Origin of the sequence: Bacteroides finegoldii DSM 17565 (genome assembly GCF_000156195.1) — a bacterium.
Taxonomy (GTDB): Bacteria; Bacteroidota; Bacteroidia; order Bacteroidales; family Bacteroidaceae; genus Bacteroides; species Bacteroides finegoldii.
On sequence record NZ_GG688325.1, the window covers coordinates 1 to 48,509 of the forward strand.

54 protein-coding genes, 1 tRNA gene and 1 pseudogene are annotated in these 48,509 nt (G+C 48.7%); 22 read left to right on the plus strand and 34 right to left on the minus strand.

The genetic code is table 11. From position 1 onward, the window contains the following. Nucleotides 1-48 precede the first annotated feature (48 nt). Nucleotides 49-525 carry a Dps family protein gene (locus BACFIN_RS08700; protein ID WP_007754058.1) on the minus strand — a complete coding sequence of 159 codons (477 nt, stop codon included), beginning with the start codon at nucleotides 523-525 and terminating at the stop codon, nucleotides 49-51. Nucleotides 526-663: 138 nt separating this feature from the next. Here BACFIN_RS08700 and BACFIN_RS08695 point away from each other — a divergent pair, with 138 nt between their 5' ends. Next, nucleotides 664-1,590, plus strand: a complete 927-nt coding sequence (locus BACFIN_RS08695) for a hydrogen peroxide-inducible genes activator (RefSeq protein WP_007754061.1) — start codon at nucleotides 664-666, stop codon at nucleotides 1,588-1,590. 24 nt (nucleotides 1,591-1,614) lie between these two features. Here the strand turns inward: BACFIN_RS08695 and BACFIN_RS08690 are convergent, their stop codons facing one another. Continuing rightward, on the minus strand, nucleotides 1,615-2,538 hold the full coding sequence (locus BACFIN_RS08690; protein ID WP_007754063.1) for a DMT family transporter: 924 nt from the start codon (nucleotides 2,536-2,538) through the stop codon (nucleotides 1,615-1,617). Between the two features lie 122 nt (nucleotides 2,539-2,660). On the opposite strand from BACFIN_RS08690, the gene BACFIN_RS08685 reads away from it, so the two are divergent. Continuing rightward, on the plus strand, nucleotides 2,661-3,341 hold the full coding sequence (locus BACFIN_RS08685) for an MIP family channel protein (RefSeq protein ID WP_007754064.1): 681 nt from the start codon (nucleotides 2,661-2,663) through the stop codon (nucleotides 3,339-3,341). Nucleotides 3,342-3,441: 100 nt separating this feature from the next. Here BACFIN_RS08685 and BACFIN_RS08680 read toward each other — a convergent pair whose 3' ends face one another. Further along, entirely contained in the window at nucleotides 3,442-4,161 is a 720-nt protein-coding gene (locus BACFIN_RS08680; RefSeq protein ID WP_032839669.1) for a NigD1/NigD2 family lipoprotein, read from the minus strand. Between the two features lie 174 nt (nucleotides 4,162-4,335). Here BACFIN_RS08680 and BACFIN_RS08675 point away from each other — a divergent pair, with 174 nt between their 5' ends. The 5 genes from BACFIN_RS08675 to BACFIN_RS0219925 all read left to right on the plus strand — a co-directional run bounded on the left by BACFIN_RS08675 (nucleotide 4,336) and on the right by BACFIN_RS0219925 (nucleotide 6,845). Further along, nucleotides 4,336-4,884, plus strand: a complete 549-nt coding sequence (locus tag BACFIN_RS08675) for an RNA polymerase sigma factor (protein ID WP_007754074.1) — start codon at nucleotides 4,336-4,338, stop codon at nucleotides 4,882-4,884. Nucleotides 4,885-4,890: 6 nt separating this feature from the next. Continuing rightward, on the plus strand, nucleotides 4,891-6,147 hold the full coding sequence (locus tag BACFIN_RS08670) for a porin family protein (protein ID WP_007754078.1): 1,257 nt from the start codon (nucleotides 4,891-4,893) through the stop codon (nucleotides 6,145-6,147). 33 nt (nucleotides 6,148-6,180) lie between these two features. Continuing rightward, complete coding sequence (locus BACFIN_RS23600; RefSeq protein WP_007754082.1) at nucleotides 6,181-6,306, plus strand: hypothetical protein; 126 nt, start codon at nucleotides 6,181-6,183, stop codon at nucleotides 6,304-6,306. 123 nt (nucleotides 6,307-6,429) lie between these two features. Continuing rightward, on the plus strand, nucleotides 6,430-6,564 hold the full coding sequence (locus tag BACFIN_RS23605; protein ID WP_007754083.1) for a hypothetical protein: 135 nt from the start codon (nucleotides 6,430-6,432) through the stop codon (nucleotides 6,562-6,564). Between the two features lie 98 nt (nucleotides 6,565-6,662). Next, nucleotides 6,663-6,845, plus strand: coding sequence for a hypothetical protein (locus BACFIN_RS0219925; protein WP_007754084.1), 183 nt, complete (start codon nucleotides 6,663-6,665; stop codon nucleotides 6,843-6,845). 561 nt (nucleotides 6,846-7,406) lie between these two features. Here BACFIN_RS0219925 and BACFIN_RS08665 read toward each other — a convergent pair. Together BACFIN_RS08665 and BACFIN_RS08660 are read right to left on the minus strand one after the other, a co-directional pair. Then, nucleotides 7,407-9,518: a BT4734/BF3469 family protein gene (locus BACFIN_RS08665; protein WP_007754091.1), complete on the minus strand. Its 2,112-nt coding sequence runs from the start codon at nucleotides 9,516-9,518 to the stop codon at nucleotides 7,407-7,409. A gap of 89 nt (nucleotides 9,519-9,607) precedes the next feature. Continuing rightward, the gene (locus BACFIN_RS08660; protein ID WP_007754094.1) at nucleotides 9,608-9,838 is read right to left on the minus strand and encodes a DUF4248 domain-containing protein; all 231 of its coding nucleotides are present in this window, start codon (nucleotides 9,836-9,838) and stop codon (nucleotides 9,608-9,610) included. A 214-nt stretch (nucleotides 9,839-10,052) separates the two neighbouring features. Here BACFIN_RS08660 and BACFIN_RS08655 point away from each other — a divergent pair, with 214 nt between their 5' ends. From BACFIN_RS08655 to BACFIN_RS08650, 3 genes are read left to right on the plus strand one after another with little or no spacing between them, the layout of a single operon-like run. After that, the gene (locus BACFIN_RS08655) at nucleotides 10,053-10,595 is read left to right on the plus strand and encodes an HU family DNA-binding protein (RefSeq protein ID WP_007754096.1); all 543 of its coding nucleotides are present in this window, start codon (nucleotides 10,053-10,055) and stop codon (nucleotides 10,593-10,595) included. A 27-nt stretch (nucleotides 10,596-10,622) separates the two neighbouring features. Continuing rightward, entirely contained in the window at nucleotides 10,623-10,790 is a 168-nt protein-coding gene (locus BACFIN_RS23015; protein WP_007754099.1) for a hypothetical protein, read from the plus strand. Then, nucleotides 10,777-11,223, plus strand: coding sequence for an N-acetylmuramoyl-L-alanine amidase (locus BACFIN_RS08650; protein WP_007754101.1), 447 nt, complete (start codon nucleotides 10,777-10,779; stop codon nucleotides 11,221-11,223). Before BACFIN_RS23015 ends, BACFIN_RS08650 begins: the two co-directional genes overlap by 14 nt. A gap of 85 nt (nucleotides 11,224-11,308) precedes the next feature. On the opposite strand, the gene pflA is transcribed toward BACFIN_RS08650, so the two are convergent. Further along, entirely contained in the window at nucleotides 11,309-12,037 is a 729-nt protein-coding gene (gene pflA, locus BACFIN_RS08645; protein ID WP_032839646.1) for a pyruvate formate-lyase-activating protein, read from the minus strand. 15 nt (nucleotides 12,038-12,052) lie between these two features. After that, nucleotides 12,053-14,281, minus strand: a complete 2,229-nt coding sequence (gene pflB, locus BACFIN_RS08640; RefSeq protein ID WP_007754103.1) for a formate C-acetyltransferase — start codon at nucleotides 14,279-14,281, stop codon at nucleotides 12,053-12,055. Between the two features lie 240 nt (nucleotides 14,282-14,521). Between pflB and BACFIN_RS08635 the strand changes: the two genes are divergently transcribed. From BACFIN_RS08635 to BACFIN_RS08605, 7 genes are all read left to right on the plus strand, one after another. Further along, nucleotides 14,522-14,606 (plus strand) — tRNA-Ser (locus BACFIN_RS08635). A 274-nt stretch (nucleotides 14,607-14,880) separates the two neighbouring features. After that, nucleotides 14,881-16,110 carry a site-specific integrase gene (locus BACFIN_RS08630; RefSeq protein WP_007478215.1) on the plus strand — a complete coding sequence of 410 codons (1,230 nt, stop codon included), beginning with the start codon at nucleotides 14,881-14,883 and terminating at the stop codon, nucleotides 16,108-16,110. An 84-nt stretch (nucleotides 16,111-16,194) separates the two neighbouring features. Beyond that, entirely contained in the window at nucleotides 16,195-16,725 is a 531-nt protein-coding gene (locus BACFIN_RS08625) for an ORF6N domain-containing protein (protein ID WP_007754106.1), read from the plus strand. 634 nt (nucleotides 16,726-17,359) lie between these two features. Next, a complete protein-coding gene (locus tag BACFIN_RS08620; protein WP_007754113.1) occupies nucleotides 17,360-17,893 on the plus strand; it encodes an antirestriction protein ArdA in 534 nt (177 codons plus the stop codon). Nucleotides 17,894-17,945: 52 nt separating this feature from the next. After that, nucleotides 17,946-18,158 carry a hypothetical protein gene (locus tag BACFIN_RS08615; protein ID WP_007754115.1) on the plus strand — a complete coding sequence of 71 codons (213 nt, stop codon included), beginning with the start codon at nucleotides 17,946-17,948 and terminating at the stop codon, nucleotides 18,156-18,158. Between the two features lie 22 nt (nucleotides 18,159-18,180). Next, the gene (locus tag BACFIN_RS08610) at nucleotides 18,181-18,402 is read left to right on the plus strand and encodes a DUF3873 domain-containing protein (RefSeq protein ID WP_007754116.1); all 222 of its coding nucleotides are present in this window, start codon (nucleotides 18,181-18,183) and stop codon (nucleotides 18,400-18,402) included. Between the two features lie 11 nt (nucleotides 18,403-18,413). Next, nucleotides 18,414-18,896, plus strand: a complete 483-nt coding sequence (locus BACFIN_RS08605; protein ID WP_028728958.1) for a DUF7258 domain-containing protein — start codon at nucleotides 18,414-18,416, stop codon at nucleotides 18,894-18,896. Nucleotides 18,897-19,099: 203 nt separating this feature from the next. On the opposite strand, the gene BACFIN_RS08600 is transcribed toward BACFIN_RS08605, so the two are convergent. The 15 genes from BACFIN_RS08600 to BACFIN_RS08530 form a co-directional block, all read right to left on the minus strand. Further along, the gene (locus BACFIN_RS08600) at nucleotides 19,100-19,420 is read right to left on the minus strand and encodes a hypothetical protein (RefSeq protein WP_007754121.1); all 321 of its coding nucleotides are present in this window, start codon (nucleotides 19,418-19,420) and stop codon (nucleotides 19,100-19,102) included. A gap of 12 nt (nucleotides 19,421-19,432) precedes the next feature. Further along, nucleotides 19,433-19,891: a DUF3872 domain-containing protein gene (locus BACFIN_RS08595; protein ID WP_007754124.1), complete on the minus strand. Its 459-nt coding sequence runs from the start codon at nucleotides 19,889-19,891 to the stop codon at nucleotides 19,433-19,435. Nucleotides 19,892-19,904: 13 nt separating this feature from the next. Further along, nucleotides 19,905-20,486 carry a conjugal transfer protein TraO gene (locus tag BACFIN_RS08590; protein ID WP_007754126.1) on the minus strand — a complete coding sequence of 194 codons (582 nt, stop codon included), beginning with the start codon at nucleotides 20,484-20,486 and terminating at the stop codon, nucleotides 19,905-19,907. A gap of 3 nt (nucleotides 20,487-20,489) precedes the next feature. Then, a complete protein-coding gene (gene traN / locus BACFIN_RS08585; RefSeq protein ID WP_007754128.1) occupies nucleotides 20,490-21,425 on the minus strand; it encodes a conjugative transposon protein TraN in 936 nt (311 codons plus the stop codon). Between the two features lie 33 nt (nucleotides 21,426-21,458). After that, nucleotides 21,459-22,772, minus strand: a complete 1,314-nt coding sequence (traM, locus tag BACFIN_RS08580) for a conjugative transposon protein TraM (protein ID WP_007754131.1) — start codon at nucleotides 22,770-22,772, stop codon at nucleotides 21,459-21,461. Further along, on the minus strand, nucleotides 22,750-23,046 hold the full coding sequence (locus BACFIN_RS08575; RefSeq protein WP_007754134.1) for a TraL conjugative transposon family protein: 297 nt from the start codon (nucleotides 23,044-23,046) through the stop codon (nucleotides 22,750-22,752). Before BACFIN_RS08575 ends, traM begins: the two co-directional genes overlap by 23 nt. A 4-nt stretch (nucleotides 23,047-23,050) precedes the next feature. Further along, nucleotides 23,051-23,674: a conjugative transposon protein TraK gene (gene traK, locus BACFIN_RS08570; protein WP_004325451.1), complete on the minus strand. Its 624-nt coding sequence runs from the start codon at nucleotides 23,672-23,674 to the stop codon at nucleotides 23,051-23,053. 20 nt (nucleotides 23,675-23,694) lie between these two features. Next, on the minus strand, nucleotides 23,695-24,690 hold the full coding sequence (gene traJ, locus BACFIN_RS08565; RefSeq protein WP_028728967.1) for a conjugative transposon protein TraJ: 996 nt from the start codon (nucleotides 24,688-24,690) through the stop codon (nucleotides 23,695-23,697). A gap of 19 nt (nucleotides 24,691-24,709) precedes the next feature. Continuing rightward, the gene (locus BACFIN_RS08560) at nucleotides 24,710-25,336 is read right to left on the minus strand and encodes a DUF4141 domain-containing protein (protein WP_007566703.1); all 627 of its coding nucleotides are present in this window, start codon (nucleotides 25,334-25,336) and stop codon (nucleotides 24,710-24,712) included. Nucleotides 25,337-25,347: 11 nt separating this feature from the next. Then, nucleotides 25,348-27,861, minus strand: a complete 2,514-nt coding sequence (locus tag BACFIN_RS08555) for a TraG family conjugative transposon ATPase (protein WP_007566701.1) — start codon at nucleotides 27,859-27,861, stop codon at nucleotides 25,348-25,350. Continuing rightward, nucleotides 27,858-28,220 (minus strand): DUF4133 domain-containing protein, encoded by a 363-nt coding sequence (locus BACFIN_RS08550; protein ID WP_007566699.1) that lies wholly within the window; start codon nucleotides 28,218-28,220, stop codon nucleotides 27,858-27,860. Before BACFIN_RS08550 ends, BACFIN_RS08555 begins: the two co-directional genes overlap by 4 nt. 10 nt (nucleotides 28,221-28,230) lie before the next feature. Further along, complete coding sequence (locus tag BACFIN_RS08545; RefSeq protein WP_004308755.1) at nucleotides 28,231-28,527, minus strand: DUF4134 domain-containing protein; 297 nt, start codon at nucleotides 28,525-28,527, stop codon at nucleotides 28,231-28,233. Nucleotides 28,528-28,697: 170 nt separating this feature from the next. Next, nucleotides 28,698-29,327: a hypothetical protein gene (locus tag BACFIN_RS08540; RefSeq protein WP_007478186.1), complete on the minus strand. Its 630-nt coding sequence runs from the start codon at nucleotides 29,325-29,327 to the stop codon at nucleotides 28,698-28,700. A 2-nt stretch (nucleotides 29,328-29,329) separates the two neighbouring features. Next, nucleotides 29,330-29,758: a DUF3408 domain-containing protein gene (locus BACFIN_RS08535; protein WP_007478184.1), complete on the minus strand. Its 429-nt coding sequence runs from the start codon at nucleotides 29,756-29,758 to the stop codon at nucleotides 29,330-29,332. A gap of 1 nt (nucleotide 29,759) precedes the next feature. Beyond that, the gene (locus BACFIN_RS08530) at nucleotides 29,760-30,542 is read right to left on the minus strand and encodes a ParA family protein (RefSeq protein WP_028728951.1); all 783 of its coding nucleotides are present in this window, start codon (nucleotides 30,540-30,542) and stop codon (nucleotides 29,760-29,762) included. Nucleotides 30,543-31,104: 562 nt separating this feature from the next. On the opposite strand from BACFIN_RS08530, the gene mobA reads away from it, so the two are divergent. From mobA to mobC, 3 genes are read left to right on the plus strand one after another with little or no spacing between them, the layout of a single operon-like run. Next, complete coding sequence (mobA, locus tag BACFIN_RS08525) at nucleotides 31,105-31,527, plus strand: conjugal transfer protein MobA (RefSeq protein WP_007754154.1); 423 nt, start codon at nucleotides 31,105-31,107, stop codon at nucleotides 31,525-31,527. After that, complete coding sequence (gene mobB, locus BACFIN_RS08520; RefSeq protein ID WP_007754156.1) at nucleotides 31,512-32,780, plus strand: conjugal transfer protein MobB; 1,269 nt, start codon at nucleotides 31,512-31,514, stop codon at nucleotides 32,778-32,780. Before mobA ends, mobB begins: the two co-directional genes overlap by 16 nt. Nucleotides 32,781-32,800: 20 nt before the next feature. Beyond that, nucleotides 32,801-34,810 (plus strand): conjugal transfer protein MobC, encoded by a 2,010-nt coding sequence (gene mobC / locus BACFIN_RS08515; RefSeq protein ID WP_007754157.1) that lies wholly within the window; start codon nucleotides 32,801-32,803, stop codon nucleotides 34,808-34,810. Nucleotides 34,811-34,853: 43 nt separating this feature from the next. Here mobC and BACFIN_RS08510 read toward each other — a convergent pair whose 3' ends face one another. Both BACFIN_RS08510 and BACFIN_RS08505 read right to left on the minus strand, forming a co-directional pair. Continuing rightward, nucleotides 34,854-35,870 (minus strand): nucleotidyl transferase AbiEii/AbiGii toxin family protein, encoded by a 1,017-nt coding sequence (locus tag BACFIN_RS08510; protein ID WP_007754159.1) that lies wholly within the window; start codon nucleotides 35,868-35,870, stop codon nucleotides 34,854-34,856. 9 nt (nucleotides 35,871-35,879) lie between these two features. Beyond that, the gene (locus tag BACFIN_RS08505) at nucleotides 35,880-36,581 is read right to left on the minus strand and encodes a DUF6088 family protein (protein ID WP_007754166.1); all 702 of its coding nucleotides are present in this window, start codon (nucleotides 36,579-36,581) and stop codon (nucleotides 35,880-35,882) included. A 545-nt stretch (nucleotides 36,582-37,126) separates the two neighbouring features. On the opposite strand from BACFIN_RS08505, the gene BACFIN_RS08500 reads away from it, so the two are divergent. After that, on the plus strand, nucleotides 37,127-38,449 hold the full coding sequence (locus tag BACFIN_RS08500; protein ID WP_007754170.1) for a DUF3945 domain-containing protein: 1,323 nt from the start codon (nucleotides 37,127-37,129) through the stop codon (nucleotides 38,447-38,449). 26 nt (nucleotides 38,450-38,475) lie between these two features. Continuing rightward, complete coding sequence (gene topB / locus BACFIN_RS08495) at nucleotides 38,476-40,563, plus strand: type IA DNA topoisomerase (protein ID WP_007754171.1); 2,088 nt, start codon at nucleotides 38,476-38,478, stop codon at nucleotides 40,561-40,563. Between the two features lie 98 nt (nucleotides 40,564-40,661). Here topB and BACFIN_RS08490 read toward each other — a convergent pair whose 3' ends face one another. From BACFIN_RS08490 to BACFIN_RS23020, 10 genes and pseudogenes are all read right to left on the minus strand, one after another. Then, nucleotides 40,662-41,180, minus strand: coding sequence for a dihydrofolate reductase family protein (locus BACFIN_RS08490; protein WP_004326099.1), 519 nt, complete (start codon nucleotides 41,178-41,180; stop codon nucleotides 40,662-40,664). A gap of 408 nt (nucleotides 41,181-41,588) precedes the next feature. After that, complete coding sequence (locus BACFIN_RS08485; protein WP_007754174.1) at nucleotides 41,589-43,661, minus strand: bifunctional DNA primase/helicase; 2,073 nt, start codon at nucleotides 43,659-43,661, stop codon at nucleotides 41,589-41,591. After that, nucleotides 43,624-44,052, minus strand: coding sequence for a helix-turn-helix domain-containing protein (locus tag BACFIN_RS08480; RefSeq protein ID WP_008648468.1), 429 nt, complete (start codon nucleotides 44,050-44,052; stop codon nucleotides 43,624-43,626). Before BACFIN_RS08480 ends, BACFIN_RS08485 begins: the two co-directional genes overlap by 38 nt. A 35-nt stretch (nucleotides 44,053-44,087) precedes the next feature. Then, a complete protein-coding gene (locus BACFIN_RS08475) occupies nucleotides 44,088-44,990 on the minus strand; it encodes an RteC domain-containing protein (protein ID WP_007754177.1) in 903 nt (300 codons plus the stop codon). A gap of 31 nt (nucleotides 44,991-45,021) precedes the next feature. Beyond that, nucleotides 45,022-45,816 (minus strand): helix-turn-helix domain-containing protein, encoded by a 795-nt coding sequence (locus tag BACFIN_RS08470; RefSeq protein WP_229031732.1) that lies wholly within the window; start codon nucleotides 45,814-45,816, stop codon nucleotides 45,022-45,024. Further along, on the minus strand, nucleotides 45,731-45,910 hold the full coding sequence (locus BACFIN_RS23325; RefSeq protein WP_229031734.1) for a hypothetical protein: 180 nt from the start codon (nucleotides 45,908-45,910) through the stop codon (nucleotides 45,731-45,733). The genes BACFIN_RS08470 and BACFIN_RS23325 overlap by 86 nt, the downstream gene beginning before the upstream one ends. Further along, complete coding sequence (locus BACFIN_RS08465) at nucleotides 45,895-46,446, minus strand: hypothetical protein (RefSeq protein ID WP_007754180.1); 552 nt, start codon at nucleotides 46,444-46,446, stop codon at nucleotides 45,895-45,897. The genes BACFIN_RS23325 and BACFIN_RS08465 overlap by 16 nt, the downstream gene beginning before the upstream one ends. Before the next feature lie 10 nt (nucleotides 46,447-46,456). Continuing rightward, nucleotides 46,457-46,654 (minus strand): hypothetical protein, encoded by a 198-nt coding sequence (locus BACFIN_RS08460; protein WP_007754182.1) that lies wholly within the window; start codon nucleotides 46,652-46,654, stop codon nucleotides 46,457-46,459. Nucleotides 46,655-46,717: 63 nt separating this feature from the next. Then, complete coding sequence (locus BACFIN_RS08455) at nucleotides 46,718-47,302, minus strand: GAD-like domain-containing protein (protein WP_004326084.1); 585 nt, start codon at nucleotides 47,300-47,302, stop codon at nucleotides 46,718-46,720. 1,011 nt (nucleotides 47,303-48,313) lie between these two features. Beyond that, a pseudogene (locus tag BACFIN_RS23020) lies at nucleotides 48,314-48,509 on the minus strand (hypothetical protein); the annotation flags it as partial.

A 48,509-nucleotide genomic window follows, 5' to 3' on the forward strand; every position in this document is an offset into this window, starting at 1 on the left:
ATGGATAGTCCCCACAAATATTTGTAGCGAGAGTTTTTTTATTTTCAATTACTTACTATTATAAGCCACCAACATCCAAACCAGTTTTTCCTGTTCTTTCAGATAATCGCTCATCATCGAAACGGTTACTTCGTCTCCGGCTTGAGAAGCGATAGACAGAATCTTGCGTTCCTCACCGATCAGATAGCTGATAGACTGGAGAATGCTGTTCAGAGCCTCGTCACCATTGCTCACCTTGTCCACTTCATTGATATTAGCCACTTTCAGATAATCACTGAATTTGTTGGCAGGAGTTCCGCCCAACATTAGGATTCGTTCTGCTATTTCGTCCACCTTTTCGGCTGTGTCGTCATACATCTTCTCGAACTGGCTATGGAGAACGAAGAAATTATGTCCTTTGATGTTCCAGTGGAAACCACGAAGATTCGTGTAATATACTTGGAAGTCCGCTAATAGTTGTTGCAAAGATGCTACTACGTTGTTTGCTCCCGATTCATTCAGCTTGATAAATTCTAAAGTTTTCATATTCGTTTTATTTTTAATGATTTATACTCGTTTTATTTTTTTTCTGTACTGCAAAGATAAGGCGTAAAATGCTTGCTGTCAAACTGAAAATTTCTATCTTTGCATAGATGAAATCTATAACTTTAAATAATTTGATAGATGACAATACAACAATTGGAATACATATTAGCGGTAGATCAGTTCCGGCATTTTGCCCGGGCGGCTGAATATTGCCGGGTGACACAGCCTACATTGAGTGCCATGATTCAGAAGTTGGAAGACGAGCTGGGTGTGAAGCTGTTCGACCGAACCGTGCAACCCGTTTGCCCTACTACTATCGGGCAAAAAGTGATTGATCAGGCACGGGTGATTTTAGCTCAGGCGGCTCAGGTAAAAGAGATAATCAGTGAAGAGAAACAATCATTGTCCGGCATATTCCGTTTAGGAGTATTGCCGACGGTAGCTCCTTACCTGCTTCCGCGTTTCTTCCCCCAATTGATGGAGAAGTATCCGGAGTTGGATATTCGGGTGACGGAAATGAAGACGCAGGATATTCAGCAGGCCTTGCATGCCGGAGATCTGGATGCGGGAATTATCGCCAGCAAGCTGGAGGATAGTTTTCTGACGGAAGAAACATTGTTTTACGAGCAATTTTATGCGTATGTATCCAAGAAAGAACCCTCCTTCAAACATGATGTTATCCGCACCTCCGATATAACCGGTGAACGGCTTTGGCTGTTGGATGAGGGACATTGCTTTCGCGACCAACTCGTTCGCTTTTGCCAGATGGAAGCGGTGAAAGTCAGTCAGATGGCCTATCGTCTGGGTAGTATGGAAACCTTCATGCGGATGGTGGAAAGCGGAAAAGGAATCACGTTTATCCCCGAACTGGCTGTCGTGCAGTTGACGGAAGAACAACGTAAACTAGTGCGGCCGTTCGCCATCCCGCGTCCTACACGCCAGGTTGTGTTGGCTACAAGCAAAGATTTCGTTCGCCACACTTTGCTTTGCGTCCTCAAGGAAGAGATAAAATCAGCGGTCCCTAAAGAAATGCTGACGTTGCAGTCTGTTCAGTGTTTACTGTAGTCTGTCAGCTCAGTGTTTGCCGTATCAACTTACTTTCGCCGTTTTATTCTTGAGCCATTGGCTTATTTCAGCTCCTTTGAAATAGATAATCAAGGAGCTGACAATAATAATCATTCCTGCCACTGTACTGAATGTGGGATATTCGTCCGGCAGCATAACCCAACTCAGTACTGCACCGAGAATGGGATTGATCAGCCTGCACATATTGATATCGCTGACTTTCGCTCCTTTGCTTTGCAAGGCGATAAACCAGAAGCTGAAGGCGAAGACCGAGATAAATACGAGAATGCCGAGACTGATATAGAATCCGCTTGGCTTTCCGATGAAAGAATGATAACCTTCCGTGCCCAATCCTACCATATATATAAGCAGTCCTCCGAAAAACATCTGTACGGCATTCAGGAAAATAGGATTCACCTTTCCCTTATCTTCCGAAACGGAGATGGCGGAATAGCCTTGAAAAATGATACTAAGCAGCAGAAGCACGATACCCGTAATTCCTTTCCAGTCGAGCGGCTCGCCGTCACTTCCCATTCCGATGATAAGGAACAGTCCGATAAGGCTGACAATGAGACTGATAATCTTATGCGCGTTTAGGCGGTCATCGCTTGCGAGCAGATGAGCCAACAATACATTGATAAGGGGAGTCATTCCCATGATGATAGACGAGATGGCCCCGCTTACAAAGTCCACGCCAAAATAAAAGGCCGTGTATCCCATAAACATATTGATAAGCACTAGGTTCAGAAATAGTTTGCTGTGTTGCCGTATTTCCTGCCACATTCCTTTGTGCCAGGTATATGCGAATAAGATAATCCCCACAGTCGTGAAACGGAGTCCGGCAAAATTCATGGGAGTGAAATCGTAGCTCAGCCCTTGTTTGATAAAGGGATTGACGATAGCCCATAGAACAGAGGCCAATATAGCATAAAAGAGTCCTTTTTTCATTTGAAATAATTCCTTTGTTTAAAAAATGTTGCAAAGATAGCTATAATTGTATAGATATACTTTGACTTTCAGACTTAATTGATTATTTTTGGAAAATAAACAATTAACAATATTGATTTACTATGAAGAAGTACATTTCAGAAATGATCGGGACAATGGTACTTGTCCTTATGGGATGTGGTAGTGCCGTTTTTGCGGGCAATATGGCGGGAACAGTAGGTGCCGGTGTGGGCACGGTAGGTGTGGCTTTGGCCTTTGGATTATCAGTAGTGGCGATGGCGTATGCTATCGGAGGCATTTCGGGATGTCATATTAACCCTGCTATCACTTTAGGGGTATTTCTGACAGGACGTATGAATGGAAAAGATGCAGGAATGTATATGCTTTTCCAAGTGATCGGAGCTATTATCGGCTCGGCTATTCTTTTTGCTTTGGTTTCTACCGGAGCCCATGACGGTCCTACGGTAACGGGATCGAACAGTTTTGGTGACGGGGAGATGTTACAGGCATTCATTGCGGAAGCGGTATTTACTTTCATTTTTGTATTGGTAGTGCTTGGTGCTACCGACTCGAAGAAGGGGGCAGGTAATTTGGCAGGACTTGCTATCGGCCTCACTCTGGTGTTGGTGCATATCGTATGTATTCCTATTACAGGTACTTCTGTCAATCCGGCACGCAGTATTGCTCCGGCATTGTTCGAGGGAGGAGAAGCCTTGTCGCAGTTGTGGCTATTCATCATTGCTCCTTTCGTCGGAGCTGCCTTGAGCGCTGTCGTATGGAATTATCTGGGAGATAAGAAATAACTCATAAAAAAGAAAGGGACGGCAGTTTCACAACTACCGTCCTCCTTTGCGTAATTAATATATTAAAAAAAAAGAGTGTTTTTCATTTTAGATTAGCAGATTAGGGAAATTTTACTTCATAAGTTTTAATGCCGCTATATAGGGTATTTACGCGGATTCTCAGTCCTTTCTTTCCTTCCATCCGGTCCTTGATTTTATCTAGCTTGAAAGATACGTATCCCTCACCCAAAGTCTGGGGATAGTCTCCCTCACTGTTGTGACGGAATTCAAGATTGATATATTCATCTTTTCCGCTACCGTCTTCTGTGGTAGGAGCGGCTTCCGCTTTGGGGATTACCAGATTCAGGAAATGTTTTTTATCTGCACTGTGCGTACCGTAGTATTGGTATTCAATCGTCAGATATTTGTTATCTTTGTTGATACGCATATCAGTAGTGTTTATTTTATCATCTCCGATTTTCTCTTCAGTATTTTCATCGTCATCCATCTCGACGATATCTTTTGTAAGTATTTCATTAATCTGTTTTACTTGCACATTGTAGTCATATCCGTTTACGGGAGTTTCCAGTTCGTTAAAAATGACAAAGGCGCGTTGCCCCTCTGCAAATTCCGCACTGTTCCATTCCTGGCCATTATTGGGATACATCTTTTCACCGTTATCGAGAGTGAAATAAAAATCCTTGCTATCCTGGCTGATTTTGTTGATCGTGCTGATAACCAGCAGGTCGGCCGGACCGTCGTTATCGTCCAGGCATGACTGAAGAATCAGCGTAGTGGTCATAATAGCAAAGATAAAGGCAATGAATTTAAATTTCTTCATATACATACTTAGGTTTTAGATTGATTAATTATTGCTTTGTATTGGAAAAATGCGTAGAGAACGGAAATATTGCATTCGAATCTGTTAAAGAAACAAAAGTGCAAAAAGAGTTGTTCTCTAGGTGCAGTATTTCTATCTTTGCTGCATTTATAAGGTAAACACGTGTATAGGAGAATGGAAGAATTTGAGTTGTCGGAACAATGCAGGCTAGGCAATAACCGTGCCCGCAAGGAGCTGTATGAGCAGTATGCGGGGCGTATGCTTGGAATTTGTCTTCGGTATATCGGCGACCGTGATACTGCCCAAGACCTGCTTCACGACGGTTTTATAAAGATATTCGATTCTTTCGACAAGTTCACCTGGCGGGGTGAAGGTTCCCTGCGGGCGTGGATGGAGAGGGTGATGGTCAACATTGCATTGCAGTATCTTCGCAAGAACGATGTAATGAATCAGTCGACACCCTTGGAAGAGCTGCCAGAGGAATATGAAGAGCCGGATACATCCGATGTAGAGGCGATTCCGCAAAAAGTGCTGATGCAGTTTATCGAAGAGTTGCCCGTCGGATACCGTACCGTGTTTAACCTTTATACCTTCGAAGACAAGTCGCATAAGGAAATTGCCCAAGCATTAGGTATCAATGAAAAATCTTCGGCTTCGCAACTGTTTCGCGCGAAGAGTGTATTGGCAAAAAGAGTAAAAGAATGGATAATGCATAATGGATAGATAGAGATGGAAGAGAAAGATTTGTGGATGAATAAGTTGAAGGAGAAGCTCGCGGATTATTCCGAGCCTGTACCTGCTTCCGGTTGGGAACAACTGGAGAAAGAGCTTATGCCTCCTGTGGAGAGGAGAATATATCCTTATCGAAGATGGATGATGGTTGCTGCAGCCGTTATATTACTGGCCGTTGTCTCGTCCGTAAGCCTGTATTTTCTGGGAACACCTGCTGCGGATCATATACGTAATACGCAAACTCCGGCATTGGCTTCTATGCCCGATGCGTTGCCGGGAGTGCAGCGACCGGATGTGCAGGGCTCTTCCGTGGAACCTGTATTGAGACCGGTGGCTCGTGAGAACCGGTTGGCGAAGGCGGCTCCTGCAGTTTCCGAACATAAGGCGATAGGAGACGAATTTGCAGTGGAGGAGGTTGAATCTGTTTCGGAAGAAGTTGAACCTACGGTGAAGGAAGAAGCGGAAAAGATGGAAGAAAAGCGTTCGGATATGACACAGACTGAGAATGATGACCGATCTACTGTCAGAAGACCTCGCCGACCTTCCGGTAAGGATAAATATCATATTCCGGCAGAGAAAGCGACTTCTCGAAAAGGGACATGGTCGATGGGGCTTTCAGTCGGCAATTCCGGAGGGGCTTCAACGGAAGTGGGGACAGGAATCAATCCTTACATGTCTCGTGTGAGTATGCTTTCTGTTTCAGACGGTTTGATGGAGATTCCTAACGACCAGACATTGGTTTTTGAGGGTGGAGTACCTTATCTGCTTCAAAAAGAAAGGCGGGTAGTAGACATTAAGCATCACCAACCCATCTCTTTCGGATTATCCGTCCGTAAAGCTTTGGCGAGAGGCTTTTCTCTTGAGACGGGGCTGACCTATACATTACTTTCTTCGGACGCGAAACTTGCGAATGAAGAACATCAGATAGAACAGAAGCTGCACTATGTCGGTATCCCATTGCGTGCCAACTGGAATTTTCTGGATAAGAAACTCGTGACTCTTTATGTATCCGGTGGTGGTATGGTCGAGAAGTGTGTTTATGGCAAGCTCGGTTCGGACAAGGAGACGGTGAAACCTCTGCAATTCTCGGTGTCCGGTGCGGTGGGTGCGCAGTTGAATGCCACGAAACATATCGGTATTTATGTAGAACCGGGTGTCGCTTACTATTTCGATGATGGTTCGGATATTCAGACGATACGAAAGGAGAATCCGTTCAATTTCAATATACAGGCGGGTGTCCGTTTAACTTATTAATCAGACTGTAACTATTCAAAATAATCATATTGATTGATAAAGGAAGTCTCTACTCCTGAAAGTCAGGGCTTTCTTCCTGTGTTCTGGATTGGTGCGGCTTTACTATCTGTTTTCTTTGCCTTATTGGTTTGGAATGCGAAGTCGAAAGAAGTGGATTAAAAGTGAGTACATTAGGTTAAAAATAAAGTCTTACTTTTCGAAGTATTAGTAACTATTTCGGGTGAGAGTTATTATAAGTCTTCCCGGAATAGTTTTTATTTAATAATTTAATGTGATTGTTTTATGAAACACGTATTTGACGATGAGTTATTTTGTTCGTTGAAAAACGAACTTAGTGAGGTAAGCGCACAGATTGATGCGCAAAGTGCAAAATTGATGGGTCTGATCGACCAAAAAAAAGAATATCCGCTCAACTGATTCGGGAAACGAAGTCGGAGATACCTGCTAGCATAGAATATCTGGGAGATCCGAAAAGATTCATCGCCATTATTCTGCGGGCTATTGATCAGAAGAGATTGACTTTCAATGGAACTGCTAATAGCGAACAGACTATCCGTTATTTAGCGACTGTGATAGACGTGATTAGCCCGAAAACTGGCAAGGTACTTAAGATAGAGACACTGGTATCTTATGCGAAGAAGATACATGCCGGAGAGATAGAGGGCTGTAAGGAAGGGGAGTTTGACTGGCTTGGATAAGCCAGGTTGCTGGATTTAGAAAAACATGGCGGGAAATTTGAAAAAGACGGTGGCTTTTTTCAGATTTTCCGCTGTCTTTTTCAGAAAGAGAATACAAAAGTGTGAGAGGTGTGAGAGAGAATTTTCAACTTTCTACTTTTCTATTATTTAATTCTATTATCTATATATTCAATTAAAAAAAATACAAATGTTACAAATCCTCTCTCACACCTCTCACACTTTCGTGGTAAATAGAATGAAAATAGATAAAAACAGGAAGTTTTGTTGTATAGTTGAACAACATCTCGTGTATTTGCAGTATGGAAAGGAAAATAATTGCATATAAAGGATGTTTTAAAGAGTTCTTAAATAGCTTGGATGCAAGCACCAAGATAAAATATTATATGTGCTAATGCTTTTGGAGACACAGGATAGGATACCTGTTAAGTTTATATCGGATAATGAATGTCTTAGGGTGTAGAATCGAATTTTCGATGGATTTGTAGGGATAAAAAATGCAGAGTTGTCAAAGATAACTCTGCATTTTTATTAGCTACTGTACCCAATCATGGGTCGCTCTTTTTATTCGTATAGCCTGTTCGATTTTACCTGTTCGGGGGCAATGACAAATACGGCATATCTTCTTCCATTTCTTCCCTTTTTAGACTCAAAATTATGCTTGACCATTACTTTGCCAATCTGGATCTTCGCTCCGATGGAATATTGATAACCGGTACGCTCACGGATCAGTTCGGCAATTTCGCTGACAGTGAGGTACTGTACCTTTTCAAACCGTTCCGGCTTGCGGATATGGGTGAGTACCAGTTCCTCTTCCGGTGAATGGAAAATGAAATCTTCATTATTCTTTTCGATCCGGTTGTTGTCCTCCTGCGTGAACCAATATTGATAACCCGGAGTGTTGAGCAAATGCTTTATCTGCGCATACAGTTGAGTATAATTGATTTTGATAAACTCGATGGAATCGGCATGGAAACAAAGGAAGCGGCGGTTGCCTGTCGTGTCGTGAAGAATCTCCTGATAGTTGCACGTTCCGGCAAAGGAGGCGGTGTGTGGGAAGTTCTGCGAGCGGCGTGCGTACGGGAGACGGATACTGATTACTTTACGGGTCACCAAATCCTTGAATGTATTCAGATCGCGCCCGCTCATTCCTTCGAATTCGTCAAGGTTGATAAGCATTGATTGCGCTATTTTGGCCAAATCGTCTTTACTGTTCGGATTGATAAGGCCGGTAGAAAGATAAGTGCGCAGTTCGGGCGGAAGCAGGTTGTTGATAAAGGTTGTCTTGCCGATATTCTGCACCTCGCTGCATAGCAAAAGCACGGTGTGGTTGACGACATCGTCTTGGGTGGCGGCAGCACACATCCCTACCAGATAACGCTCCAGGCACTCCGTCCAGAAACTTTGGTGGTTGGTACGGACACTGTCCGCCAGAATACGGATATAATCTGTCCCGTCCCATTCGGGAAGTTCCTTAAAATACTCGCGGATAGGGTGGTAGCTGCTACTGAAATCGGAGTAAATCAGATTCTGAATCATCTTCACGTTGCAGGCATAGCCCAGCTCATTCATCTCCATCCAAATGCTGTTCTCCATCCTGTCATCAAGAATGCGGAAAGGATCCGGCTGCTCTGTTTCGGAAACCCTCCGGCGATATTCCATGATGTGAAGCAACTCGTTATAGCGCGTCTCATAACACTCGCTGATATGCTGTTCTATTTGCAGCATTCGTTTTTGGGTACTGTTCAGCTTGTTCGTATTGAACTCCTCCGTATGTGCATAAGCACTGGCAATCAGCGAATCCGTTTCCTCCGTCGGGAGGTCGGTAAACAGGCTCTTTATGAAAGCTGCCGCTTCCTGTTCGGGAATGCCGTGACGGTTGTATTTGCACGCCAGATGATGCAGGTAATTGTTGCGGTTTCCTTCGGTGTATTTTTCCGACTTGTTGTGATAGTAGTTCAGAGTCACCATTAATGAAGCGTGTGAGGAATGATAGTTGAGCGCGGTCTCTTCACTGACCGGATTGTTGTCCGTTTCCTGCTTTTTCCTTCCGGGTGTTTTCTTCTTCTTTTGCGTTTTATAGAACAGAGGGGGCTGTTCCACGATGAAGGGAGTGGCGTCACGATTGAAATAGATGCCCGGATCGTATGACAACAGACAGGTACGCCCCACATCCTGACCGGAGGTGTCAATCTCGGTCTGGCAAAGTTGGGAGTAAAAAGAAGCGACCTTATTGTAGGCTGCATTGTGGAAATCTTCTATTTCCTGAATGGTGTCGGGCAATGTCCCGTCCGGCCGTTGTGTGTGCGCTATGATTTTCAGTCCCATACCTTTGGGGCTGATAAAGGCGATTCGGGTGTAGCTGCACGCTCTCACCGTTTGCAGGATACGCGCTAACTCTTCTTTACTCAAATGGTCTATATCTATCACGATATATCCCAGATATTTGACAAGGGTCGCATTGGAACGGCCACCCCGATAATTGGCGGAGAATGTGACGGAAGGCAGTTTCTTCTTCTCTTCGTTTGCAGCTTTCTCTCCCTGCTCCAGGAAGATGCGTCGTACGCTTTCTACTGTGTTACGATACTTTGGACTACCGATGGCAGATACGATTTCTTCTTCGGTCATTTCTGCTATGATGCGATAGAAGTCAAGAAAAATGTTGAATTGATTCATTTCTTTAGTTTACTTTTTTAGTCGGCTGCGAAATAACTCTTTTGCAGCGAGATGTAACGAAACTTTCGGGAAAATAGTGAAAAGTTCTTTCAGGGCTCTCCCAGATATTGCACGATGGTAGCCACCTGTTTGGGAGAGAGCAGGCGGTTGCGTGCACGGTAACCCTCCGCTTCCAGTTCGTGTAGGAGAGGGAGGTTGAAGAGAATCCATCTCCGGAGAATTTGTAAAGCAACTTTGATGCATACGGTAGGGTTGTAAAGATGTGCCAGCTCTGCTTTCGTATAGGTGCGGATGATGAAGAGGTTTTCTTTGTTATTCATAACTGATTGTTCTTGTTGTATGCTATAAAGTTACTGAAAATAAACGGTTTGAGAAAGGAATAACTTCACTTTTATTCATTGGAAATCAAGAAACTTCATTCGAGATCAAGAAACTTCGTTGGGGAACAGGGAGTGTGGAAGAGGTTGTATCTTTGTGTCGTTAACAAGAAGGAAATGCATTTCTAATGTACAAAAACTTTAAAATTATTTTAGTATGGCAATGACAGTTTCTTATTCAGTAGTGCCGCGTAAGAATCCTGCAAAAAAGGATGAACCGGCTAAGTATTATGCCCAAGCGCAATCAGCGGGCGAGTTGGATTTTGAAGAGTTGTGTGAGGCGATCACCAGTCGTTCCACCTGTACGGAAACGGATGTGCGTGCCTCGATTTCCGGTATTCTTTATGAGGCGAAGCGTTCGTTGAAGGCGGGGCGTATTGTGCGGCTGGGTGATTTGGGTAGTTTGCAGATCGGGTTGACCAGTGAGGGAGCAGAGTCGGTTAAGGAGTTCGCCACTTCGATGATCAAGGGAGCGCATATCATTTTCCGTCCGGGAAAACAGTTGGCGGAATTGCTGAAGATTCTTAGTTATCAGCAAGTGCGTACACGCGCGGCTGCCCAGTCGGGCGATGGAAGCGATGGCGGCAACGGTGACGGAGGTAGTGGCAACGGTGACGGAGGTAGTGGTGATAAAGGTGACGGTGGGTCCGGTGATGGCGGATCGGACAACAACGGAGAAGCTCCGGATCCGGCTGAATAATAGTACTAACATTAATTTGGTAAAAATATGAAAGAGATCGTAAGTAAAATCCTGGAGGTGATTATGTGCCTCATTCCTTTCTTCGGAAAGGGAAAACGTGAAAGAGTAGTGAGGGAAGTGCGTTATAATGCTACGCACAAGGAGGTGTGCAACGTGAAAACAACGGAAAGGGCGAAGGAAGATGAGAAAGATTAGTCTGATTGTCATTCATTGTTCCGCCACCCGTGCCGACCGTGATTTTACGGCAAAGGATGTGGATACGGCTCACCGTTTCAGGGGATTCTCGTGCTGGGGGTATCACTATTACGTGCGTAAGTCGGGGCAGATAGAACCGATGCGGGACGAGGATATGGTAGGTGCTCATGCGCGTGGCTACAACTCGATCAGTTTGGGTGTGTGCTTTGAAGGCGGATTGGACGCGAACGGGAAACCGGCAGATACACGCACCCCACGTCAGAAAGAGGCTTTGCATCGCTTGGTGAGAGAGTTGTTACAGCGTTATCCTGAAGCGAAAGTTGTGGGACACCGGGATCTGAGTCCTGATACGAATTATAACGGAATCGTGGACCCGTGGGAACGGATCAAAGAATGCCCCTGTTTCGAGGTGATTGAAGAATTTGAGAGTTGAGAATGGAGAGTTGAGAGTTGGCTGCGCACTGTTATACTGCATGGTTAACTCTCAATTCTCAACTCTCAATTCTCAACTTCTTCAACTAATTGACCACCACAGTAGTGAAATATTCTTTAAATACCTCCGCGGCTTTTTCAAGTTGTTCGGGGGTATTTTCTTTTACGTCTTTCAGCTTGTATTCCTGCTCCATCGCTTCATACTTATGTACGCCTAATGTATGATAAGGCAGGATTTCCACTCGTTGCACCATCTTATATTTTCCCAGAGCCTCTCCTAAACGGCGGATATCTTCTTCGAAATCGCTGTAGCCGGGCACTAATACATAACGCAGCCAGAAAGGTTTCTCGTTTTCTTCCAGCCATGCTGCCGTGCGGATGGTTTGCTCGTTACTTCTTCCGGTCAGTGCCTGATGGCGTGCCGGATTGAACTCTTTAATATCCAGCAATACAAGATCCGTCAGTTTGAAAAGTTCTTCTACTTCTTCGTTCCAGATACCGCCGTTGCTGTCTATGCATACATGCATTCCCTTTTCTTTCAGTTCACGCACTAAAGGGACTAGTGCTTTGGCTTGAAACGTAGGTTCTCCTCCGGAGAAAGTGACTCCTCCGCGTTTCCCGAAAAAAGGACGTTGGCTCATAGCCATGCGGACGATTTCTTCCGGTGGAGTAGGTGTGCCTCCTTTCCCGGCTATTGTGTCAGGGTTGGCGCAATACAGGCAGCGGAAATTGCATCCTTGAAGAAAAACGACGAGCCGTAAGCCCGGCCCGTCGAATGTTCCCATACTTTCGTATGAATGTACGTTTATCGTCATATTGAGTAGATCTGATTACATTCGTTCGTGGAAGCTACGGCTGATAACCTCCAATTGGTGTTCGCGGCTCAACTTCACGAAGTTTACGGCATAACCGGAAACGCGGATGGTAAGCTGCGGGTATTTTTCCGGATGTTCCATCGCATCATAAAGCATTTCACGGTTCAGAACATTCACGTTCAGGTGGTGAGCGCCTTTGGTGAAGTAACCATCCATCATTGTTACCAGATTTTCGATACGGTCTTCTTCAGTGGCTCCCAATGATTTCGGAACAATGGAGAACGTGTTGCTGATACCGTCTTGAGAGTCGCGGTAACGAAGTTTCGCTACGGAACTCAAAGAAGCGATAGCACCGTTCTTGTCGCGTCCGTGCATCGGGTTGGCTCCCGGAGCAAAAGCGACACCTTTGGCGCGTCCGTCGGGAGTAGCACCTGTTTTCTTGCCATACATCACGTTGGAAGTGATGGTGAGCAAAGACAGAGTAGGACGGGCATTCTTGTAAACCGGAAGTTTCTTCAATTCTTCACTGAAGAAATATACCAGGTCGACACCCAGGTGGTCTACCTTGTCGTTGTCATTTCCGAAGCAAGGGAACTCACCTTCGATATCGAAACCTTCCGTCAGACCGATGTCATTGCGGCGTGCGGTTACTTTCGCATATTTGATAGCCGACAGTGAATCGAGCGCGATGGAGAGTCCGGCTACACCGTAAGCGAGGTTGATGCGCGGGTTCGTATCTACAAGCGCCATCTGGGCTTTCTCGTAGTAATACTTGTCGTGCATATAGTGGATGATGTTCATCGCTTCGTTGTAAACACGTGCGATTTCTGTCAATACCTTCTTGTAGTTGCTCATTACTTCTTCGAAGTTGAGAACATCACTTGTCAGTACGGGGATGTTTTTCACCATTACCGTACCGGTGTTCTCACAACGTCCGCCGTTGATGGCAAGCAGCAGGGCTTTCGCCAGGTTGCAGCGTGCACCGAAGAACTGGATCTGCTTTCCGATTTCCTGGTAAGACACGCAGCAGGCGATTCCGTAGTCGTCAGACTGGCGCACTTCACGCATCAGGTCGTCGTTCTCATACTGGATGGAAGAAGTGTCGATAGAAACTTTAGCACAGAATTCTTTGAACGCTTCCGGCAGTTCCGGGCTCCACAGTACAGTCAGGTTCGGTTCCGGTGAAGGACCGAGATTGTACAATGTCTGCAAGAAACGGAAAGAAGTCTTTGTAACCTTCGTGCGTCCGTCGTTGAGACGGCCTCCCAGAGATTCGGTTACCCAAGTCGGGTCGCCGGCAAAGATATCGTTGTAGGATTGCATACGCAGGTGGCGTACCATACGCAGTTTGATGACAAACTGGTCGATCAGCTCCTGTGCGAAAGACTCGGTGATGGTTCCTTTGCTCAATTCATATTCCATGTAGATATCGAGGAAAGAAGAAACATTACCCAATGACATGGCTGCTCCGTCTTGTTCTTTCACGGCAGCCAGATAAGCCATGTACACCCATTGTACGGCTTCCTGTGCGGTATAGGCGGGACGGCTCAAGTCGAGACCGTAGTATTCGCCCAGCACCTTCATATCCTTCAATGCCTTGATCTGTTCCGCTACTTCTTCGCGCAGACGGATGCGGGATTCGGTCATCGGGCCGGTCAGGTTGCGGAGGTCTTCTTTCTTGGCCTCTATCAGTCGGTCGATACCGTAAAGAGCCATACGGCGGTAGTCACCGATGATACGTCCGCGCGCATAGTTGTCGGGCAGTCCGGTGAGGAATCCCAATGAGCGGAACGAACGGATTTCTTCTGTATATACGTCGAATACTCCGTCATTGTGCGTCTTACGGTAATGAGTGAAAATATCTTTTACGCGGTCGTCCACTTCGACACCGTTTTCGTGACACGCCTTGCTTACTACGTTGATACCCCCGAAAGGTTTGATGGCACGCTTCAGCAGTTCGTCTGTCTGCAGACCGACGATCAGTTCGTTTTCCTTGTCGATATATCCCGCTTTGTGGGAAGTGATGGTAGATACGGTAACATTATCCAGTGCGCGGACACCGTTGTTTGCTCTCTCTTCAGCCAATGCTTCGAGGCAGCGGTTCCATACAGCTTTTGTGCGTTCGGTAGGTCCTTCGAGGAAAGATGCATCTCCGTAGTACGGAGTGATATTATGACTTACGAAATCTCTTACGTTGATTTCGCTGCTCCAAAGACCGTCTTTAAAGATCTTATTTAATTCCATAAATGATAAAATTAGAGGTTGTAGTTATCCTTTTCTTTAGAGCGCACAAAGTTACAATCATTTTTCATATAATCAGCATAAATATACTCTGATTTTATGCTGTCCAACATAAAATACCTATAAATTGCTATCTTTTAGAAATAGATGGCTGATTTTTTTTAGAGAAACTCTTGCATATTTGAAATATCTTCGTACCTTTGCACCGCTTTTGACGAAAAGCACTCCTGATAAAGGAGTTTTGGAGAGGTGGCAGAGTGGTCGATTGCGGCGGTCTTGAAAACCGTTGAAGGTAACACTTCCCGGGGTTCGAATCCCTGTCTCTCCGCTGAACGTGCTGGACAGAAATGGTCAGCAAACGGACAAAAAGCTACAAATCAATGATTTGTGGCTTTTTTTTATTGCCCGAAAGTCCTGCTTCCAAGACTTCAAAAGTACGGTAAAAGACAAAGTTTCGTTACTAAATCGTTACCTATTCCCCGCCGGACAAAAACGGTAACGATTTGTCCATAAATGACCTGATAATGACTTGATTAGTCCATAGTCTGCATAACTCGAAAACGAGAGGTAAAAATTAATTTTGCAACTAAAAAAAGTGAGTTATGAAATCGACATTCAAGGTTCTTTTTTATTTGAAGAAAGGTTCTGAAAAGAAAAACGGCGAGGTTATGATTATGGCACGCATCACCATAGACGGCAAACTTTGCCAGTTCAGTACGAAACAGAGCATCCAGCCCGACAACTGGAGCATTACTGCGGGCAAAGCCAAAGGCAGGGATGCCGGGAGGATAAACGCCCTTTTGGACGACATACGTTCTTCCCTGAATACCATTTACCACGAAATGCAGCGGCGTGACAATTACGTGACCGCCGAGAAAGTGAAAAACGAGTTCTTGGGACACAGCGAGAGCCACGAAACAATCCTTTCATTGTTCCAAAAGCACAATGACGATGTGAAGCAGCTTGTAGGCATATCCAAGACGATAGCGACCTACCGCAAGTATGAAGTGACCCGCCGCCACCTCGCTGAATTTATCCAAAGCAAGTACAACGTATCGGACATATCCATAAAGGAGATAAGCCCGATGTTCATTACCGATTTTGAGTTGTATTTGCGTACCGCCTGCAAGTGCGGCTACAACACCACCGCCAAGTTCATGCAGTTCTTCAAGCGTATCATCATCATCGCCCGTAACAACGGCATACTGGTGGGCGACCCTTTCGCCAGCTACAAAATCCGGCTGGAAAAAGTGGACAGGGGTTATCTGACAGAGGACGAGATTAAAATTATCCTTAAAAAGAAAATGGTTTCCGAACGGCTGGAACACGTCAGGGACTTGTTCGTCTTTTCCTGTTTCTGCGGTCTGGCATACAGCGATGTCGCCAATTTGCGGCAGGAGAATATCCAAAAGTCTTTTGACGGCAACCTTTGGATAATCACCAAGCGGGTAAAGACCAACACGGACGTGAATGTCCCCCTGCTGGATATTCCCAAGATGATTTTGAAGAAGTACAAGGGCAAGTTGCCGGACGGCAAGATACTTCCCGTAATCAGCAATCAGAAGCTAAACGCCTACTTGAAAGAGATTGCCGATATATGCGGTATTAAAAAGAACCTGACATTCCACCTTGCCCGGCACACGTTCGCCACGACCACCACGCTGTCAAAGGGCGTACCCATTGAAACGGTGTCCAAGATGCTGGGACACACAAACATAGAAACTACGCAAATCTACGCCCGCATCACCAACAGCAAGATAGGCAGCGATATGCAGGGGCTTGACAAGAAGTTTGTCGGCATTGAGAAGATTTACAAGGAAGTTGCCATGTAATCTTGATTATATGGAACTGGTCACAATTTGTGACCAGTCCTTACTATTATTCCAACATTGCTAAATCTCCTAAAATATACGATTATGGATTTGCAGATTATCCAAAACAAGATTTTTGAGGTCAGAAGTTGCCGGGTGATGCTCGATTATCATTTGGCAGAACTCTACCAAGTGGAAACACGAGCCTTGAAGCAGGCGGTCAAGCGCAATATCGAGCGTTTTCCGGGTGATTTTATGTTTGTACTCACCCAAGAGGAAGCTAACTTGCTGTTATCCATAGGGGTATCACAAAATGTGATACCCCCTGCTTACAACTTCGGCGTTGCTATGCCTATGGCTTTCACCGAGCAGGGCGTAGCCATGCTTTCTTCGGTTCTCCGCTCCAAAGTAGCCATAGAAGTAAACATTTCAATCATGCGGGCTTTTGTCCTCATGCGCCAAATGGCAATCGGTTACGAGGAACTGTCAAGGCGCATCGAGGAACTGGAGGTAAGCACCGATGCGCAGTTCAACGAACTGTACCAAGTCCTTACCCAGCTTTTGAGCCAGTCGAAACAACAGAAAGAACGCCGTCCGGTAGGTTTCGTTACCTATAACCGTGGCAAGAACGAATAGGTAACGATTTCGGTAACGAAATTCCACTTAATAACCTATATCCCAGCATTGTACATTCTTCCACCTTGCGGGCAGTCTACCGACTACCCGCATTTTTTATATCCTTTTCCAACTGGCACATTTCCCGAAACGCCAGCCGTGCGTGGCATGGCTGACTGTATTTCGTGAAAAGAGCCGTTGGAAACCCGCACAAGCGTATTGCAAGCAAGCTCACAACACCCTTGCCTTTCCCGCCCGCATGGAGTGTTCCCTAAAAGATGAAAGAGAACAGGCACTTTTCCCCAGTTTCCCTATTTGTAAATCTTCCTCTTACGCAGTCCCCCAGCCGGGACAGTCGTTTTAATCATTTCAATAGGCAAAGGTAGTTACGTGTTCTTCACGATTTTGCAAGGTCGAGCCGTTCCGGTTTGGCGAAAAAATCTTCCCTGCCTTGCGAGGTATTTTTTGCCCAAAACCTTGCAAACTCTAAACACTACCCTTTTACGCCTATGTGAAACGAAAACGACCGACCCGACCGGAAGACGCATAAAAAAAAAGTCGGATTTACGGGAAACAGGAAAAAAATTCAGTGAAACTTCAACTCCCTCACCTCTCAAATCCGCATAAAATTAAAAACTTAAAAAATTACAGCAATATGGAAGCAAAGGTATTATCGGAAGCAAAAGTTTATGTAGGCACTTATGCCAAGTACAACAACGGTTCATTGTCCGGCGCATGGCTCGACCTTTCGGACTATTCGGACAAGGAAGAATTTTATGAAGCCTGCCGGGAACTTCACAAGGACGAGGAAGATGCGGAATACATGTTTCAGGACTGGGAGAACGTGCCGGAGGGCTTAATCGGCGAAAGCTGGATTTCTGAAAACTTCTTCGCCCTGCGTGATGCGGTGGAGGATTTGAGCGACACCGAGCAGGAAGCCTTTTTCGTGTGGTGCAACTATAAAAGCCATGATTTGGGCGAGGAAGATGCGGACGACCTTGTACGTGATTTCCGGGACGAGTATCTGGGTCAATATGACGATGAAGAAGATTTCGCCTATGAAATTATCGAGGAATGCTACGACCTGCCGGAGTTCGCAAAGACCTATTTCGATTATGAAAAGTTCGCCCGTGACCTTTTTATGTGCGATTACTGGTTTGATGACGGTTTTGTGTTCCGTGCGGCATAACAACCAATCCGGGCGGGGTGTCAAAGCCCTGCCCGTTAAAAACGACCAAGCGATGAAACGGAAAAGCATTTATAAAATCCTTTGGCGGGTGTTGCTGCTCTGCCTTGCATGGCGGTTTACCAGCGTAGCCGGAGCAGGCACGGCGATAACGGCGTATATCGTGTTTTGTGCCGCCCGTTTCCTGCTCCGGGTCTGCCTTTCAGCCCTTTATGCGCTGGGCGTGGCTCTGCTTTTCCTGCTGTTGCTTTCTTTACTGATATTATAACCATTAAAAAAAATAGAACATCATGCAGTCACTTAACAAAAACGGGGTAAGCATTACCCAAACACCGGGAGAAGAAAAGTTCGTGAAATGCTGTTTAGGGGCTTTCAGGGGACAAATTTATTATCAATATGACTACCGCCACACGGACGGCGAACTTTTCAGCACGGTAGCCAAAACGCTGGACGAGTGCCGCCGCAGGCGTGACGAATGGATAGCGAAGAAGAACGGAGTAATAAACAAGTAAATTTTAGGGACATGAAAACAACAGAAGTAAACAAGGAGCTTATCGGCAGGCGTTGCGAGTGCATTTTTACGGGCTTAATGGTAACGGGCGTTATCGAGGACACAGAAGAAAACGAACACACCATAGAGGTAAAAGTCCGTTTCGACCACCCGCACCAGTGGGGCGATGATTTGTATAATGATGTGTGGGCGTGGGGGCGCAAAATAGACGAGTTCGGCACGCTGCACCATTTGCAACTGTTGGAGGATAAACCGGACTTTCAGATAATGACGGTAGTTTTCGGCGAACCAATCAGCCGGATAGACCGCAGTGTTTTTGAAGATGTTGCAACGTGGGGTGTCTGTTCCCTGCAAGGCTGGGTAAACAGCTATGAAAGTGTCCGGTTTGTAGCTATAGACGACCATACGGCAATCATCACGGGCGAATATAACATGGAGCAGGTAAAGGTGTGGTTAGAGAAATACACGTCCATAAAGAGCCTTAAAACCAGTTGATAGAAAACGGCGGCTGCTTGCCGCCGTTACTTTCTTCCGTGAGCCTGCCAGCGGGTGAAGAAAGTAACAAAGAAGCCTTTCGTTTTCCCTATCATGGAAACATCCCGCCGATGCTTCCCGGCGGGATGTCTGCCCGATATTTACGCTTTGCGTATCATTCCATACCCGGTTTCCCAAGAGGATGATAAAAACGAATGTCGCAACTATAAATCCTCATAGTGAATAAATTTTACACCAAGTATGCACACGGTTTCTTCTTCCTCGATGTCATATTTCCATGTCCGTTTATTGACAAGCATTTCCGTGTCGCAATCGAACCATTCCATTACAGGCGCATCATCTTCTTCGTCCGCCCATTTGAAAACCTGATTGGACGGCGTTTTCCATAATTCAGCACTGTCACGTTCGGAAATACAGTCCTTGTCCATAATGATGATGTCACCTACTGCCGGAACTGTATCTGTTTCCAACGTGGTTTCTATGTACCACGAGATGCCTTCTATATCCAATTCTATTTTTACCATGTCGTTTTATTATTAGGGGGTTATTGTTTCCGTTTCTTCTTCGCTGTTGTCATTATTGAATGATAGTGTAAGTTGCTGCATCTGCCCGAAGCTGTCGATGATATAAATGTCAATCGTCTGCTGGTCGGTCGATGCCGAGGTGTAGTAGAGCCAGAACGTTTCTTTCTCCAGCGGGTAGAGGTCATTGGGCAGGAACACCGTGCCGTTATCCATTTCCAGCTTCCCTTTGCCGTCCGGCTGGAAATACCTTATCTGATAGGTAGTCGGCTGGTAATAGCCGCCACGCACCAGTCGGCAGCGTATTTCGGCGGTTTCCCCGACTTTCAGCCTTTTGGGTACTGGCAGTGTTTCGATGCTGAACGGGTACGCCTGCTGAATATCCAAGTTGTCATTACAGGCGGTGACAAGCACGAGGGCGGCCACGATGTAGCAGCCCATGATGATTTTATACATTACATTCTTCATATACATTATTATATAGCGGTCAGTTGATAATGAATTTCAGTCCCAAAGATACCTGCGTGTGGAACTTGCCTATGTCCGAGCCGAACAACGCCCGTTCCCTTGCACTGACAAGCAAGGCTATCCGGTCGGTCAGGTAGGCTTCCAGTTCCAGCGTCAGCGCACCGCCGTAGATGAAGCAATCCTTATCCAGCAAGGTAGAGCCGTCCGGCAGCAGCTTTTCGCTTCGGTTGCTTGTTTCGTACCCGGCGAGAGCCGACAATCCCAATGAAAGGAAAAAAGTCTTTCGCCTGTCCGATAGGAATTTCAGGTAATAGCCGCCCTCTGCGGTGAACTGTTCTACGGGTATCTGCATATCCTTGTAGTCATACTTCTTGTGCAGGTATTCGCCGCCAATCACCCAGCGGTTGGCGTTCTTGGTGTAAACGCTGTACGCCGCCCCGATGTGGTAGGCAAAATCCGTGTCGGAGTTCCAATGCACCCCGTCCGCCATGCCCGCCGTGACTTGCAAGCCTTTCATGCCCGGCAGGTATCTTTGCGCATGTGCCTGAAACGAGGTCAGGCACAGCGCAAAGAGCATCATTATAAAGATGTGTCTTTTCATTCCCTATTTGATTTTTAGTTCGTCAATCACTTCTGCGTTCACGATGTCGGCGTTCTCCACCCGTATGGTCTGATGCCGCCCGCCGTTCTTCTCGTAGAGTTCCACGACCAGCAGCTTGTCGTCAGGAATGGTGAACTTCGGCAGGGCGTACACCGTGCGCACGGTACTTTTTCCTGCAATCTCTATCACCTCGTTGTAGCTACGTACCGCATCCAGCACCGTTTCCTGAATAGCCGTGCGCTTGGGTACTTTCTTATCGGTTATCTTAAACTTGATGAAGTCGGTATCGAAAGGCACGTTGGAACTGTTCTTTGTCTGCGTGTGTACATAGAGCATCCCGTTATAGGTGTAAATCCCCTTGATTAAGAACTGTATGCCGAAACGCTTGCTACCCAAGTGGCGCACTTTCCGGTCATTGTTCTTGTAGATGCTCTGCATTATCAGTTTCACCAATAGCGGGCTTTCATTCCCCAGTTCCCGGAAATAGATGTTCATCCGGGTATGTGAGAAGTCGGACGTATCTTCATTCTCCAAGAAGTCTTTCATTTCGATGTTGAGCATTTCCGGTTCACGGGCGTACTTGGCGTTGAACGAAAAGAAACTGCCGTCCTCGCAGATAACGGAGAAGTTCGTTTCTCCCGGAAAGCCCTCTGTCGTGGCTTTCACCCTGATTACGTTCTCCGCACCGTCCGCCTTACCCGCTATGATATGGTTGCTTCCCAAATCGACATAGCGGACGGCGGCGGGGAAGATGATATGCACCGTCTTGGCAAAGGTCACTTCCACGCCGTAGGGCGTAACCATTTGGCGGTACGGGAGTTTCCGGGTAATCCCCCGGTACAAGTCGTTGCCAGCCGCATACTTCACGGTGTCAGTGGTTTGTGCGTTTGCCGCACACACGCCCAGCAAGAGGGCGAACATTACAAAAATCTGTTTCATTGCTAATTGAAATTTTAACGGTTGATAAAATGGTTATTGTTGTTTGGCGTAAAGCATCACCCTGTACCCGGCTTTCAGCTTCACTTTCACGGTTCGGAACTTCTTGGCGAGGTAGCCGGACGTTCCTTGCAGCAATCCCCTTGTCACGTCCATAGCCACCTGCTGCCCGGCACTTTGGGCAAAGGAAATGCTTGTACCCAGCCCGCTTCCGATATTCGCCATAGCTTCGTTGAACGCTTCCTGCTCCATAGAGGACGGGACGGACAGCCCCTTTTGCCCGTCCGTGTCGAACACGGCGAGTTCCACCGGGATGATGTTGCCAGCGTACTCAATCGAGGACACCAGTATGTCAAGCCGCTCGCCCTGCACCTTTGCCGTCCCCGCCACGAGGGTATTCTTCGGCACGACTATGTTCCCCGCCTGCATGGGTTCGAGCAGCCGTAGTTTCACCGCCTGCCCGTCCGTCAGGGTTTGGTCTTGGTGGATGCAGGCGGCTACCGTGTTCTTTCCCATAGCGTACCCCGTGCCTACTGCCGTGTTGAAGCCGTAGTTTCGTGGCTGGCTGTAAGCCCGGATGAAGTCGGCATCGCTCATGGGCTGCCGCAATCCCGAAACGGTCGTTTCCCTGACAGCCTGCACCGCCACCGCATCCGGCTTGCGGTCAATGTCGCCCGTTACCGGGACTTGTGCGACTTGTCCCTGCCCGCCGTTCATGTACTTTGCCGCCAGCTCGTAGGACTTTTCCAAGAGTGCCATTTGGTCGTCAGCGGTGGGTGTGGCGTTCTGTTGTTGCAGCCTATCGGTCAGTTCCGCTACCTGCCGCTTCAAGTCCTCTTTTTCCTCGTCCACCGCCGGAGTTTCATAGAACGTGCTTAACTGGCGGTTGATGTCCCGGTAAGCGTATGCCGAAGAAGCACCGCCGCCCCTTTGGGGCTTCGCATCCTCTTCCGGCATCAGGTCGATTTCCGCTTGCGGTTCTTCCGCTTCATCGTTCCCGGTGAAACCGAAGTCCTGCAAGGACTGTATCTTCTCCTGCTGCCTGCGGCTTATCATCGCCTGTTCGTAAGCCTTTTGCTTGTCGGCTATAATCCCGTCCTCTGCGGGCAGGGGTATGTCGGCGTTGAAGCCGCCCACGCTTTCCACGTTCACGTCCTCTTTGCCGGAGGGTGCGAATATCAGGTACATGCACCCGGCAAAGGCAAGGAACATCAGCGGGAAGACTATCATTTTCCTGCGCTGCTGCACCTGCTGCGGGGTAAGTTCCCGTTTGGGTTTATCTTCCTTTTTCGGCTTCCCGTCCGCCTGCGGTACGGTCGTGCCGTTCTCATTCTTCTGTACTTCTTCCATATTGCGGTCTGTTTAAGGGGTTGATACTTTTGGTTGTGTCGTTGCCGTGCAACGGCAGTTGCCTGATGTGTTCTATTTGCAGCCGCCTGCCGTCCCGCTTCCCGATGTTGTAGATTGATGAAACGGTAATGTAGATAGACAAGCCGCCAAGGAAGAAGAACATCACGAGGATAACCGCCAGCCTTTTGCCCGGCGTAATCCGTCCGCACATTCGGCGCAGGCGGTCGTCCGCCCAGTCCCGCACCTTTCCGATGTAGTTTCGTTTTCTTTCCATAAGGCTATCTCTTAATGGTCTGCAAATCCTTGTTCTCGGTAATGGTGAACGCTTCGATGATGAAGCCGTGCGGGTTGTTGTCGCTCCGTGTGGCGTTGAGCAGGCGGCACGAGGTCACAAGGCTTCGCACCGTCAGGCTGCTTTCCCGGACAATCAACTGGCGGGCATACGTGTTCACCTTGTAGGGGTACTGGTCGAAGTCGCACTTCACGCTGTCAATCTCCACCGTCTGCGTGACGTTTCCGGAAATCACCCGGTTGTAGTAGCCCTTTTCCGCCAAGTCCTTGTAATAGTTGAAAGCGGTCTTGTCGGCGAGGAACAGCGAGCGTTTGATGTTGCTTTCGATAGCCCCCTTGTCGGGTGAGAGCGTGAAGAAAAGTTCGTGGAAACGCCGCACGTGCGACTTGGCTTCCACGGGTCTGTTCTGCGCCATGTCCTGCGAGAGTGCCAGCATCAGGCTTTTGCCGTTGTCGAGGACGTATATCTTCTGCCGCTGCTTTTCGGCGAAGCTGTACGAGTTCCACACGGCAAAGCCCGTCACCAGTGCGCACAGGCAGATGAATACCAGCGCAAAGAGCCTGATTTGCCGGAAACTCGTTTCGATGTTCGTTAATGACTTAAATTCCATATACTAAATATTGATGTTGGTTATTTGAGTAGTTTCCCGGTTACTTTCCCGCTTGCCGCACCGACCGCCGCCCCGGCGATTGACCCAGCCCGTGCCACGTTGCGGTTATAGGCAGACGTACCGCCAGCCGACACTATCCAGCTTGCCACCGTTGGAATGGTGAAGTAGCCCACGATGCCGATAATCATAAAGATTACATACACGGTGCTGCTCCCGTCAGGAATGAAATTCGGGTCTGAAAGCTGCTCGATGTCTTTTTGTAGCATCAGGGTTTGTATGCGTGCCAGCACGCTGCTGAACAAGTCCGACACGGGTAGCCACAGGTAAATGGATATATAGCGTGAAATCCACTGGGTCAGCGTGCTTTGGAAACCGTCATAGACGGAAATCGCAAACGCCAGCGGACCCAGTATGCTTAACACGATTAGGAAGAACGTGCGCAGCGTGTCTATAATCAGCCCCGCCGCCTGAAAGAGCATTTCCAGCAGTTCCCTGAACCAGTCCCGGACGGACTTCTTTATATTGTACGCCGCCCTGTCCATATACATACCCGTCATAGTTACCATATCGGAGGGCGACCAGCCCAGTTCTTCCAGTTGCCTGTCAAATTCCTCGTCCGAAGCGAGGTAAGCCGTTTCGGGGCTACGCATCAGGGCTTCATATTCCAGTCGGTCTTTCTGTGCCCGGTATTCGTTCATGTCGAAAGTCTGCGTTTCCATAAGTTGGTTGCACCCTTTCACCACTGGCGACAATACCGTGTTGATAGTCCCCAGCACGAACGTGGGAAAGAACATGATGCACAGCCCCAGCGCAAAGGGACGCAGGAGCGGGTACACGTCTATGGGTTCGGCACGTGCGAGCGACTGCCACACTTTGGCGGCTACATAGAACAGCGCACCCAGCCCGGCTATTCCTTTGGCTACCCCCGTCATGTTGCTGCACAAGGGCATCATTTCATCGTACAGCACCCGCAACACTTGGTGCAGGTTGTCAAAATCCACCGCTGCTAATAACATAGGCATACCGATTTATATGTTACCAGTAGCGTTCATCCGCCGAGCCGTAAAGAGCCAGCACCCGGTCTGTGTCGTTCTTCTTCTTTGCCCGCAGGTAGGACACGGATATGTTCTTTCGGGTGTAGTAGTTCACGAGGTTGCGGTAGTTGAGCAGGCTTTTGTAGGCGTTGTTGATTACCGCCAGCCTTTCGGCATCCGTCAGCGACATACCCGTCACGTTCACTACATTCTTCAAGTCCTGCAACACGTCCGCACTTTCGGAGAGCAGCTTGGCATACCCGGCTGAAATGGCGGTGAGTTCATCCGGCGTGTAGTTCGGGTCAGCCAGCATGTTCTGGTAGTTTCGCACGTAGATTTCGGATATTTCCGCCACCAGTTCAATGGACTTCTTCACCTTGATGCCGCCCTTGACAACGTCGTGTACCGCTTTGAGCGCATCGTAATAGACTTTTCCCTGCTGGAAAATCTTCTGCGCTTCCATGAAGCCGTCCAGCGTGTTTTTGGCTGTGGTGGAAGTCTGCACTATCTGCTTGGTGGTGTTGATGATGCCCTGTGCCAAATTGCCGGGGTCTGACACCACCCACTGTGCGGATGCGTTGCCGATGAAGCAAAGGCATACCGCCATAAGGAGAATTGTTCTTTTCATGTTCCTGATTTTTAAGTTGTTGATGATTGGGGATTACGTTTGCTTTCTGCAAGCCTCTTGATAGCCAGTTCAAGGTTGCCGCCCAGCTTGTCGGCAAGTGCGAACAGTTCCATTTTCTCGCTTTCCTCTGTCGTGAAGGTGTAATATTCTTCCAATGAAACTTCTGTGGCGTACACCGCCGACTGCGTGCCGCCCAGCGAGAAGAAAACTTCCTTGTACTTCCGTCCGGGGTGGTTCGCCATGTTGATAGACAATATCTGCGAACGCTCCTTGTCGGTCAGTCCCAAGAGGTTCTGTATGCTGTCAAACTTGTTGAGATATTTTCTTTGGTCTAACAGGATTTTGCAGTCCGAGTTATTGATGATACTCTCTTTCACGATAGGGGAAGAAATAATATCCTCAATCTCTTGCGTGACTACAATCGCTTCCCCGAAATATTTTCGGACGGTTTTGTAGAGGTAGCGGATATAGTCCGCCATGTTCGCCGATGCAATCGCTTTCCACGCTTCCTCGATTAGTATTAACTTCCTTATTCCCTTTAACTTGCGCATCTTGTTTATAAAGGCTTCCATGATGATGATAGTCGTTACCGGGAATAAAATCTTGTGGTCTTTGATGTTGTCCAACTCAAAGACAATGAAGCGTTTGTGCAACAAATCCAGTTCCTTGTCGGAGTTCAGCAGGTAGTCGTACTCACCGCCACGATAGTACGGTTCAAGCACGTTCAGGAAATTGTTTATGTCAAAATCCTTTTCCCTGACGTTCTTCTGTTCAAGCTGTCGGCGGTAATCATCCCGGACAAACTCGTAGAACGTGTTGAAGCAGGGCGTTACCGAACGGTCTTTGCCTGTCAGTTCGATATAGGCACTCACGGCGTTTGACAACGCCACTTCTTCCGACCGCTTCGGGGCTTCATCATCCCGCTTCCACAGGGTGAGTATAAGGGTCTTGATGCTCTCTTTCTTCTCTATGTCGAATACCCCGTCCTCGACATAGAACGGGTTGAACGCTATCGGGTTCTCGTTGGTGTAGGTGAAATAAATCCCGTCCTCGCCGTGCGTGCGGTTGTGGATAAGCTGGGACAGCCCCAAGTAACTGTTACCCGTATCTACCAGCAGCACGTGCGCCCCCTGCTCGTAATACTGACGCACCATGTGGTTGGTAAAGAAAGACTTACCCGACCCGCTCGGCCCAAGTATGAACTTGTTGCGGTTGGTCGTGATGCCTTTCTTCATGGGCAAATCCGATATGTCGATATGCAGCGGGCGACCGCTCACCCTGTCCACCATTTTGATGCCGAACGGCGAAAGCGAACTCTTGTAGTTCGTTTCTTCCACGAACAGGCAGAGAGCCTGCCCCAAGAACGTGTAGAAACTTTCCTCTGCGGGGAAGTCCGCTTCGTTTCCGGGTATGCCCGCCCAAAAGAGCGTGGGCGTATCGACCGTGTTGTGGCGTGGCTTGCACTCCATTAGCGCAAGCTGGCTTCCCACATCGTTGCGTATGCGTTTGAGTTCTTCCCGGTCGTCACTCCATGCCATGACGTTGCAGTGGCAGCGCACCGATACAAGCCCCTTGCTGTGCGCTTCGTTCAGGTACTCGTCTATCCATTCCTTGTTCACTTGGTTGGCACGGGAATAACGGGAGAGCGATTGCATGTTCCGGGCGGTCTGCTCGAAGTTCTTCAGGTTTTCGGCGTGGTCGTCTATGAAGATGAACTGGTTATAGACGTGGTTGCACGACAACAGCACGCCCACCGGGGCGGCGAATGACAGTCGGCAGTCGCTCCGGTCAGTGGACAGCTTCTCAAACCGTGTGTCCGTCCCGACCTTTCCGGGCAAATCTTCCACGTCCGAAAGCGTGTGCAGGCACAGTATGTCGTCCCCGACACGCATTTCTTCCGGGTACAGCCCGATGTCTTTCAGGCAGGTGGTATCTGTCTGCGATAGCGAGAAGTATTTCTCGATGATGCCCGCCTTTCCGTCCTGCCCGGTGATTTCCGATGCCGCCAGCCGGGTAAGGGTGACAAACCCGCTGTCGTTCATAATCCTTTCAAACTGCCCGACCGCTTCGATGAACTTTGCCGCCGCTTCCTTGTCGGCTATCTCCTGCGGTACAATCCTGCCCCGGCATAGGGTGGAGAAGTCGCTCTGTCGGCGGCTTCTCTCCCTTGTCGTCTTTGTCAGGAACAGGTAGCAGTAATGGTTCAGGAACGGGCGTTCATTGAAGTGCCGTTCAAAGGAGCGGCTTAAAAAACTAAGCTCGTCCCTTTCCGTGTCGGGCTGGTAGTTCTCCTTGATGAAGAAGTCCTGCTTGTGTACTATGGAGTAGTCGGGCAGCACCTTGATTGCCTTGTACCATGCCGAATGTATGGCTTCGTACTCGGCACTGGTGACGGTGAACAGTTCGGGCAGTTCCACCCTGAAAGCCACCGTTATGTCCGCATCCTTTGAAATGATGCAGCCGTTCTCCACCGCCAAAAGGGGGAATTTCCTTTCCAGCGTGGTAGCCTTTAACATATTTCTCATGGTCTTTCTTCCTTTCTTTTTTTGTAGGTGAATAATCGGGGTATCGCCTTTCGGCTGATAATGAAGCGTGGATGCCGTTTGCGTGCGGCGGCTTTCATCAGCCCGTGCGTGCCGTACTTGGCGTTGAGCCGGAACGTCTGCCACACGAGCAGCAGCGAAGCCGACACGATGAAACCGATACATAGCCACTGGTTCACGCCCGCCATGAACAGGACGATGAACACCACGAAGACGGCGAGCAAGCCGCCGCAAAAGATAAAGAGGTACTGGCTTTTCAGCCCCTTGAACTCCACGGGCTTCCCGATACCCCTGTTTACCTGATATTTTTCGGGCTTAGCCCTCAACAACTCGTCAGACATAGCCGCAGGTTTAGAGGAAGAACGAGCGCAGGATAGTGGCGGCTACAATCAGGAAGATGCACGCCCCGAACCAACTGGCGGCGGTCTTTGAGGTGTCGGGGTCGCCGCTTGAAAACTTGTTATATACTTTTACCCCGCCAATCAAGCCGCAGACCGCCCCGATTGCGTACACCAGTTTTGTTCCGGGGTCGAAATACCCGGTGATTAGGTTCGTGGCTTCGGTGATGCCCGCCTGCCCGTTTCCTTGTGCGTAGGCACTTACCACGGCGGCAAGTATAGCCGCCGACAAGAAGATTTTCTTTCTCATTGTGATTTGTTTTTAATGCCGGGCGGCGGGTGGATAGTCCGCCTTTCCCGGCTGGTGAATAATTTGAAATTTTAGTGGTCGGGGATAGTCCCGTTTGTCTGTTTGGTTTTCAGGTTGCCAATCAACCGTAATCACGCTGTTTCATGCTGTCAGGCTTATACATTATTATATTATAGGAAATCGTTCATGTCGAACGCTTCGTGTTCCTTGCTTTTATTGCCAGCTTCGGCAGGGACAGCAGCCGCAGCCAGTTCCGCTTCGTTGCGTCCCAGCAGTTCCGCCACCTTTGCCAGCCCGCCGTTGATGTTCTCCACCACCGCATCGTAGAGGTTCGTCCCCTCAATCCTTGCCAGTGTCCCGGCGGCTTGCCGCTGTTCCGTTTCGGTGGGGTTGTCGGCGTTCGCCGTGCGTACCGCTTCGCCCAGTTCGTCAAAGCTCACGCCCGTAGCCCGCCCGGTATCATCGTCACCGTCCATGTACCCGGCTATTTCCTCGTCCTCGTAGTCGGGTTCGTCATTCTCGTAACCGGGCGTTTCTTCCGGCAGTCCGTCAGCCTGCGGCGCAAAAATAGTATCATTTTCAGCCGCTTGCGGGAGGTGTCCCGATTTGTCCTGCGCTGTCTGAAATTGTCCGCTCTTGTATCGGCTTTCACCTATCAGCGTGTAGCCTGAAACCCCGTTTCGTGGAAGCGGCGCATCATCCGTTTTGCCCGGTGATGTCCGGCTGTCCGTGTAGCGATACCACAGCCACAGGGCGATGTAGTACACCAAAAGCCCGGTAAGTATGCAATAGATTACCATAGTCAGACAGGCTTTTGGAAGTGGCTTTCGTACAGGGTGTTTATCTCGTCTTGGTACTGCTCGAAGTGGCGCAGCAGAATGTTTTCCACGTAGCTGCTTACCGTCACCTTTCGCCCGCCTATCACCGTCACGATACGCATCAGCTTCTCATGCGTGGTTCGGCTCACGTACAAGGGCTGTCGGTCTGCCAGTTCCACTTTCTGAAAGTAGGTTTCCCGGTAGTCGCCCGAACCGCCCTTGCGCTTGCGGGGTGTCGGTTTCTCTACTTGCACTGTTTCAGCCTGCCGTCCCTCGTGGGCGGTTTCCGTTTCGCTGCCGGGCTGCGGTTCATCATCCGGCTGGCTCTCCCGCTTGGCGGGTACACCCTGCGAGATAAGTTCCCGCATAAAATCCTCGTCTATCTTCGGCATCCCGCCGCTTTGCTTTGCCATATCATTTTAATTTGATGTAGTACACTATTTCGGTTATCAGTTCTTCCAAGTTGCTTCCCCTTACCAACGGGCGGCTGGCGGGAAAGAGCGTGGAGCGGAACACCGCCTTTTTATCCGCCACCAGTTCCTTTTTGTAGCGTTTGGTATCGGGGATAAAGGTTTTCATCAGCGGCAGTTCCAGTTCCTTAATGGTCTTGTCGTAGGCGGTGTAAAGGTCTGTTTTCTCCCTACCGTCCACCATGTTCCAAAAGAGGTACAGCCCTGCAAGTCGGCAGGCTTCATTCTTCACTAATAGCTTTTGGATAGCCATTGCGAACGACAGGCTGCTTTCCAGCACCACCTTGTCGGCTGAAATGGGGGTGAAAATGTAGTCCATGCCCGCAAGGGAGTTTATCACGCCCTCGCTGTTCACCGTGCCGGGCAGGTCGAAAAACACTATATCCGGCACGTGTCCGGCGGCTATATATCCGTCAGCCGTTGCAATCGCCTTTTCGGGCGAACTGCACAGTACCGGGTAGGCTTTCTTCCCCAGCCGGGTGAACTGTTCATACGCCATGCGCTTGTAATCTTCATCCGCCCCGACCTGCTCGGCATCCCGCTTGCGCATCCCGGCAATGGAGTGCTGGGGGTAGTCGCAATCGACCACCGCCACATTGTAGCCTTTGAGGTAGTATAGGTAACTCGCCGCCAGCACGGTAAAGGTGGTTTTGCCGACCCCGCCCTTTTGTGTGGAAAAGGCGACATAAAGGGGTGTTTTCTCGTTTTCCATATTGCTTCCGTTCATTATTGGTTGATAGATTTGTTTATTGCTTTCAATCATTCTTTCCATATTGCAATCTTGAAATATTGAAAGACTGTTTTATTTCAATCTTGTTTTCCTGCTTTCATTCTTTCTTGAAATATTGAAATCCTGCAATCATGTTTTATTGAAATCCTGCTTTCAATCATTCTTTCCTGATTGGAATATTTCTTTCAATCTTGCTTTCAATATTGAAATCCGATGCAAAAAAAGGGAGAAAAAACGTCCCCTGAAAACCTTGTCCCGATTTGTCCTGCGCTGTCCCGTTTTGTCCACCAACCACCTATTTTACAGCATTATAAATCACCGTTACTTTGCAGCGGAGTAACGAACCGCAGGGGGCGCAGGTGTAAAACAGGGCTGGTGAATGGCTGGGCTTACCGTTCCACGCTAACCCCAATCCGTCCGTGACGGATTTCGATTTTCGTCAGAAAATAGCAAGGTGTGTTCTATGGCACATAGAACCGTTTTCCGTGCCTGAAAACGCCTTGCCCCTTGCGGGGGTGAAAATCACTCCGAAGTCGTAATTTTTTTAATCCAAAGAAGCATGGAAACAAGAAAACCTAACAAGGGCGGTCGCCCCGCCCTCGCAGACCCGGCGAAGCATCGCCATGTCCTTTACCTGAACGACCGGGAGAACGCCCGCTTCCTCTCGCAATGGGAGCAGTCGGGCGTCACGAGCAAGTCCCGTTTCATCGCCGCCCGGCTGTTCGGCGAGCCGTTCCGGGTGGTGAAAGTGGACAAATCGGCAGTAGAATATTGCGCCCGGCTGACCGAATTTTATGCACAATTCAGAGCCGTGGCGGTCAATTACAACCAAGTTGTAAAGGCGTTGCACAACAACTTTTCGGAGAAAAAGACACTGGCTTTTCTCTATAAATTAGAGAAAGCGACCACCGAACTGGCGATGTTGAACCGTCAGGTTATCGACCTGACAAACGAGTGCAAGGAACTATGGTTGCCAAAATAAGCAAGGGCGGCAATATGTTCGGCACACTGGCGTACAACCAAAACAAGGTGGACAGCGGGGAAGCAAAGGTGCTTTTCTCCAACCGGATGCTGTTGAGCGAGGACGGGAATTTCTCTATCGGCGAGTGTATGCGCAGCTTTGAAATGCAGATGCCCGTCCAGCTATCCACCAAGAAGCCGATACTTCATATTTCCATAAACCCGCACCCGGAAGACGTGCTGACCGACCAGCAGCTTTCCGACATTGCCAAAGAGTATATGCGGAAGTTGGGCTATGGCGACCAGCCCTATTTGGTGTACAAGCATACCGACATCGACCGCCACCACATCCACATCGTGGGGTTGCGGGTGGACGAGAACGGCAAGCCGCTGAATGACAAGTTCGAGCATCGGCGCAGCAAGCAAATCACCCGTGAACTGGAAAAGAAATACGGGCTGCACCCGGCAGAGCGAAAGGAACGTGCCGAACGCCCGGAACTTAAAAAGGTGGACTATGCCGCCGGGGACGTGAAGCACCAAATCGGCAATACCGTGAAAGCGGCTTGCTATGGCTACCGCTTCCAGTCGTTCGGGGAGTACAAGGCTTTGCTTGCCGCTTACAACGTGTGCGCCGAGGAAGTCAAGGGTGAAGTGAACGGCAAGCCCTATCAGGGCATTGTCTATTCCGCCATGAACGACAAGGGCGAAAAGGCGGGCAACCCGGTAAAGGCTTCCCGCATCGGCAAGTCGGTGGGTTATGAAGCGGTGCAGCGCAGAATGGAGAAATCGGGCGAAGCAATCAGGAACGGGAAACTGAAAGAGCGCACCCGGAAGATTGTAGCCACTGCCATGCAGACCACCCGCAGCCGCAAGGAACTGGAACAACAGCTAAAGAAGCAGGGCATTGACGTGGTATTCCGTCAGAATGACAGCGGGCGCATCTATGGCGTTACGTTCATCGACCATGACAGCCGGGTGGTGCTGAACGGTTCACGCTTGGGCAAGGAGTATTCGGCGAACGTGTTCAACGAACGTTTTTCGGGCGAAACCGGAAAGATGCACCAGCCCGAAGTGTCAGCACCGCAGCAAGACCAGCCCACGCATCAGGAACAACCGGGGTTCATGCCGAAATCCGACATCGTTCCGGGTGTGGCTTCCGTGTTGGGTGCGTTCGGTGGATTGCTGGGCGGCGGTGCATCAGGCGGTGACGATCCGCAGGACACCGCCCGCCAAAAGAGAAAGAAGAAAAAGAAGCGCACAAGGCGCATCGACTAACTTAAAAAAACATTACAATCATGCAACAGGAAGATGATTTGAGAGGGCTTGCAAGGGTCATGGACTTTATGCGGGCTGTCAGTATTCTATTCGTGGGAATAAACGTGTACTGGTTCTGTTACTCCACCCTGAAAGAGTGGGGAGTGACCTTTGAAGTGATAGACAAGATACTGTGGAACTTTCAGCGCACCACCGGGCTGTTCTCGTCCGTTCTTTGGACAAAACTATTTTCGGTGGTGTTCCTCGCCCTGTCGTGTATCGGCACTAAGGGCGTGAAAGAGGAAAAGATAACGTGGGCGAAGATACATTGCAGCCTTGCGGCAGGTGTCGTGTTGTTTTTTCTGAACTGGTGGCTGCTGGAACTTCCGCTGCCACACACGGCGGACACTGTGTTTTATATCGCCACGCTGTCGGCGGGCTATATCTGTATGCTCATGGCGGGTACATGGATGTCCCGGCTGTTGAAGAACAACCTAATGGATGATGTCTTTAATACCGAGAACGAAAGTTTCCAGCAGGAAACAAGGCTTATCGAGAACGAGTATTCGGTAAATCTGCCTACCCGGTTCTACTATAAGAAGAAATGGAATAACGGTTGGATAAATGTCGTGAACCCGTTCCGTGCCAGCCTTGTGTTGGGTACGCCGGGTAGTGGCAAATCGTATGCAGTGGTGAACAGTTACATAAAACAGCAAATCGAGAAAGGTTTTGCGCTTTACTGCTATGATTATAAGTTTCCCGATTTGTCGGAAATCGCTTATAATCATTTGCTTAACCACTTGGACGGGTATAAGGTAAAGCCCAAATTCTACATTATCAATTTTGACGACCCCCGCAAGAGCCACCGATGCAACCCGATAAACGCCAGCTTCATGTCAGACATTGCGGATGCCTACGAAGCCAGCTACACGATAATGCTTAACCTCAATCGAAGTTGGATAAGCAAGCAGGGCGACTTCTTCGTGGAAAGCCCGATTATTCTTTTGGCGGCTATAATTTGGTATCTCCGTATCTATCAAGGCGGTAAGTATTGCACGTTCCCCCATGCCATTGAACTATTGAACAAGAAATACGCCGATGTATTCACTATTTTGCGCAGTTATCCCGAACTGGAAAACTACCTTTCGCCGTTCGTAGATGCTTGGGAATCAGACGCTCAAGAGCAGTTGCAGGGTCAAATAGCAAGTGCGAAAATCCCGCTTTCAAGGATGATTTCACCCGCTCTTTACTGGGTAATGACAGGTGATGATTTCTCGCTGGACATCAACAACCCGAAAGAGCCTAAAATCTTGGTTGTCGGCAACAATCCCGACCGTCAGAACATCTATTCGGCGGCACTGGGATTATATAACAGTAGAATAGTGAAGCTGATAAACAAGAAAGGTCAGCTTAAAAGTTCGGTGATAATAGATGAATTACCGACTATATATTTTCGTGGGCTTGATAATTTGATTGCGACCGCCCGAAGCAACAAGGTTGCGGTTCTGCTGGGCTTTCAGGATTACAGCCAGCTTACCCGTGACTATGGGGACAAGGAAAGCCGTGTGATACAAAATACTGTGGGCAACGTGTTTAGCGGTCAGGTAGTCGGTGAAACGGCAAAAATACTGTCGGAGCGTTTCGGAAAGGTGTTGCAGAAACGGCAGAGCATGACAATCAACCAGCGGGAGAAGTCCACCTCGATAAGTACCCAAATGGACAGCCTGATACCCGCCAGCAAAATATCCAACCTCACGCAAGGTATGTTCGTGGGGGCTGTGGCGGACAATTTCGATGAACGGATAGAGCAGAAGATTTTCCACTGTGAAATCGTGGTGGACAATGAAAAGGTGAAGCGGGAAACCGCCCGTTACGTGAAGTTGCCGCAGATAATTGACTTCACCGACAAGGACGGCAACGACCGGATGCAGGAAGAGATACAAGCCAACTATGACCGCATCCGTCAGGAAGTCCGGCAGATTGTCGAGGACGAGATAACCCGGATTAAGAACGACCCGGAGCTATGCCACTTGATTAAGGAGGAAGAATAGCTGTATATAATAATGTATGGAGTGAAGAACAGCCGATGTAGCTTTACGGTTGTTCTTCATTTTGCTTTTTGGTGCGGTAGGCTTCAAAACGCACTAATATTTCGTGCAGGTTCTTCAATGCTTCCACAGCCTTGCCTATCGGCGGCATCTTGCTTTTGTCGAAAGTCAGTTTCTTCAAATCGGCAGTGTACGCCGTAGCCACTTCGGGCAACGCCATGACCGCTTCGGCATCCTTGAATATCGGTGCATCAGCCAGCGACAAGTGCGAACGGGAGTTTTTATTTAGTCCGTCCTCTATCGTCACCCGGTACATGGCATCCAAGAAATCTTCCGAATGTAGGTAATCGTTATATTCCTGATTGTGGTAGAGTGCCGACAAGTCGTAAACGTCACGGATATGCTTTGCCAACAGTGCGGCTGCATCCTCATTGTAAGACAGCTTTACCAGCCTTGAAACCTTGTCGCAGATAGTCTTTCGGGGGTTGATACACTGCGTTTCAAAACTTCCCAGCCCGTAGGTGCTTATCAGTTCCTCTTGCCCGATGCTTTCAAGAAAGGCGGTCACAATCGGTTTGATAACCCGCTTGTCCGCCGGGTAGAACATCCGTTTTTTGTCCGGCAGGTCACAGGATTTTATCTCTACTTCCAAATGTTCTTTCAGTCCCACGCCTTGAAATACATTGTCATACGAGAAATACAGTTTACGGTAATTACCGCCCGTTTCCGACAAATCTTCCTTGTATATGTCACTATTGAGTTCGGCTATGTATTTGGAAAGTTTCTTGTTCAATGTCTTTTCCGCCTGCTTGGACGCACCTTTGTCACCCGTGAACACGAACAAGTCCAAATCTTCCGAGAAACGTTCTATCAGCCCGTAGGCTTTGGAAAGTGAAGTTCCGCCTTTGAAGTAGGTCTTATCCGCATATTCGGACATGGAAATATCCCGCAGTATCTTCGATACCCAGTAATCCTTTTCCACGTGCGACTGCTCGTAGCCGAAATGTTCAGCCGCCAGTGCGATGATTTCCTTGAACGCTTCCTTGTCCGAATGTAAATTCATATTTCTGTCCTATGCTGTTTTATAATCCAAGTTGAACCGTGTCGTGGGAAGAATGGTCTTTACCATTTCCGTTTGCAACACGGTTTGTCTGATGTCGCCCAGTATGTCCGCCACCACCTTTCTGACACGTGGCGGGTAACTTTTCGCCAAAGATACGATTTTTTCCAGTTCCGGCAGGCTGTACCCGTTGAAATATTGGCTTTTGACCCGGTTGTAGATGTCCTGCCCGGTTGTTCCGGGTATGCGCTTCATGTCCTTTATCGCATCGAGCAGCCGCAAGTATGGGACAAGGCTTTCATCCGGATAGACCATGCAGTAGGCTTTCACGCACTCTATATCCAAGTTCTTGAAACGGAAACGGCGAACCGGGTTAGGAGTGGCTATCGTTATGGTTGTGGCTACCTGTTCGGTCAGCCCCATTTTGTTATAGACGTAAGCCCCCGTGATATAGCCGTTCAGTTTTTCAGTCAGGTAGCGGAACTGTTCATCCTGATAGACAGGCAGCTTTCCCAGTCCCAGCACTGATTTCTTGGGACGGTAGTACGCCCCCTTTTCAACCCGTACCAGTACCCCTTTGCGGCTCTGTTCGGAAAGTAGCACCGCAACATTGGCGGTCTTTTCCGTTTCAAACGACAAATCCCGGAACGTGAATATACGCCCGGTATCTATCCGTTCAATCTGCCCAAGTATCTCTTTTCTGAATGAAGCCATATTTATGTCCTTTGTTTCTATATGCAAAGATAGTATATTATGTAATCACCTGCAAAAACATAACAAAGATTTTGCCGAAGATGTTTTCTTTTTGTCGTGTCACCTGATAATAGAAGAATAACGGAAACTCAATCAAAGGCTTGCCAAACGCTTCACAAACGTTCCAAAAATAAGCTGTATTTCAGTATTAATTTTGATATGTAGCTCATTATTAGCCTATTGATAAAATAGCAAACGTTTCATAAACGCTTCACAAATGGCTCGCAAGCATAATGCAAATTTTAATAAGTCGTTGATTATAAGGCATAAGGTCTATAATTAAATGGCTCATAAATGGCTCACTCCAAGAGAGTGATTAACTTCGCTCTCTTTTTTATGCCCTTTTCAATTCTGCAACCAATGGTTGCAGAATTTCATCCCACCCGGACAATTTCAGACAGCGCAGGACAAATTCGGACAGTCCTTGCCGCCCGTCCAAATATAGCATATTTAGTCGCTACCTTTGGGCGGGACTATTCCCGTAACCACTAAAATTCCAATTATTTATGGCAAACAGAATGACCCCGCCCGCAGAGGGGCAGGAAAAAGACGTGCTGCTGGTCTTGGATAAACAGCAGGGAAAGGTGAGTGCCGTTAAGGGTATCGACAAGGACGGCAATTTGCAGACCATGCCACCCACTACCGGACACGGCGGCGAGTTCATGCAGGTGGACAAGAACAGCGATGTGTTCAGCAACTTCATTTCCAACTTCTACCGCAAGTATCAGGACACTTCCGGGCTGGAACTGTTCAGCGTCAAGGCTTCCGAAGCGGAGCGGGACGCAAAGGCAATCGAGGACAACCACCGCAACCCTACACCGGAGGGTGACAAGCGGGCTGAAATGCTTCGAGTTCCGAAGCCCGACTTCCACGAGTTCAAGCAGGGCTACCGCTTCGACCCTGCAAAAATCGACTGGGAGAACCTGAAAAAAGTCGGCATCACCGCCGACACCCTGAAAAACACGAGGGACTTCGACCGGGTGATGCGTGGCTACAAGTCCCGCAACACCTACACCGTTTCGGGGACGGTGGGCGGCTTCTACCTCAAACCTACCGATGTCAAGCTCTCTTTCTATCAGGCAAAGGACGGCATGGTAGTACCCAAGCTGCACGGCGTGCAGCAGGACGAGAAACTGCTGCAACGCCCGTTCCATGAACACGAGTTCACCAAGCAGGAACAGGGCAACTTGCAAGGCACTGGCAACTTGGGCGGCATCGCTGAAATCAAAGACCCCAAAAGCGGCGAGCAAATCCCCGTGTTCGTCAGCCGGGACAGGTACACGCACGAACTGGAGTATATGCGGGCTGACAAGTGGAAATGCCCCGATACAATCTGTAACGTGCAAGTCAGTCCGGAACAGAAAGCCGCCTTTGAAGCCGGGCAAGCGGTGAAAATGGAAAACCTGCAATTCAGGGACGGCACGCAGCGCAGTGCCTATTTGCAGGTCAGTGCGGTGGAGCGTGGCTTGGAGTTCCTGCCCCGTGCCGCCGTCCAGTTCTTGCAGCAGTGGCAGCAGCCCGCAGAGCGGCAGGTCGCCGGGCTAAAGGACGGCAAGGGCGTTGAGTTCAACGGTCATGTACAGCCCGGCGCACAGGGCAAATCCCCCGACAAGGTGCAGCCGAAAGACGTTACCCCCACCGCCGAGAGCCGGACGCAGGTGGCGGTCAATTCGGGGGGCAAGACCAACGAAGCCACCAAGCAGGGCAAAGAGCCGTTGAAACAGGGTCAGGACAAGCCCACCGCCAAGCAGAAAGAGAAGCAGGAGAAAGCGCAGGACAAGAGCCTGAAAGCTGACAAGCCCAAGAAGTCCAGAGGAATGAAAATGTAATATCCACCATTAAAAAGTAAAGAATTATGATTGCATTGATAGCAGAAAAGCCCAGCGTGGCAAAGGACATCGCCCGCATCATCGGTGCGACCGGGCGTAATGACGGTTATCTTTCCGGCAACGGGTATATGGTGACATGGGCGTTCGGCCACTTAATCCAGCTTGCCATGCCGGAAGCCTACGGCGTGGCGAACTTCCGCAGGGAGAGCCTGCCCATACTGCCGCCCGATTTCCAGCTAATCCCCCGTCAGGTAAAAGCGGAGAAAGGCTACAAGGCAGACCCCGGCGTGCTGAAACAGTTGAAAGTGATAAAGGAAGTGTTCGACCAGTGCGACCGGATTATTGTCGCCACCGATGCCGGGCGTGAGGGTGAGTTAATCTTCCGCTATATCTTCCATTACCTGAACTGCCGGAAACCATTTGTGCGCCTGTGGATAAGCAGCCTTACCGACAAGGCAATCCGTGAGGGGCTGGATAACTTGCAGCCGGGAGAGCGTTACGATAACCTTTACCTCTCTGCCAAGTCCCGCAGCGAAGCGGACTGGCTGATAGGGATAAACGCCACCCAAGCGTTGAGCGTTGCCGCCGGGCAGGGGGTGTTCTCGCTGGGCAGGGTGCAGACACCCACGCTCGTGATGATATGCAGCCGCTATTTGGAGAACAAGAATTTCGTACCCGCCAAGTTTTGGCAACTCAAAGCGGCGACCGCCAGCGGGGGAATAAATTTTACCGCCCAATCGACCGCCAAGTGGGAACAGCAGCCCGAAGCCATAGCCGCCCTGCAACGGGTAAAGGATGCCGGGCAACTTGTGGTTAAATCCGTTGAGAGGAAAGAAGCCTGCCAAGAACCGCCGCTTTTGTACGACCTTACCACGCTGCAAAAGGAAGCGAACACGAAGCTGAACTTCTCGGCTGACAAGACGCTTTCCATAGCGCAAAGCCTGTATGAAAAGAAAGTGATGTCCTACCCAAGAACCGGAAGCCGCTATATTCCGGAGGACGTTTTCGATGAAATGCCGGAACGTGTCGCCCTGCTGGGGCAATACCCCCGCTTTGCCGGGTATGCCGCCGGGCTGGACGGCACACCCCTGAACCGCCGCAGCGTGAATGACGGCAAAGTGACCGACCACCACGCCTTAATCATTACCGAGAACCTGCCCGGCGAACTTTCCAAAGACGAGCGGGCGGTTTACGAGCTGGTAGCCGGGCGTATGCTGGAAGCCTTTTCGGGCAAGTGCGTGAAAGACGTTACCACCGCCTTGCTGTCAGGGGGAGATACCGACTTCACGGTGAAAGGGTCTGTGATGAAAGAAGCCGGGTGGCGTGCCGTGTTCGGCGAGCAGGAAACGGGCGGGGATGAAGAAGCCGCCAGCCTGCCGCCACTCCAAGAGGGAGAATATTTGCCACTCTCCGGCGTGGATCTGCTCGAAAAGCAGACCAAGCCGAAACCGCTGCACACGGAAAGCAGCCTGTTGGCGGCAATGGAGAACGCAGGCAGGGAACTGGAAGATGCCGAACTGAAAGCCAGCCTGAAAGATGCCGGGATAGGCACGCCCGCCACTCGTGCGGCGATTATCGAAACGCTGTTCGCCCGCCAGTACATCGTGCGTGAGAAGAAGAACCTTGTGCCTACCGACAAGGGGCTTGCCGTTTATGGGATTGTCAAGGACAAGAAGATCGCCGATGTCGAAATGACGGGCATGTGGGAAACCGCCCTTGCCAAGATAGAAGCGGGCAGCATGGATGCGGACACGTTCCGGAAGGGCATCGAGGTGTACGCAACGCAAATCACCGCAGAACTGCTATCGGTGCAGCTATCTGTCGCTGCTGGTGAAACCTGCCCCTGCCCGAAATGCGGCAGCGGGCGCATCCTGTTCTACCCGAAAGTGGCGAAGTGTTCCAACGTGGACTGCACGCTTACCATATTCCGCAACAAGTGCGACAAGCAGCTTTCCGACAAGCAGATTGTCGAGCTGGTGACGAAACGCAAGACCGGGCTAATCAAGGGCTTCAAGGGCAAGAACGGCAAGGCTTTCGATGCTTCGCTGGTACTGGACGAGCAGTTCAATGTCGGTTTTTCATTCCCCGAAAAGAAAGCGAAACCGAAGAAATAGCTTATCTTTGCCGCTGAAATTTCATTGTGATAGGTTTTACAGCTTATAATAATTGAAATTTTAGTGGTTGCGCCCGGAGGGAAACCGGGCGCATTTTTTTATATGTTCCCGCCAAACAGGTAGGTCGAACAGACCACCCCGTTATCCAGCACCCTGCTTTCCGAGAGCTTCCACAGCGAGCCGGATGTTTCCCCGACAAAACCGATGCCTTTGCCCGCCATGACCGGGACGGTGTAGATTGTCAGGCTGTCCAGCAGTCCGGCTTTAATCAATGAAGTAAGCAGCTTGCCGCCACCCACCACCAGCATGTCGGTTTCCTGTTTCAGTTCATAGACCCTTTGCAGCGGTTCTTCGGTCAGGAACTCCACCCCGCAGTCCGGCGTCACGTTGGTATCGTAGTGTGACACCACAAAAGACCGTTTGCTTTTGTGCGGCCACCCGCCCCAGTGTTCAAAGATGTAGTTGTAGGTGTTAGCCCCCATAAGCAGGCAGCTTGCGGCGGCGTGTTCCCTTGCCGCCAGTTCCTTGACCTCACGGGGCATCCAGTCCAGTTCATAGTCCGGCGTGGCGGTATGCCCGTCCAGCGATACGGCGATGTGCGCTTTGATTTGTTCCATATTGTCAGGTATTAAAGTGATATAAATCCCTACTGTCTTGGCACGTTAGCCGCCACCCCCAAAAAGAAAGCGTGGCATGACGCTGTTTCAAAGTAGAGGTACTGGCATACCCAAAAGAGGAAACAGTGCAGCCACGCTATGACAAACGCATAGCATATCCTGCGCTGAATATCCCCTCTTTTTGAAAAGTGCCAGTTTTCTACTTTGGGACGTTCGGCGAACGTATATGTTATATATAAAGGCAATATTCCGGCAACCGCCGTCCAACTGCCGTTACTTTTCCGTGTAACTTCTGCAAAGTTAAGCAAATACCCTGAAAAATCACGTGCAAACAGAAAAAATCCTGCCGTGTTATCACAACAGGGCAGGACACAAGCACCTAAAAATACACAAGTTCAGCCCATACGCCTACGGGCAGCTTGCGTTCCTTTGAAGATTATATGAACCGATGACAAAACAGCTTTGGTTCGCCGTGTCTTTGGTGATGATGTCCCTTTCCCGCATGAAGCGGATATAGCTCTTTGCGGTGCGCTCCTTGATGTCCAATACCTGCTGCAACTGCTCGCAAAGGTCTATGTAGGTGATGCGTGTCTGCCGCCCGAAGATGTCACGTGCGACATTCACCAGTTCCCTTTCCTTGCGCTTCTCCTTTTCCTCACGTGGTTTCTCGCCCTTGTACACGTGCATCCCGGCTTCCTTGTCCCAAGCAAAGAGCATCAGCGGCACGTCCAGCGGGCTTCCGTCCCTTACTTTCAGGGCTTTTACCACCGACTGGGTAGGTTCTTCGTCTTTCTCAATGGACAGGATAGTAGCCGCCTTGCGCTGCAACTCGCTGCCCAAATGTCCCCGCAGTTTCAATCCGTTGGGGACGAAGTGCAGCACGCACAGAATACACGTGTTGTAGATGCCCGCCAGCCGATAAAGTTCATCTATCACCGCCACGCTTTCCGCTTCATCGTTGGCACTCTTAACAAGGTCTGCGATGCCGTCAATGACGACCAACTGGATGCCGCCGTACTGGTAGTAGAACTTGTCCATGCTTTGTACAATGGCGTTCAGGCGTTCTTTGCGTGACATACCGGTAAGACAAAACGCTTTCAGTTCATCGGGTTTGTCCGGCTGTTTGGCACGTGCCAGCAGGTTGCTTACGTTCTTGAACAGTTGCACTTCTGATTGCTCGGTATCATAGAGCAAGACCGCCTTGTGTTTGCCGTTGGCGGTTATCTGTATGCCCAGTGTATCTATGTCCTCACCAGCCGGGCAGATGCAGCCCGCCACGATTGCGGCTACATAATTGCTCTTGCCCGTTCCCTCGCCCCCGGTGATGCCGAACAGGTTGCCTTGTGTCCCCAGCGGAACGTCACCCGCCGAAATAATCTCTTGCGCTTTGGCGGGCGGGTTGTTGAAATCTATCTCGCACGATTTAAGCATAATCAATGTATCGCTATACAGGTTGTCTAAAAATTCGATAAACAGTTTCAGGAAATCTTCACGGGTGTTCCCGGCTTTGAAGTAGTCGGATATGTCCTTTTCCTCTTTCGTTCCCGGAAGCGGGAGCAGCAGGCGTTTCACGCCAAATTCTTCCAACAGTTTTTCCTGCTTGCATGAACTTTCCCTGCCCGTCTTGTCCATGTCAAAGAGCAGGACGATGTGTTTGAAGCGGAACGTCAGCCGATAGACCAGCGTGGGCGGTATAGTCACTGTTTCGCTATTGAAGCAGATAGCGTGAAAACCGTGCGCCGCCAGCGAAAGCACGTCTTTCTCGCCGCCCGTGATGAATAGCGTGTCGCCTTTGGCTGGCAGTTGTTCCAGCCCGAAACAGTAGTTCTCGCCGAAGCTGCCGCCGTAGAGGAAGCGGGGCGTGGAGAACGGGCGGTACAGCTTGATGTGCTGTTTGCCCTTGTAGCCGTACATGGGTTCTGCCACCGATGAAGTGTAGGTGTACGGTTTGCCCTCTGCCGTTTCGCTGTTGTATTCCCGGAGCGAGCAGACCTTGTAACGTTCCAGCAGTTCGGGCGTGATGCCGTACTGTTGCCAGTACACCAGTTCGGCAAGCGGGAACTTCTGTTCCCGGAACTGGTAGGGCTTGACGGGCTTTTCGGGCGTTTCTTCGGGTTTGTCCGGCACTGCCCGGCAGACGGTTGCCGGGGGAACGGAAACCGGAATGCCGGAAGCCAGCCCCAAGCCCAAATCCCGGTCGATGATTTCCAGTATCTCCACGAAGTCAGCCGCCCGGTTGCAGTCCAGCCCCTTTAACTGCCCCACGAGGAAGAAACAGTCGCCGCTGTAACTGTCGTTGCCGAAGTCCTTCATCTTGTAGATACCGCCCCGGCGGTCGAAATAGATGTTGCAGGAAGCCTTGCTGTCCTCGTACAGCGGGTTAAGGAAGTTGCGACCTATGCGCCAATTGCCGGGCAGGTAGTGTTTGAACACCGCCAGCCCGTTACTTGTTCTTTCTAAGATTTCCTCTTTCCTTAGCATACAACTGGTGGTTGGTTATCAGGTTGTCGATGTTCTCCTTGTTGCTCCTTATCAGGCGTTCTTCCAGCATCCGGCGTATCTCGCTGACCTTGTAGAAGTAACGTCCCCTGATGTTGGAATAGGCGATAGTCCCCGACACCCGCAGGCGTTGCAGGGTCTTTTCGCTTATTTTCAGGAACGTGCAGACCTCGTAGCTGTCCACCCACATGTCTTCCTCGCTTTGCCTTGCCGTTTCCATGTGGTTGAAGATGTAGTCGGCAATGGCGGTAATCTTGTTGTCCAGTTCCTTGTAGGCTTTGGACTCGAATGTTATTATTTCCATAACGGTAACTAATTGATTTGCCGCAAAGTTCGGGTGTCCTGAAAAATAAAACGCCACAGATGTACCCACCTGTGGCGAAATAAATTTTGTTAAAGCACGGTTGCCTAATCCTGCTCCCTCATGCGCATCAGCAACCTGTCTTTCAGGGTGGAGAGGAAGCCCGTTCGGTCTTTGGTCTTGGCTTTTAGTTCCATGTAGGTGTGGTAGAAGTCGCCGAGGTCGATGTCGAACACGTATTCAAAGTAGGCTACAATCTCCTTAATATCAACCGTCCCCTTGTTCAGACAGCCGCAGGCGTCCAGTGCGTAGATAAGTTCCACCAACGCCCTTTTCGTCCCCGTCCAGCGCAACACCTTTCCCATGAAGCCGTTCTTCACCCGCTTGCGTTGTTCCCGGCGTTCCAGCTCGTGCAGACGGTTGGTGAGGTATATTTCCAGCAGTTCGTTGGCTAAAATCTTGGCTACCTTGAAATCGTGACTGGTGCTGAACTGTGGGTCTGTTTCGTAATAGAAACTGTCCACGATGATTTGTATGTCAGGCTTCCCACGCATGAAATACTGCCTGTCCAAGTAGGTGGCTTTCGTTCGGTGGTACTGGTAGAACGCCAAGTTCCGCTGGAACGACTTTGAAATCCGGTCGGTTTCCGACAGCAGGTAGTCCCTTTGCACTTCCTCGCTACCGCTGGGGAAGCGCACCTCTATCTTGTAAACGGTGTTGTAATAGATGATTTTGCTCGCTAAAAGCGGTTTCAGTTCCTTGAAGAAGTGTATTTCCTCTTCCGTGCTGGCGAACGGGTAGGAGATTATAAAGTTTTTGAGTTCGCCCAGTATCTCTTGCAGGTAGTCCACGCACAGGCGGCAGAGCGTCAGCGTGTCCGCTGCGGTGTCCTCGTATTCCAGTATCTGCCATTCCACTTTTTGAAGCAGTCCGGCGAAGTATGTTTCCAACGGTATCTTATGTTCCATAACCTTGTGCTTATCTTTTATGAAGCACAAAGTTACGGGCATAAAAAATCTGTTTTATTCTTGATTTTTCACATTACGTTCTTGTAACTGTGCATTTTCTTGTTTCCTGCGCTTTTCTGCGTATCTCACCCGGTGTGTCCAGCAAGTAAGCCTTGCAGAAGTCGTTCAGGTTCGATGTCGATGCGAACCCGGTGGTGAACGCCACTTCGGTAAGTGTGAGGTTGGTGTTCTTCAGGTAGTGTTCCACGTCCTTTGCACGCTCCTTTATCACCCATTCCTTAGCCGTGTACCCGGTCATTTTCTTTACCTTCCGTCGGAACGAGCCGTATTCCATGCCGCATTTGTCCGCCAGTTGCTCGGCATCATAGACCATGTAGCCTTTCAGACGCACCATTTCGGTGAATGTCTGCCTGCCCAGCTCCGGCAGCATCCGTTCGGCGTGGCGCAGTTCCTTTTCCGTCACCAGCAGGCGGTTGTCCCTTACCGGGTTTCTCCGTAGCAGGTAGAAAGCGTGGCATACCGTGTTGTACACGTTGCAGAGGTACTGCCGTCCCGGTCGCATCCAGTGGAGCGCATCGCAGTAGGCGGTCAGTTCGGGTATCTCGTCCCGCTTGCGGTGCTGTTCCGCCAGTTCGTCCAGTATGGCGTAATGGGTGGTGGACATACCCAGCAGGATAATGATTGCCTTGTAGTCCTTGTATGTCGCCAGTGTCGGCGTTTCCGGCAGGCTCTTGAGCGTGTCGCACACGCGGGCGCACAGCCGCCCGTCCTTGCTGAACGGTTCAAGTTCCAAGTAGTTGTCCATTTTCCGGCTGTTGTGCAGCAGCCATGTTACCTTTTCGTCCAGTTCCTTGCAGGACGCTTCCAGTTCCGCTTCGGGAGCGGGCAGCAATAATGATGTAATCCGTTGTTCCATATTTGAATAAATTGATTTGTTTTCTGTACGTTACCCGGTAGCCCATAGCCAAAACTTTTGGATTAGCCGCCAAACCACGTGATAAAGGAACATGGCGGCAAGCATAAGAAAACCTGCCCGCAGGAAATATTCTTCAATGCGCTGCCAAACGCTCGTTTTTTGTTCGGGCATCAGTATGTCCGCCACTTCCTCAAAGGTCTTGCAGGCGAAAATCGCTTGCCGGAACTCGTCTGCGCTGTTCCTGCATTCTTCCTTGAACCACCGTGTCTTGGGGTATCGTTCCGCTACCAGTTCTTGCAGTTTTCGTAGTGGGAACGGTTCGGGGTTGTCCCCGTACTCGTATTCAATGGAAATCACACGTCCCTGCATCCTGATGCAATATCCGAATATCCCTTGCCACTTCACTTTGTGCGCCCCCTTTTCAACATATTTCGTCCCGGTTGCATCCACTACAATGTAGTTCTTCCGCTTCTTCAACAACTCGGTATTGGTCGTTGTGTACAGTTCTTCCTTGCGAAACACGTATATCATGTTGCCTTTGGGGGCAAAGCTGAATATCGGGTATTTAAGTCGGGCTTTCATTGGAAATAGTCTATTGTTTTATAAAAGCAAAATAAAGCAGGGTAACACCTACCACAACCCCGAAAAAGATACAACCTGTAATAATGAAAGCCCAATCGGGGTAATGGAAATCAAGTTCTTCATAAGGAATGGCAGTTTTCTTTATACATCTGTTCCATACCCATATCAGAACTTTTCCAAATCTATTTACTATGATAAGGTTACTCATATTGATTAATGGCTAAGCGGGAAACGACGTTAGTCCGTTATCCCGGTTTGTTAGTAATATATTCTATCGCACTCGCTTCAAATCCCCAATAAATTGGAGTACCGTTTCTATATATGGAATAGCTTTTAGAATTTTGATATTATCTATTGATTCTATACCACCCGATACCAATGCTGGGACATATCCGTAACATTCATCCAATGTAGGAACATCCTTTTCTGATTTTATCATAGGATATTTATTTAAGGAGAACCATGATTCCAAACAACTCTTGTTGAAAATTACCACATTCAATAGTATATCAACATTCTCGGATAAAATCTTGAATGTTCCGTATCTCACATTGATGAATACGACATAATCTCCTATCACGGGATTCTTAACATAAGCAAAAATATCTCCAAAAACAGTTGTCATAAATGGAGTTACAGTTTCATACTCATACAGAGGATAACTATCATCTACTATTGTCTGATATTTATTGGGGTTAATAATTCTGAACAATCCATCACAAAACGTTCCAAGTCCAACTTCTTTCCAAAGTTCGATAATTTTTTCTGATACCGCATTAGCATATTTTGCAATAAAAGTATCATCTACCGTTTGGCGAGTGCTGTTTAGGCTCTTATCTAAAAATTTTTCGTACATATTGATTGTGCTATTTATTACTAATGGGTTGGAAAGGAACACCGTTTAGGGGTTAGCTTTCCTTGTTAATATTGTTTTGTTGGATGTTTCAATTTGGTATATACATAAATTTTCCTTTGTAAGAAAACGCACAAATAAAGTATATTACAAAAATTACTAATGTTAGCATGATACAAATCACATTCTTCTTTTTCTCATTCTTTTCCCGATAAATGCTTCTTCCTATCCTTGCTTTCTTTTCCGGCCAAAACAAGAATCCATTAAGGCAATAAATCATTATTATAAAGATGAAATGTGAACAAGGATGCGCAATATACTTTAGAATTGGATTTTCAAACATCATATTTGTATAAGCTCCCAATAAGCTATATACCATATATATGATAAAACTAAAACACACAACAGAAAATGCTTTATTCTGTTCTCTGTCTTTACCAAAGGAATCATAAATAAAGAAAATTGTGTAATACCAATACTTATACCAACTCATAACAGATTTAATATTAATGGTTAGAAAGGAGCATCGTTAGATGCTATCTTTCGTTGTTACTAACTTTATTATTTATAAGACTAATCGAATTTTTCTGCCGATTTATCAAGCTATAAACAGTTTACGAAAAATTAAAATTCCTATGATTGCGATATAAATCGGAATGCAGAATATCATCCAATTAGAAATTAGCTTGTTTCTTGTGCAACCTTGATACTTCTTTTTTAATTCCAGAATTTTCTTTTTCCTGTATCGAATACAGCAATATATGATTAACAGACATAAAGGAACGAGTAAGAAGCATAAGCTATAAAGTCCCTCTAAGAACCACGCATATTTATGTTGCATGTCATACCATTCCTTAATAGCGAAAAAGGCTATAATGAGTGATATGCCCAAGCTATAACATAAGTGGATGACAGCACTAAGGTATGGTGGGTCGCCATGCTTTTCATACATTCGATATAGTCTATAAAATATATAATCCATATTTGTTAGTAATGGCTAAGCGGGGAACGCCGTTAGGCGTTATCACGCTTCGTTAATGGTATATTGATATTATTCACTTTGAAAAGCCTTAAAGCAGGATTTGAAGAAAGTCTTTTCTTGGCATCTTCCAAATCTAACTTATAATATTTAAGCTCAATATTTTTTAGCTTTCTCAAAGTTTCTAATCCGGACAAAGTAGTCAAGTTTGCTGTTTTCTTACTCTCTGTT

What these genes read in the sequence shown, in the direction of transcription:
- traM (WP_007754131.1), bottom strand. Translation starts at nt 22,772, where the DNA reads ATGGAAGAAGTACAGAAGAATGAGAACGGCACGACCGTACCGCAGGCG.
- BACFIN_RS08500 (WP_007754170.1), top strand. Translation starts at nt 37,127, where the DNA reads ATGGCAAACAGAATGACCCCGCCCGCAGAGGGGCAGGAAAAAGACGTG.
- BACFIN_RS08680 (WP_032839669.1), bottom strand. Translation starts at nt 4,161, where the DNA reads ATGAAGAAATTTAAATTCATTGCCTTTATCTTTGCTATTATGACCACT.
- traN (WP_007754128.1), bottom strand. Translation starts at nt 21,425, where the DNA reads ATGAAACAGATTTTTGTAATGTTCGCCCTCTTGCTGGGCGTGTGTGCG.
- BACFIN_RS08650 (WP_007754101.1), top strand. Translation starts at nt 10,777, where the DNA reads ATGAGAAAGATTAGTCTGATTGTCATTCATTGTTCCGCCACCCGTGCC.
- BACFIN_RS08665 (WP_007754091.1), bottom strand. Translation starts at nt 9,518, where the DNA reads ATGAATCAATTCAACATTTTTCTTGACTTCTATCGCATCATAGCAGAA.
- BACFIN_RS08630 (WP_007478215.1), top strand. Translation starts at nt 14,881, where the DNA reads ATGAAATCGACATTCAAGGTTCTTTTTTATTTGAAGAAAGGTTCTGAA.
- BACFIN_RS08540 (WP_007478186.1), bottom strand. Translation starts at nt 29,327, where the DNA reads ATGGTAATCTATTGCATACTTACCGGGCTTTTGGTGTACTACATCGCC.
- BACFIN_RS08575 (WP_007754134.1), bottom strand. Translation starts at nt 23,046, where the DNA reads ATGGAAAGAAAACGAAACTACATCGGAAAGGTGCGGGACTGGGCGGAC.
- BACFIN_RS08605 (WP_028728958.1), top strand. Translation starts at nt 18,414, where the DNA reads ATGAAAACAACAGAAGTAAACAAGGAGCTTATCGGCAGGCGTTGCGAG.
- BACFIN_RS08560 (WP_007566703.1), bottom strand. Translation starts at nt 25,336, where the DNA reads ATGAAAAGAACAATTCTCCTTATGGCGGTATGCCTTTGCTTCATCGGC.
- BACFIN_RS23325 (WP_229031734.1), bottom strand. Translation starts at nt 45,910, where the DNA reads ATGGGCTACCGGGTAACGTACAGAAAACAAATCAATTTATTCAAATAT.
- BACFIN_RS08675 (WP_007754074.1), top strand. Translation starts at nt 4,336, where the DNA reads ATGGAAGAATTTGAGTTGTCGGAACAATGCAGGCTAGGCAATAACCGT.
- mobB (WP_007754156.1), top strand. Translation starts at nt 31,512, where the DNA reads ATGGTTGCCAAAATAAGCAAGGGCGGCAATATGTTCGGCACACTGGCG.
- BACFIN_RS08510 (WP_007754159.1), bottom strand. Translation starts at nt 35,870, where the DNA reads ATGAATTTACATTCGGACAAGGAAGCGTTCAAGGAAATCATCGCACTG.
- BACFIN_RS08620 (WP_007754113.1), top strand. Translation starts at nt 17,360, where the DNA reads ATGGAAGCAAAGGTATTATCGGAAGCAAAAGTTTATGTAGGCACTTAT.
- BACFIN_RS08485 (WP_007754174.1), bottom strand. Translation starts at nt 43,661, where the DNA reads ATGCTAAGGAAAGAGGAAATCTTAGAAAGAACAAGTAACGGGCTGGCG.
- BACFIN_RS08700 (WP_007754058.1), bottom strand. Translation starts at nt 525, where the DNA reads ATGAAAACTTTAGAATTTATCAAGCTGAATGAATCGGGAGCAAACAAC.
- BACFIN_RS08660 (WP_007754094.1), bottom strand. Translation starts at nt 9,838, where the DNA reads ATGAATAACAAAGAAAACCTCTTCATCATCCGCACCTATACGAAAGCA.
- BACFIN_RS08695 (WP_007754061.1), top strand. Translation starts at nt 664, where the DNA reads ATGACAATACAACAATTGGAATACATATTAGCGGTAGATCAGTTCCGG.
- BACFIN_RS08685 (WP_007754064.1), top strand. Translation starts at nt 2,661, where the DNA reads ATGAAGAAGTACATTTCAGAAATGATCGGGACAATGGTACTTGTCCTT.
- BACFIN_RS08465 (WP_007754180.1), bottom strand. Translation starts at nt 46,446, where the DNA reads ATGAAAGCCCGACTTAAATACCCGATATTCAGCTTTGCCCCCAAAGGC.
- BACFIN_RS08455 (WP_004326084.1), bottom strand. Translation starts at nt 47,302, where the DNA reads ATGTACGAAAAATTTTTAGATAAGAGCCTAAACAGCACTCGCCAAACG.
- BACFIN_RS08615 (WP_007754115.1), top strand. Translation starts at nt 17,946, where the DNA reads ATGAAACGGAAAAGCATTTATAAAATCCTTTGGCGGGTGTTGCTGCTC.
- traJ (WP_028728967.1), bottom strand. Translation starts at nt 24,690, where the DNA reads ATGTTATTAGCAGCGGTGGATTTTGACAACCTGCACCAAGTGTTGCGG.
- BACFIN_RS08460 (WP_007754182.1), bottom strand. Translation starts at nt 46,654, where the DNA reads ATGAGTAACCTTATCATAGTAAATAGATTTGGAAAAGTTCTGATATGG.
- BACFIN_RS08490 (WP_004326099.1), bottom strand. Translation starts at nt 41,180, where the DNA reads ATGGAACAAATCAAAGCGCACATCGCCGTATCGCTGGACGGGCATACC.
- topB (WP_007754171.1), top strand. Translation starts at nt 38,476, where the DNA reads ATGATTGCATTGATAGCAGAAAAGCCCAGCGTGGCAAAGGACATCGCC.
- BACFIN_RS08530 (WP_028728951.1), bottom strand. Translation starts at nt 30,542, where the DNA reads ATGAACGGAAGCAATATGGAAAACGAGAAAACACCCCTTTATGTCGCC.
- BACFIN_RS08475 (WP_007754177.1), bottom strand. Translation starts at nt 44,990, where the DNA reads ATGCCCGTAACTTTGTGCTTCATAAAAGATAAGCACAAGGTTATGGAA.
- pflB (WP_007754103.1), bottom strand. Translation starts at nt 14,281, where the DNA reads ATGGAATTAAATAAGATCTTTAAAGACGGTCTTTGGAGCAGCGAAATC.
- BACFIN_RS23015 (WP_007754099.1), top strand. Translation starts at nt 10,623, where the DNA reads ATGAAAGAGATCGTAAGTAAAATCCTGGAGGTGATTATGTGCCTCATT.
- BACFIN_RS08555 (WP_007566701.1), bottom strand. Translation starts at nt 27,861, where the DNA reads ATGAGAAATATGTTAAAGGCTACCACGCTGGAAAGGAAATTCCCCCTT.
- mobC (WP_007754157.1), top strand. Translation starts at nt 32,801, where the DNA reads ATGCAACAGGAAGATGATTTGAGAGGGCTTGCAAGGGTCATGGACTTT.
- BACFIN_RS08625 (WP_007754106.1), top strand. Translation starts at nt 16,195, where the DNA reads ATGGATTTGCAGATTATCCAAAACAAGATTTTTGAGGTCAGAAGTTGC.
- BACFIN_RS08670 (WP_007754078.1), top strand. Translation starts at nt 4,891, where the DNA reads ATGGAAGAGAAAGATTTGTGGATGAATAAGTTGAAGGAGAAGCTCGCG.
- BACFIN_RS08655 (WP_007754096.1), top strand. Translation starts at nt 10,053, where the DNA reads ATGGCAATGACAGTTTCTTATTCAGTAGTGCCGCGTAAGAATCCTGCA.
- BACFIN_RS08610 (WP_007754116.1), top strand. Translation starts at nt 18,181, where the DNA reads ATGCAGTCACTTAACAAAAACGGGGTAAGCATTACCCAAACACCGGGA.
- BACFIN_RS08550 (WP_007566699.1), bottom strand. Translation starts at nt 28,220, where the DNA reads ATGTCTGACGAGTTGTTGAGGGCTAAGCCCGAAAAATATCAGGTAAAC.
- pflA (WP_032839646.1), bottom strand. Translation starts at nt 12,037, where the DNA reads ATGACGATAAACGTACATTCATACGAAAGTATGGGAACATTCGACGGG.
- BACFIN_RS08690 (WP_007754063.1), bottom strand. Translation starts at nt 2,538, where the DNA reads ATGAAAAAAGGACTCTTTTATGCTATATTGGCCTCTGTTCTATGGGCT.
- mobA (WP_007754154.1), top strand. Translation starts at nt 31,105, where the DNA reads ATGGAAACAAGAAAACCTAACAAGGGCGGTCGCCCCGCCCTCGCAGAC.
- BACFIN_RS23605 (WP_007754083.1), top strand. Translation starts at nt 6,430, where the DNA reads ATGAAACACGTATTTGACGATGAGTTATTTTGTTCGTTGAAAAACGAA.
- BACFIN_RS08595 (WP_007754124.1), bottom strand. Translation starts at nt 19,891, where the DNA reads ATGTATATGAAGAATGTAATGTATAAAATCATCATGGGCTGCTACATC.
- BACFIN_RS08505 (WP_007754166.1), bottom strand. Translation starts at nt 36,581, where the DNA reads ATGGCTTCATTCAGAAAAGAGATACTTGGGCAGATTGAACGGATAGAT.
- traK (WP_004325451.1), bottom strand. Translation starts at nt 23,674, where the DNA reads ATGGAATTTAAGTCATTAACGAACATCGAAACGAGTTTCCGGCAAATC.
- BACFIN_RS08535 (WP_007478184.1), bottom strand. Translation starts at nt 29,758, where the DNA reads ATGGCAAAGCAAAGCGGCGGGATGCCGAAGATAGACGAGGATTTTATG.
- BACFIN_RS08600 (WP_007754121.1), bottom strand. Translation starts at nt 19,420, where the DNA reads ATGGTAAAAATAGAATTGGATATAGAAGGCATCTCGTGGTACATAGAA.
- BACFIN_RS08590 (WP_007754126.1), bottom strand. Translation starts at nt 20,486, where the DNA reads ATGAAAAGACACATCTTTATAATGATGCTCTTTGCGCTGTGCCTGACC.
- BACFIN_RS08545 (WP_004308755.1), bottom strand. Translation starts at nt 28,527, where the DNA reads ATGAGAAAGAAAATCTTCTTGTCGGCGGCTATACTTGCCGCCGTGGTA.